Annotated in this window: 61 protein-coding genes and 1 tRNA gene (1 of these 62 cut by a window edge); 17 read left to right on the plus strand and 45 right to left on the minus strand. The window is 42.3% G+C overall.

The window, feature by feature from the left end:
- Positions 1–112 precede the first annotated feature (112 nt).
- A tRNA-Phe gene (locus tag IEZ33_RS19070) sits at positions 113–188 on the minus strand.
- Between the two features lie 128 nt (positions 189–316).
- On the opposite strand from IEZ33_RS19070, the gene trmL reads away from it, so the two are divergent.
- Both trmL and IEZ33_RS19080 read left to right on the plus strand, forming a co-directional pair.
- Positions 317–787: a tRNA (uridine(34)/cytosine(34)/5-carboxymethylaminomethyluridine(34)-2'-O)-methyltransferase TrmL gene (trmL, locus tag IEZ33_RS19075; protein WP_191601563.1), complete on the plus strand. Its 471-nt coding sequence runs from the start codon at positions 317–319 to the stop codon at positions 785–787.
- 15 nt (positions 788–802) lie between these two features.
- Positions 803–1,909: a potassium channel family protein gene (locus IEZ33_RS19080; protein ID WP_191601564.1), complete on the plus strand. Its 1,107-nt coding sequence runs from the start codon at positions 803–805 to the stop codon at positions 1,907–1,909.
- Positions 1,910–2,047: 138 nt separating this feature from the next.
- Here the strand turns inward: IEZ33_RS19080 and IEZ33_RS19085 are convergent, their stop codons facing one another.
- From IEZ33_RS19085 to IEZ33_RS19135, 11 genes are all read right to left on the minus strand, one after another.
- Positions 2,048–2,299 (minus strand): YfhL family 4Fe-4S dicluster ferredoxin, encoded by a 252-nt coding sequence (locus IEZ33_RS19085; RefSeq protein ID WP_191601565.1) that lies wholly within the window; start codon positions 2,297–2,299, stop codon positions 2,048–2,050.
- Positions 2,300–2,346: 47 nt separating this feature from the next.
- Positions 2,347–2,838 carry a pantetheine-phosphate adenylyltransferase gene (coaD, locus tag IEZ33_RS19090; RefSeq protein WP_191601566.1) on the minus strand — a complete coding sequence of 164 codons (492 nt, stop codon included), beginning with the start codon at positions 2,836–2,838 and terminating at the stop codon, positions 2,347–2,349.
- Between the two features lie 211 nt (positions 2,839–3,049).
- Positions 3,050–3,592, minus strand: a complete 543-nt coding sequence (locus tag IEZ33_RS19095) for a YggT family protein (RefSeq protein WP_191601567.1) — start codon at positions 3,590–3,592, stop codon at positions 3,050–3,052.
- Between the two features lie 12 nt (positions 3,593–3,604).
- The gene (gene proC / locus IEZ33_RS19100) at positions 3,605–4,453 is read right to left on the minus strand and encodes a pyrroline-5-carboxylate reductase (protein ID WP_191601568.1); all 849 of its coding nucleotides are present in this window, start codon (positions 4,451–4,453) and stop codon (positions 3,605–3,607) included.
- 26 nt (positions 4,454–4,479) lie between these two features.
- Positions 4,480–5,160 (minus strand): YggS family pyridoxal phosphate-dependent enzyme, encoded by a 681-nt coding sequence (locus IEZ33_RS19105; protein WP_191601569.1) that lies wholly within the window; start codon positions 5,158–5,160, stop codon positions 4,480–4,482.
- 105 nt (positions 5,161–5,265) lie between these two features.
- Entirely contained in the window at positions 5,266–6,372 is a 1,107-nt protein-coding gene (locus tag IEZ33_RS19110; protein ID WP_191601570.1) for a GGDEF domain-containing protein, read from the minus strand.
- Between the two features lie 161 nt (positions 6,373–6,533).
- Positions 6,534–7,802, minus strand: a complete 1,269-nt coding sequence (locus tag IEZ33_RS19115) for a dihydroorotase (RefSeq protein ID WP_191601571.1) — start codon at positions 7,800–7,802, stop codon at positions 6,534–6,536.
- Between the two features lies 1 nt (position 7,803).
- Positions 7,804–8,829 (minus strand): aspartate carbamoyltransferase catalytic subunit, encoded by a 1,026-nt coding sequence (locus IEZ33_RS19120; protein WP_191601572.1) that lies wholly within the window; start codon positions 8,827–8,829, stop codon positions 7,804–7,806.
- Between the two features lie 237 nt (positions 8,830–9,066).
- Positions 9,067–9,564, minus strand: a complete 498-nt coding sequence (pyrR, locus tag IEZ33_RS19125) for a bifunctional pyr operon transcriptional regulator/uracil phosphoribosyltransferase PyrR (RefSeq protein ID WP_191601573.1) — start codon at positions 9,562–9,564, stop codon at positions 9,067–9,069.
- Positions 9,565–9,629: 65 nt separating this feature from the next.
- Positions 9,630–10,088, minus strand: a complete 459-nt coding sequence (gene ruvX / locus IEZ33_RS19130; RefSeq protein ID WP_191601574.1) for a Holliday junction resolvase RuvX — start codon at positions 10,086–10,088, stop codon at positions 9,630–9,632.
- Positions 10,088–10,654: a YqgE/AlgH family protein gene (locus IEZ33_RS19135; protein WP_191601575.1), complete on the minus strand. Its 567-nt coding sequence runs from the start codon at positions 10,652–10,654 to the stop codon at positions 10,088–10,090. The genes ruvX and IEZ33_RS19135 overlap by 1 nt, the downstream gene beginning before the upstream one ends.
- A 622-nt stretch (positions 10,655–11,276) precedes the next feature.
- Here IEZ33_RS19135 and IEZ33_RS19140 point away from each other — a divergent pair.
- The gene (locus IEZ33_RS19140) at positions 11,277–12,116 is read left to right on the plus strand and encodes an isopenicillin N synthase family dioxygenase (protein ID WP_191601576.1); all 840 of its coding nucleotides are present in this window, start codon (positions 11,277–11,279) and stop codon (positions 12,114–12,116) included.
- A 56-nt stretch (positions 12,117–12,172) separates the two neighbouring features.
- Here IEZ33_RS19140 and IEZ33_RS19145 read toward each other — a convergent pair whose 3' ends face one another.
- Both IEZ33_RS19145 and IEZ33_RS19150 read right to left on the minus strand, forming a co-directional pair.
- Positions 12,173–13,384, minus strand: a complete 1,212-nt coding sequence (locus IEZ33_RS19145; protein ID WP_191601577.1) for a Gfo/Idh/MocA family protein — start codon at positions 13,382–13,384, stop codon at positions 12,173–12,175.
- A 231-nt stretch (positions 13,385–13,615) separates the two neighbouring features.
- Positions 13,616–14,599 (minus strand): LysR family transcriptional regulator, encoded by a 984-nt coding sequence (locus IEZ33_RS19150; RefSeq protein WP_191601578.1) that lies wholly within the window; start codon positions 14,597–14,599, stop codon positions 13,616–13,618.
- Positions 14,600–14,739: 140 nt separating this feature from the next.
- Between IEZ33_RS19150 and IEZ33_RS19155 the strand changes: the two genes are divergently transcribed.
- Positions 14,740–16,047 (plus strand): NAD(P)/FAD-dependent oxidoreductase, encoded by a 1,308-nt coding sequence (locus IEZ33_RS19155; RefSeq protein WP_191601579.1) that lies wholly within the window; start codon positions 14,740–14,742, stop codon positions 16,045–16,047.
- 266 nt (positions 16,048–16,313) lie between these two features.
- On the opposite strand, the gene IEZ33_RS19160 is transcribed toward IEZ33_RS19155, so the two are convergent.
- From IEZ33_RS19160 to IEZ33_RS19175, 4 genes are read right to left on the minus strand one after another with little or no spacing between them, the layout of a single operon-like run.
- Positions 16,314–16,667 carry a cupin domain-containing protein gene (locus IEZ33_RS19160; RefSeq protein ID WP_191601580.1) on the minus strand — a complete coding sequence of 118 codons (354 nt, stop codon included), beginning with the start codon at positions 16,665–16,667 and terminating at the stop codon, positions 16,314–16,316.
- A gap of 24 nt (positions 16,668–16,691) precedes the next feature.
- A complete protein-coding gene (locus IEZ33_RS19165) occupies positions 16,692–18,056 on the minus strand; it encodes an FAD-dependent oxidoreductase (RefSeq protein WP_191601581.1) in 1,365 nt (454 codons plus the stop codon).
- A 41-nt stretch (positions 18,057–18,097) separates the two neighbouring features.
- Positions 18,098–19,549 carry an aldehyde dehydrogenase family protein gene (locus IEZ33_RS19170; protein WP_191601582.1) on the minus strand — a complete coding sequence of 484 codons (1,452 nt, stop codon included), beginning with the start codon at positions 19,547–19,549 and terminating at the stop codon, positions 18,098–18,100.
- A 57-nt stretch (positions 19,550–19,606) separates the two neighbouring features.
- Positions 19,607–20,800, minus strand: a complete 1,194-nt coding sequence (locus IEZ33_RS19175; protein ID WP_240009577.1) for an aromatic ring-hydroxylating oxygenase subunit alpha — start codon at positions 20,798–20,800, stop codon at positions 19,607–19,609.
- Between the two features lie 352 nt (positions 20,801–21,152).
- On the opposite strand from IEZ33_RS19175, the gene IEZ33_RS19180 reads away from it, so the two are divergent.
- From IEZ33_RS19180 to IEZ33_RS19195, 4 genes are all read left to right on the plus strand, one after another.
- On the plus strand, positions 21,153–22,388 hold the full coding sequence (locus IEZ33_RS19180) for a M24 family metallopeptidase (RefSeq protein ID WP_191601583.1): 1,236 nt from the start codon (positions 21,153–21,155) through the stop codon (positions 22,386–22,388).
- 385 nt (positions 22,389–22,773) lie between these two features.
- Complete coding sequence (locus IEZ33_RS19185; protein WP_191601584.1) at positions 22,774–24,375, plus strand: BCCT family transporter; 1,602 nt, start codon at positions 22,774–22,776, stop codon at positions 24,373–24,375.
- A 98-nt stretch (positions 24,376–24,473) separates the two neighbouring features.
- The gene (gcvA, locus tag IEZ33_RS19190) at positions 24,474–25,397 is read left to right on the plus strand and encodes a transcriptional regulator GcvA (RefSeq protein ID WP_191601585.1); all 924 of its coding nucleotides are present in this window, start codon (positions 24,474–24,476) and stop codon (positions 25,395–25,397) included.
- A gap of 118 nt (positions 25,398–25,515) precedes the next feature.
- Positions 25,516–26,415, plus strand: a complete 900-nt coding sequence (locus IEZ33_RS19195) for a LysR family transcriptional regulator (protein ID WP_191601586.1) — start codon at positions 25,516–25,518, stop codon at positions 26,413–26,415.
- A gap of 86 nt (positions 26,416–26,501) precedes the next feature.
- Here IEZ33_RS19195 and IEZ33_RS19200 read toward each other — a convergent pair whose 3' ends face one another.
- A complete protein-coding gene (locus IEZ33_RS19200; RefSeq protein WP_191601587.1) occupies positions 26,502–27,575 on the minus strand; it encodes a TRAP transporter substrate-binding protein in 1,074 nt (357 codons plus the stop codon).
- A 525-nt stretch (positions 27,576–28,100) separates the two neighbouring features.
- Between IEZ33_RS19200 and amt the strand changes: the two genes are divergently transcribed.
- A complete protein-coding gene (gene amt, locus IEZ33_RS19205; RefSeq protein WP_191601588.1) occupies positions 28,101–31,157 on the plus strand; it encodes an ammonium transporter in 3,057 nt (1,018 codons plus the stop codon).
- A gap of 154 nt (positions 31,158–31,311) precedes the next feature.
- A complete protein-coding gene (locus IEZ33_RS19210) occupies positions 31,312–32,046 on the plus strand; it encodes a GntR family transcriptional regulator (RefSeq protein ID WP_191601589.1) in 735 nt (244 codons plus the stop codon).
- Between the two features lie 221 nt (positions 32,047–32,267).
- Here IEZ33_RS19210 and IEZ33_RS19215 read toward each other — a convergent pair whose 3' ends face one another.
- On the minus strand, positions 32,268–34,646 hold the full coding sequence (locus tag IEZ33_RS19215) for a bifunctional acetate--CoA ligase family protein/GNAT family N-acetyltransferase (RefSeq protein ID WP_191601590.1): 2,379 nt from the start codon (positions 34,644–34,646) through the stop codon (positions 32,268–32,270).
- Between the two features lie 226 nt (positions 34,647–34,872).
- Between IEZ33_RS19215 and IEZ33_RS19220 the strand changes: the two genes are divergently transcribed.
- Entirely contained in the window at positions 34,873–35,796 is a 924-nt protein-coding gene (locus tag IEZ33_RS19220) for a histone deacetylase family protein (RefSeq protein ID WP_191601591.1), read from the plus strand.
- Positions 35,797–35,993: 197 nt separating this feature from the next.
- Here IEZ33_RS19220 and IEZ33_RS20785 read toward each other — a convergent pair whose 3' ends face one another.
- The 3 genes from IEZ33_RS20785 to nadS all read right to left on the minus strand — a co-directional run bounded on the left by IEZ33_RS20785 (position 35,994) and on the right by nadS (position 36,845).
- On the minus strand, positions 35,994–36,122 hold the full coding sequence (locus tag IEZ33_RS20785) for a TOBE-like domain-containing protein (RefSeq protein WP_240009578.1): 129 nt from the start codon (positions 36,120–36,122) through the stop codon (positions 35,994–35,996).
- 61 nt (positions 36,123–36,183) lie between these two features.
- Positions 36,184–36,495 carry a cupin domain-containing protein gene (locus tag IEZ33_RS19230; RefSeq protein WP_191601592.1) on the minus strand — a complete coding sequence of 104 codons (312 nt, stop codon included), beginning with the start codon at positions 36,493–36,495 and terminating at the stop codon, positions 36,184–36,186.
- 140 nt (positions 36,496–36,635) lie between these two features.
- Positions 36,636–36,845: a NadS family protein gene (nadS, locus tag IEZ33_RS19235; protein ID WP_191603711.1), complete on the minus strand. Its 210-nt coding sequence runs from the start codon at positions 36,843–36,845 to the stop codon at positions 36,636–36,638.
- A gap of 89 nt (positions 36,846–36,934) precedes the next feature.
- On the opposite strand from nadS, the gene IEZ33_RS20900 reads away from it, so the two are divergent.
- Positions 36,935–37,318, plus strand: a complete 384-nt coding sequence (locus IEZ33_RS20900; RefSeq protein ID WP_191601593.1) for a septal ring lytic transglycosylase RlpA family protein — start codon at positions 36,935–36,937, stop codon at positions 37,316–37,318.
- 32 nt (positions 37,319–37,350) lie between these two features.
- Here IEZ33_RS20900 and IEZ33_RS20905 read toward each other — a convergent pair whose 3' ends face one another.
- Positions 37,351–37,479 carry a hypothetical protein gene (locus IEZ33_RS20905; protein WP_275672788.1) on the minus strand — a complete coding sequence of 43 codons (129 nt, stop codon included), beginning with the start codon at positions 37,477–37,479 and terminating at the stop codon, positions 37,351–37,353.
- 306 nt (positions 37,480–37,785) lie between these two features.
- Positions 37,786–39,198, minus strand: coding sequence for an aminotransferase-like domain-containing protein (locus IEZ33_RS19245; protein WP_191601594.1), 1,413 nt, complete (start codon positions 39,196–39,198; stop codon positions 37,786–37,788).
- A gap of 122 nt (positions 39,199–39,320) precedes the next feature.
- On the opposite strand from IEZ33_RS19245, the gene IEZ33_RS19250 reads away from it, so the two are divergent.
- Positions 39,321–40,205 carry an EamA family transporter gene (locus IEZ33_RS19250; protein WP_191601595.1) on the plus strand — a complete coding sequence of 295 codons (885 nt, stop codon included), beginning with the start codon at positions 39,321–39,323 and terminating at the stop codon, positions 40,203–40,205.
- 151 nt (positions 40,206–40,356) lie between these two features.
- Here the strand turns inward: IEZ33_RS19250 and IEZ33_RS19255 are convergent, their stop codons facing one another.
- Positions 40,357–40,527, minus strand: coding sequence for a DUF6500 family protein (locus IEZ33_RS19255; RefSeq protein WP_338040931.1), 171 nt, complete (start codon positions 40,525–40,527; stop codon positions 40,357–40,359).
- Positions 40,528–40,872: 345 nt separating this feature from the next.
- Here IEZ33_RS19255 and IEZ33_RS19260 point away from each other — a divergent pair, with 345 nt between their 5' ends.
- Complete coding sequence (locus IEZ33_RS19260; RefSeq protein ID WP_191601597.1) at positions 40,873–41,295, plus strand: CBS domain-containing protein; 423 nt, start codon at positions 40,873–40,875, stop codon at positions 41,293–41,295.
- 470 nt (positions 41,296–41,765) lie between these two features.
- Here IEZ33_RS19260 and IEZ33_RS19265 read toward each other — a convergent pair whose 3' ends face one another.
- The 7 genes from IEZ33_RS19265 to IEZ33_RS19295 all read right to left on the minus strand — a co-directional run bounded on the left by IEZ33_RS19265 (position 41,766) and on the right by IEZ33_RS19295 (position 46,717).
- The gene (locus IEZ33_RS19265) at positions 41,766–43,094 is read right to left on the minus strand and encodes a TRAP transporter large permease (RefSeq protein ID WP_191601598.1); all 1,329 of its coding nucleotides are present in this window, start codon (positions 43,092–43,094) and stop codon (positions 41,766–41,768) included.
- Positions 43,091–43,570 (minus strand): TRAP transporter small permease, encoded by a 480-nt coding sequence (locus tag IEZ33_RS19270; RefSeq protein WP_240009580.1) that lies wholly within the window; start codon positions 43,568–43,570, stop codon positions 43,091–43,093. The genes IEZ33_RS19265 and IEZ33_RS19270 overlap by 4 nt, the downstream gene beginning before the upstream one ends.
- A 47-nt stretch (positions 43,571–43,617) precedes the next feature.
- Complete coding sequence (locus IEZ33_RS19275; RefSeq protein ID WP_191601600.1) at positions 43,618–44,664, minus strand: TRAP transporter substrate-binding protein; 1,047 nt, start codon at positions 44,662–44,664, stop codon at positions 43,618–43,620.
- Between the two features lie 170 nt (positions 44,665–44,834).
- On the minus strand, positions 44,835–45,395 hold the full coding sequence (locus tag IEZ33_RS19280) for a VOC family protein (protein ID WP_191601601.1): 561 nt from the start codon (positions 45,393–45,395) through the stop codon (positions 44,835–44,837).
- Positions 45,396–45,412: 17 nt separating this feature from the next.
- Complete coding sequence (gene maiA, locus IEZ33_RS19285; RefSeq protein ID WP_206696878.1) at positions 45,413–46,057, minus strand: maleylacetoacetate isomerase; 645 nt, start codon at positions 46,055–46,057, stop codon at positions 45,413–45,415.
- Positions 46,058–46,067: 10 nt separating this feature from the next.
- Positions 46,068–46,343 (minus strand): fumarylacetoacetase, encoded by a 276-nt coding sequence (locus IEZ33_RS20640; RefSeq protein ID WP_206696879.1) that lies wholly within the window; start codon positions 46,341–46,343, stop codon positions 46,068–46,070.
- A 188-nt stretch (positions 46,344–46,531) separates the two neighbouring features.
- Entirely contained in the window at positions 46,532–46,717 is a 186-nt protein-coding gene (locus IEZ33_RS19295) for a hypothetical protein (protein WP_191601602.1), read from the minus strand.
- Between the two features lie 110 nt (positions 46,718–46,827).
- On the opposite strand from IEZ33_RS19295, the gene IEZ33_RS19300 reads away from it, so the two are divergent.
- A complete protein-coding gene (locus IEZ33_RS19300; RefSeq protein ID WP_191601603.1) occupies positions 46,828–47,739 on the plus strand; it encodes a LysR family transcriptional regulator in 912 nt (303 codons plus the stop codon).
- Positions 47,740–47,862: 123 nt separating this feature from the next.
- Here IEZ33_RS19300 and IEZ33_RS19305 read toward each other — a convergent pair whose 3' ends face one another.
- Positions 47,863–48,921 carry a helix-turn-helix domain-containing protein gene (locus IEZ33_RS19305; protein WP_191601604.1) on the minus strand — a complete coding sequence of 353 codons (1,059 nt, stop codon included), beginning with the start codon at positions 48,919–48,921 and terminating at the stop codon, positions 47,863–47,865.
- Positions 48,922–49,086: 165 nt separating this feature from the next.
- On the opposite strand from IEZ33_RS19305, the gene IEZ33_RS19310 reads away from it, so the two are divergent.
- Together IEZ33_RS19310 and IEZ33_RS19315 are read left to right on the plus strand one after the other, a co-directional pair.
- A complete protein-coding gene (locus tag IEZ33_RS19310) occupies positions 49,087–49,440 on the plus strand; it encodes a DUF805 domain-containing protein (protein ID WP_191601605.1) in 354 nt (117 codons plus the stop codon).
- 13 nt (positions 49,441–49,453) lie between these two features.
- A complete protein-coding gene (locus tag IEZ33_RS19315; RefSeq protein ID WP_191601606.1) occupies positions 49,454–50,068 on the plus strand; it encodes a hypothetical protein in 615 nt (204 codons plus the stop codon).
- Between the two features lie 306 nt (positions 50,069–50,374).
- Here IEZ33_RS19315 and IEZ33_RS20910 read toward each other — a convergent pair whose 3' ends face one another.
- The 11 genes from IEZ33_RS20910 to fdhF all read right to left on the minus strand — a co-directional run.
- Positions 50,375–50,641, minus strand: a complete 267-nt coding sequence (locus tag IEZ33_RS20910) for an excalibur calcium-binding domain-containing protein (RefSeq protein ID WP_275672789.1) — start codon at positions 50,639–50,641, stop codon at positions 50,375–50,377.
- Between the two features lie 503 nt (positions 50,642–51,144).
- Positions 51,145–52,113: a transposase gene (locus IEZ33_RS19325; RefSeq protein ID WP_191601608.1), complete on the minus strand. Its 969-nt coding sequence runs from the start codon at positions 52,111–52,113 to the stop codon at positions 51,145–51,147.
- 208 nt (positions 52,114–52,321) lie between these two features.
- Positions 52,322–52,597, minus strand: coding sequence for a helix-turn-helix domain-containing protein (locus tag IEZ33_RS19330; RefSeq protein WP_191601609.1), 276 nt, complete (start codon positions 52,595–52,597; stop codon positions 52,322–52,324).
- Positions 52,594–52,944 carry a type II toxin-antitoxin system RelE/ParE family toxin gene (locus tag IEZ33_RS19335; RefSeq protein ID WP_191601610.1) on the minus strand — a complete coding sequence of 117 codons (351 nt, stop codon included), beginning with the start codon at positions 52,942–52,944 and terminating at the stop codon, positions 52,594–52,596. The genes IEZ33_RS19330 and IEZ33_RS19335 overlap by 4 nt, the downstream gene beginning before the upstream one ends.
- 84 nt (positions 52,945–53,028) lie before the next feature.
- On the minus strand, positions 53,029–53,316 hold the full coding sequence (locus tag IEZ33_RS21065; protein WP_191603713.1) for a transposase: 288 nt from the start codon (positions 53,314–53,316) through the stop codon (positions 53,029–53,031).
- A 299-nt stretch (positions 53,317–53,615) separates the two neighbouring features.
- Positions 53,616–53,804, minus strand: a complete 189-nt coding sequence (locus tag IEZ33_RS19345; protein WP_191601611.1) for a tautomerase family protein — start codon at positions 53,802–53,804, stop codon at positions 53,616–53,618.
- Positions 53,805–53,850: 46 nt separating this feature from the next.
- Positions 53,851–54,105: a DUF2442 domain-containing protein gene (locus IEZ33_RS19350; protein WP_191601612.1), complete on the minus strand. Its 255-nt coding sequence runs from the start codon at positions 54,103–54,105 to the stop codon at positions 53,851–53,853.
- Between the two features lie 5 nt (positions 54,106–54,110).
- Complete coding sequence (locus IEZ33_RS20915; RefSeq protein ID WP_206696974.1) at positions 54,111–54,248, minus strand: DUF4160 domain-containing protein; 138 nt, start codon at positions 54,246–54,248, stop codon at positions 54,111–54,113.
- The gene (locus IEZ33_RS21070; protein ID WP_206696881.1) at positions 54,248–54,337 is read right to left on the minus strand and encodes a DUF4160 domain-containing protein; all 90 of its coding nucleotides are present in this window, start codon (positions 54,335–54,337) and stop codon (positions 54,248–54,250) included. The genes IEZ33_RS20915 and IEZ33_RS21070 overlap by 1 nt, the downstream gene beginning before the upstream one ends.
- Positions 54,338–55,766: 1,429 nt before the next feature.
- Positions 55,767–55,997 carry a formate dehydrogenase subunit delta gene (locus IEZ33_RS19360; RefSeq protein ID WP_191601613.1) on the minus strand — a complete coding sequence of 77 codons (231 nt, stop codon included), beginning with the start codon at positions 55,995–55,997 and terminating at the stop codon, positions 55,767–55,769.
- 120 nt (positions 55,998–56,117) lie between these two features.
- A protein-coding gene (gene fdhF, locus IEZ33_RS19365; RefSeq protein ID WP_191601614.1) for a formate dehydrogenase subunit alpha crosses the window boundary here: on the minus strand, positions 56,118–57,671 show its 3' portion. Its footprint extends 1,317 nt past the window's final position; the window shows 1,554 of its 2,871 coding nt (coding positions 1,318–2,871); its start codon lies beyond the right edge, outside the window; it ends in the stop codon at positions 56,118–56,120.

The following is a 57,671-nucleotide window of genomic DNA, read 5'->3' on the forward strand; positions in this document are numbered from 1 at the left end:
CATAAAAAAACCCTACAGAATCAATCCTGTAGGGTTCCACTTCTTCAAATTGCTCTATTTGCAGAAGCTTAAACGAAAAAAGGCCAGCTTTAAAAGCTGACCTTTTTAATCATGGTGCCCAGAGACGGAATCGAACCGCCGACACGAGGATTTTCAATCCTCTGCTCTACCGACTGAGCTATCTGGGCAAGTGCGGTGCATTGTATAGCAATCTACTTGAGGGTCAATAGTTTTTTTAATTTTTTTTACAATAAGTTAGAAAAAAGTTCTTATCTGCTATTATTAGCCAACTTATTGATCACTATAGAAGAAAAGTATGCTGCACATTGTGTTATTCGAACCAGAAATACCACCAAACACGGGAAATGTCATTCGTCTTTGCGCGAATACTGGTTTCCAACTGCATTTGATCGAGCCACTTGGTTTTGAGCTGGAAGACAAGAAGCTTCGTCGTGCGGGGTTAGACTACCATGAAGTCGCTAAGGTCAAACGTCATAAGAACTGGCAGGCTTTTGTTGATTCACAAACCTTTGAAACTGTCTATGCTTTGACAACGAAAGGCAGCCGTCCTCATTCCGACGCTGACTTCAAGCCAAATGATGTGCTTGTCTTTGGTCCTGAGACACGAGGCTTGCCTGACGCCTTTATTCAAGCCCTGCCTCCTGAACAACGCTTACGTTTGCCTATGCAGCCCGATAGCCGTAGCTTGAATTTATCTAACACAGTGGCGGTTATGGTTTATGAGTCATGGCGACAACTTGGCTATGCCATGCCAGAGTCAGTTTAATAGATGGAGAAATAGATGATGTCTCTCATCGGGTTATTGAAGAAAAATCATAAAAAACGACGACAAGACTTTAAACACAGCGTCTACCTGCACGCAGCAAAAGATTTAAAATTTAGATTTATGCTGCTCGCTGGCATTATTTTACTGCACAGCCTCGCCATGGTGATGTTTGAAGAAATGGATTGGTGGCAGGCCTTCTGGCTATCGATGACGTCAGCAAGTACCACAGGGTATGGAGATATTTCTGCGGCGACTATTTGGGGACAAGCCGCGACTATCATACTGATTTACGGTGTTGGGATCGCGTTACTGGCCCAAATTGCCAGTGATTACATTGAATTGCGTCTACAGAAGAAAGAGATGCGTATAAAAGGCAATCTGGAGTGGGATCAAATGCAAGATCATTTATTAATTGTAAATACACCAAAACATTACACTGAGCGTTACTTAGAACGATTGATTTCTCAGATCTGTGACTCTCCGGAGTTACAACACACGCCTATCCAGATTTTGACACCGCACTTTCCTGATGGGCTGCCAATGTCATTAAGAGCCCATGGTGTGGTTCACCATACTGGCGATGCCACGACAACAGGCATGCTAGAATCCGCAGGCGCTCAGCGGGCTAAGTACATTATCGTACTCAGTCCTGACAGCCAAGAGAGTGACAGTGACAGCAAAGTATTTGATATTTTACATCGTCTTAAAGAACTTAGTATTGGCGCCTTTGTGCTCGCTGAAGCGGTCGAGGATGCCAACAGAGACCGTTTTAGAGACGCCCGAGCCGATGCGGTAATCCGACCTATCCGAGCCTATCCAGAAATGCTTGTACGCTCTTTAATCGCACCGGGTACAGAACAAGTACTGGAGGATCTATTTCGCTATCAAGGCGATCACACCATTCGATTGGATGTCGAAATTAAAGGAAAAACATGGGCAGACATTGTCACAACATTGATTCAGCAGGACATTGGTACAGCACTGGGTTATGTTGGCGACGACGGCATGGTAACAACGCACCCTAAAACGGCCGAAGTGGTAAACGTTCGATCCCTTATTATTTTAGTCAACGATGATCAGATCATACCCAATAACGAAATCATTAAAAATTACTTTCAATAACGCTAACAAGTGAATGAGAACGTCATAAAAAACCCCCAATGATCAACAAATCATTGGGGGTTTTTTTATGACAAACTGGGTCTCACTTTTTCACTTCACTTCACTTTTTAGTAAAGTGTTCTACATTATTAAGACACATTACAACTGACCCGTCAGTACCAAATATTTTTCCATTAATTGCTCTTCCGTTTCACGACGGTTTGGGTCTAACGGTATGCAATCAACTGGGCAAACTTGCTGGCATTGTGGCTCATCAAAGTGGCCTATACACTCGGTGCATTTTGAAGGTTCAATGACATAAATTTCTTCACCTTGAGAAATCGCTTCATTTGGACACTCAGGCTCACATACATCACAGTTAATGCATTCATCTGTAATAATTAACGACATTTATTACCTCCTACCAAACTCATTGTCTACACTCTATGGGCTCAATGTTAGTTCTGTTTAACGTTATAGTGCTCACGTAAAACTCGTTCAACTTCGGGGTTCACAAATTGTCCGAAATCACCATTTAGTGAAGCAATTTCCCTTACTAAAGTTGAAGAAATATAAGAATGCTTTTCAGAGGGTGTTAAGAATAAACTTTCCACATCTGGTGCGATCACACGATTCATATTGGCTAACTGAAACTCATATTCAAAGTCAGATACCGCTCTTAAACCACGGACAACCACTTTCCCATTTACCGAGCGAGTAAACTCCGTCAATAAGTTATCAAAACCAACCACTTCAACATTTGGCAAATGGCTCAATACCTGTTTCGCTAATGCAATTCGAACATCATGAGACAATACTGGTCGCTTTTTGGGGCTTGCAGCGACAGCAACCACAACTTTGCTAAAAAGCTTTGTTGCACGCTCTACTAAGTCGGTGTGACCATTCGTTATAGGATCGAATGTTCCTGGATAAACCGCAATTATACTCATAGCTCTCACCCGAACTGTAATTAAAGAACGCTCTAAAAGCAGAGTTTACCCTGTTTTAAGCTCTAATTTATAACAAAGGCACGCATCATATCGAATAATGCCCCTGTTCTCAATTAACACCCGTGCATATGGCCTATTTAATAGACATACGCTTCAGATAGTGTGCCACTGCCATAGTGTAGACCAGATCACCTTAAATGAAATGCCCGCCCTAAATCACAAAAGGCGCGATAAATTGTTTTAGTACACTGATGGCTAAAAAAATAAAGATTGGCGAAAGGTCCAAGCCACCTAAACTAGGAATCACTTTGCGCACTTGGCTGTATAAAGGCTCCGTAATCTGATGTACTAACATTGCACCGGGATGATTTGCTCCTGGCGCCACCCAACTTAAAATAACGGATATCAACATGGCCCAAAAATACAAATCCAATAAATGATAGACAGTGCCAGCTACCGTAAACACGAGGTATTGAATGGCGCCGGGCTGAAACCCTTTTAGAAAGAAAATCACAGCAATTGTTGCAAACTGCACAATTAAAGCCAGTACAATAGAAGCCGTGTCAATGCGCCCCATTGAAGGGACTAACTTACGAATTGGCAACAGTAAAGGGTTGGTGGCTTTCACCACACCTTGACTAATTGGGTTATAAAAATCGGCCCTAGTGAGTTGTAAAATCAAACGTAATAACACAACAAACAAATATAAATTTGCCAATGTTTTAAATAAAAATACAATAGGATCTGCAGTCATTGAGACGCTCCTTTAGTCGCTGTCTTTGGCAGCAAGTTGATCGGCAAATTCTTGTGAGCGCTTGGCACAAGCGGCCAACGCATCATCCATCGTTTTTTCTATGCCACTGTTTTCAAGCGACACTAAAGCTTGTTCTGTAGAGCCTTTTGGTGAAGTAATATTAATACGCATTTGCTCTATACTAATATCCGTTATCTCAGTTGCCATTTTTGCCGCACCCAGCATGGCATGAGTGGCCAAAAAGCGACTGTCTTCTTCACTCAAACCATCTTTTACACCATAACGAACCATGGATTCAATAAAGCGAAAGAAATACGCTGGGGAACTACCCGACAGAGCGGTCACCGTATGCATATGACACTCGTCATTAACCCATAAAGACTGACCAATGCTCGAAAAGAGTACATCAACCCACTGTTTTTGCTGCTTTGTCACCAAGTCATTACCGATCAGGCCCGATACGCCAGCACCAAGCTGAGACGGCGTATTCGGCATACATCGAACAATACCAACCTGACCTAACCAAGCCTGTAAACTTGGCAGCTCGAGACCGGCTGCAACAGACACAAACAATTGATTAGGCTGGATAATGTCAGAAAAACCGTTAATCACGTCTTGCATTTGAGCGGGTTTCACACACAACACAATAATATCTGATGCTTTAACGGCTTCTTTGTTATCGTCCATCATTCTAATGCCAAACGAGGCCGAAAAATGTTCACGTTTGGACTCGGTTCGTGCCGTACCACTAATGTTGCTCGCTGGTACACCACTATTTAACAACCCCTGCATGATGGCACCCGCCATATTTCCCATGCCAATAAAGGCAATTTTTACCGTTGGATCTAACTGTTCTTGCATGAAATGTTCCTATACTAAAATCGATTTTAACGCGCGCCAAAAATAGCGGTACCAATCCTAACCATTGAACTACCCGAATAAATGGCCGCCGCCATATCTCCTGACATACCAATTGAAAGAGTGTCTATGTTAGGTAAAAAAGCCTGCAGATCTCTATAAGCTTGCCGCAATGGGCGATAAACCGCTATTTGCGCTTCCTCTGATGACTGCGGTGCGGGTATCGCCATTAATCCTCTTAATTGTAAATGCGGCAGAGAAGTAACAATTTCAACCAGTTCAGGTAACTCATCCAGGCTAACGCCTGATTTCGTTGCTTCACCGCTAATATTTACCTGAATACACACATTAAGAGGGGGGAAATCCGCTGGGCGCTGTTCATTCAATCGCACAGCAATTTTTTCTCGATCGACAGTGTGAACCCAATCCATATGCTGGGCCACTAAACGAGACTTATTGGATTGAATTGGCCCAATAAAATGCCATTCAATGTCTTTTAGGTGAGAAAGTGCTAAACACTTATCTACGGATTCTTGAACGTAGTTCTCGCCAAACAAGCGCTGTCCAGATTCATACGCGGTGACAATATCGTCTATTGGTTTGGTCTTACTCACCGCCAATACGCGCACCGAGCCATACTCTCGCTGATATTGCGTATTTAACTCTTCTACTTGTTTACGCACTTGCTCTAAATTGGCTGCAATGCTCATATTGAGTAACTCCGCATAAAATACATGAATAGAAGTGCTCTTTAAAAATAACGCCTAGTCTGAAAAGCTAAGCGTTAATATGAGGGAAGTATGATACCACTAAAACTAAAAGTCGTATAAGTCTGCACTAGCGTCACAATAACGACCATGATATTCAATTTTAAAACCATTTTCGGCCACGTTCTTTTTCGCCGCTGTCACCGCCGCCAAAAACATGGACTCATAGTTTGAGTGCTCAGGGTAAAAACTAATTCCTAATGCAACACGCGTATTGGATGATATATTTGAACAACTTACGTCAATCTGATTAAGTAATTTTAACGCTACCGTTTCAGCATCCTCCAGATTACGAATCCGGATGCCCATCGCAAATTCATTTTGTCCAAACCGCCCAATGAGATCATTTTCCCGTATGGCACTACGCATCACGTTGGCAATTTCCAAAATATCAGAGTCTTCAATATCATTGTTCTCCCAACTCATATCACCATTATGGATATTCACTGAGATTAAGGCCAATCGCTGGAAATACCGACGAGCGTCTTTTATCATTATTGAGAAGCTTGAAATAAAGCGTCTCTCCAGTAATAACCCCGTTAATGCGTCTTCGTATGAAGCGTTCAGCAACTCTTCCTCTATTTGACAACGAACTATTGACATAAAGGTTAAGCGACAAAGGGAGTTCACCATCAGTTCTAAAGCATAACGCTCATTACTTAAGTAGCTCGCTTTTGTAAAAAGAATAACAAAACCAATAATCAATTCATTAGGGCTTAGAATGGGTTTTAATAAACAACGATCCAGTCCATTGTGTCTTAACCAAGGTTGCCAGACTTTCCAACCATTGGAGACATGTAAATCCGCCTCGTGTATACCATGGTCGACTTCCGATTGAAGATAACAAAGCTCAGTCGGGACACTAATCAAGGCTTTATTTGGTGTAACAAGTTCATTCACAATGTTACTACCAGCGTCTAAACGCCAATTACCGCCCTCTTGATCACAAGAGACAAAGCAAAGATGGTAGGACGGATCTTCTTTCTGGAACACCCTGACCATTTCATTAAACAGATCAATCTGAGACATACCCTGAGTCAGTTGCAACATCATTTGATTGCAGTGTGCTTGAATCTCTTCAAAATCCAATTTTTGCTTCTTTAGAATCGAAATTTCGTTTTCTAAAGTAGAAATTCTTTCATGTAATTTATCCAAAATGCTATTTCTATTATTTTACATCAACATTATCTACAGATAGCTAAGCCTACTTCCTATAAAAAAGTAAAATCAGAACCCGTAGCCCAAACCTCAAAAACGTATCCAACATGCAATAAGTGCAAGTCCAATCGAATAAAAAGCAAACCCATTAACACTTTCTACATTACTTGATTACCAGAAACATAGGTCGCCTTTACTTTACCGACCATTTCGTCACCAAAAAAAGGGGAATTATGTCCTTTTGTCCTTCTTTCATTAACAGACCATGTCCAATGAAGCGTGCTATCAAACAAAAAGAAATCCGCAAAGCTGCCTTTACTTAACGAACCCGCATCAATGCCAAAGCAGCTTGCAGGCCCAATTGTAAGACACGCTAACACCACATTTAGGTCAATCATACCATCATCAACTAACCTCAAGGCTAAAGGCAATAAGACTTCGATATTTGCCATGCCCGGCTCAGTGGCCGCAAAAGGCGCCACTTTCGCCATTTTTTCATGGGGCTGATGGTCAGAACAGATAGCAGAAATAGCGCCGCTTTTGATGCCCTCAATCAAAGTAAGCCTATCATCTTCGGAGCGCAATGGGGGCAAAACATGATAATGACCATCAAACGCATTTAACACCTGATCGGTTAACAATAAATTATGCAACGCGACGTCGGCCGTCACATCGAGTCCTGAGGCTCTGGCATCGGCAATCATTTCAATAGATTTTGCACTCGATAAGCGAGCAAAGTGAGCCTTTACGCCAGTACGTTCAACTAAAATAAGATCTCGAGCTAAAGCAACCGTTTCGGCAATATCTGGGATACCAGCCAAACCATGAGTGATGGACATGACCCCCTCATGGGCACAGCCACCATCCGATAAACTTTCCTCATTAGGGTGGAATACCACCAGCAATTCATGTGTCGCCGCATACTCAAGCGCTCTTGATAACACTTTGGTATTTTCTAATGGATGCCTATGATTGGATAACGCAACACAGCCAGCTTCGGTTAAAGACACCATATTACTTAACGCTTTTCCCTTTAACCCTTGAGTCAATGCCCCTAGTGGGAACACATTTGCTTGTGCAGCCATCAATGCTTTATCTTGGATAAGTGCCGCAACAGCGGGTGTATCTACAATAGGATGGGTGTCAGGGGAGCAAACTAATGTGGTCACACCACCAGAGACAGCGGCACGAGTTTCAGAAGCAATGGACCCTTTTTGCGTAAAACCAGGTTCTCTCAACGCAACGCCAAGGTCAACCAAACCCGGAATCACCCATAACCCTGTTGCATCTACCGTTTCATCCGCCACAAAACCATCTGGTAGGTCACCAATTGATACCACTTTCTCATCTTCAATAAACAGGTCCGTAACGGCATCCAATCCTTGGCTGGGATCAATAATTCGACCATTTTTTATACATAATTTCATCTTAGATCTCTTCTCCTAAAGCCATTTCAGACGCTTTGCTTTCGGCATATTCTCTACTTTGAACTTGACCGCTCATTGCCATAGACATGACAGCCATGCGTACAGCAATACCGTTCGTCACTTGATTCAAAATAACTGAGTGTGGGCCATCGGCCACTTCAGACGCAATTTCAACACCGCGATTGATAGGCCCTGGATGCATAACGATGGCGTCTGGCTTGGCCCACGCCATCGTTTCAGCCGTCAAACCATAAAGTCGATAGAATTCACTTTCACTCGGTAGCAATGCACCTTGCATTCTCTCTTTTTGCAAACGCAACATAACAATCACATCCACATCCGTTAACCCGGCTTGAAGCTCATGGCAAATGGTTACCCCCGTGTCTTCGAATAAATCTGGCACTAAGGTTTTGGGTCCCACTAAACGAATTTCTTCTACGCCCAAGGTTGTCAACGCATGTATTTGTGAGCGTGCAACACGAGAATGCAAAATGTCGCCCACAATCGCGACTTTAAGACCCTCAAACGGCCCTTTATGTCGTCGAATTGTCAGCATGTCTAACATGGCTTGTGTTGGGTGAGCATGACGACCATCGCCCGCATTAATAATGGCGACATTTGGCGTACAGTGCTCGGCAATAAAGTGAGCCGCGCCACTGTCTCCATGACGTACAACAAACATATCACTTTGCATCGCTTCAAGGTTTTTCAAAGTATCAAGTAACGATTCGCCCTTTGAGGTCGCAGAGGTGGCAATATCAAGATTAATGACATCAGCAGAAAGGCGTTTAGCGGCAAGTTCAAAAGTCGTTCGAGTTCGAGTGGAGTTTTCAAAGAAGAGATTAACAACGGTTTTTCCGCGAAGAAGGGGGACCTTTTTAACCGACTGTTCCCCCATACTCAAAAAGGAATCGGCTCGATCCAGTATTTCCGTTAAAATGGTTTTATCTAACCCGTCTAAGGTTAAAAAGTGTTTCAGCTGACCCTGTTCATTCAATTGCAATGCTCGTGGCTCGGACTGCATCATTGTTCGCTTTCCTCAAACAGTAAGGCGTCATTTCGTCGCCTTTCATTATGTAAGATAGAAAAATGCCCAGCGGTATCAATACGAAACTGGGCACCTGTTAACAATAAAAGAAGCATTACTCCTATTACTGATTGTTATTCCATGCTTTATTGTCGTACTTGTCTCCATAAAAAGAAAGTCACCCCTTAAAAATTCCCGTTTAAGTTGCTGCTCACTTCCTAAGAAAACTGAGTCCTATCAAGCAGACTCAACCACATTCACAACTAAAGGGCTCGGCCCTGATAGTTTAATTCGCTGTGTAGCACTCAAATTAATGACTTCACCTACGGCATCAGCATGAATTGGCAACTCGGCTTGGTGTAAATCATACAGAATAGCCAATGAAATACTCGCGGGACGACCGAAATCAAAAATTTCATTCATGGCGGCCCGTATTGTCCGACCAGACATCAATACATCATCAATTAAAATAACATGACGGTCTTCTGTTGGAGGCAACACCGTCTGCTTTACTTTAGGGTGCAGCCCCATCCGAGAGAAATCATCTCGATAAAAAGTAATGTCTAAGGTAGCCAACGCTTCCTGAGTAGCTAATTGGGACAATATTCTTTCTGCCACCCAAACACCGCCGCTATGAATACCCACAACAATAGGGTTCGTTATCTGTTTTTTCTGGCAATGCTCAACCAAATTATCAGCCAGTGCGGACAAGGCTCTGTCAATATCCAAATTCATGTATTGGTTTACCCTTCTCTTCTAAAATATAGTTTATCATTATATGACCTTAAACCTAGCTAGGATTACTCAGATGGTGTCTCAAACCATGAGGTTAGTATCATTTGCGCAGCAATACCATCAACTGAGTTTTCTTTAAAATTGCGCGAGCCACCAGACTCAATCACAAAGCCCTTGGCTTCGTACGACGACAGCCTTTCATCCATTAAATAACGAGGTTTGCCAAAGCGTCCCTGAAGACGATTAGCAAACTTCTTAGCGCGTTGACACATTTCGTTTTCACTGCCATCCATATTTAATGGCAACCCAACCACAAACCCATCGGGCTGCCATTCCGTAACAAGTGCTTCAATGGTCTCCCAATTAGGAATGCCTTCTTTCGCTTTAATCGGATCTAACGGTCTTGCCGTACCAAGCCATGTTTGCCCAACAGCCACTCCGATCCGAGTGGTGCCAAAGTCGAACCCTAAAAACGTTTTAGATTCAACTGACGTCTTTTCATTCACTGCTTGAGAGCTAACCATTAACCATGTCCTACATCCGGTGATAAACGACACATATCAAACCCCAACACCCGTGTTGCAGCTGAAAACTGTAAGTCGCTTGGAGTGTTAAATAATACGTCTAAATCGGCCTCACATACTAGCCATTGATTTTGACTTATTTCCGATTCTAATTGCCCTGCATCCCAGCCCGAGCAGCCTAAAGCAATTAAAAAAGATTCCGGCCCTTTACCGTTTGCCAAGTCTTCAATAACGGAAAATGACGCCGACAATGACACCTCTGAAGTAACGGGTAGCTCATTTGGACAAGCCACTTCCCTAGAATGAAGAATAAACCCTCTTTCAGATTCAACAGGGCCGCCACTGTACAGAGGGACATCTAACATTTTAGGTGCAATCACCTCTAACTCTAAATGGGCCGCCAGCTCGGAAAATAACACCTCTGAAGGTCGGTTTATCGTGATGCCTAACGCGCCTTCCGGAGTATGCTCGCATAAATAAATGACCGTTTGTTGAAATTGTGGATCGCTCAACTGAGGCATGGAAATAAGGAAGTGATTTTTTAGAGACTCAAAAATAGTTTTCATAGACTAGTACCCTCTCTTAGACAAAATAGTTAAGCCACAGTGTTCTGGGCTAAAAGATAGAAGTTTTAATCGTGAAATAAATGAGCTGTGCGTGTGCAATGGTGTTCGTAATCAATGCTGTTACGGTAGACAGTCTGGTTGTCGCTTTTGGCGGCTTTATAAAGTTAACTCATTAATAACGCTTAATTAACTTTATATATCAATGCATACCAGAACCATCAGTATAGATAAGGTTCAACGTTTAACGAATAAAAAATAAAAACAAGTAACGTTAAAACAATGGTTTCAAACGATACAACCTGTACAAATTTGTTTCTCCTGTTTAAAATGACACTATTAACTTAGCATTGTTTTTTTCATAATTGAAAGTAAAAAATGGTAACAATGATAAATTTGTCTCAATGTAAATATTTCCATAGGCGTCAAGCATCTACTCACATGCTTGGGTGCTTAAGGCTGTCTCAATGGCAGACACATTACATTGCTGAGACGGTTGATTTACGCTACTTCTTCCATCACGGTTGGTCATCCTAGTTTTTTAAATAATGGGTTATTAGAAACAAACAGCGTCCCTAGACGCATTGAATTCAGTACACACCTACTATTTAAGAGACTATTTACCATGAACCTTAAAGCCGTTGATTACACATCCACTACCGCTAAAGAAGACTTTGTACGCTCACTTCATGAAACGGGCTTCGGAGTATTGAAGAACCACCCCATTTCAAAACAGTTAGTCAGTCACATTTATACCGATTGGCAAACTTTTTTTGACGCACCTGAGAAACAACGCTTTCTTTATAATAAAGATAAACAAGACGGTTATTTCCCTCCGAATGTCTCAGAAACCGCGAAAGGCAGCACAACAAAAGACATAAAAGAATACTTCCATTACTACCCTTGGGGACAATGCCCTGAGCAACATAAAGCGTTACTGGATCAATATTATCAAGAGTCTACGGCTTTGGCGGCTGAACTGCTGACTTGGGTGGAGGAATTCACACCATCAAAGGTAGCATCACTTTATTCACAGCCTTTATCTAGCATGATAGAAAAGTCAGACCAAACGTTATTAAGAGTATTGCATTATCCCCCATTAAAAGGCGATGAAGAATTAGGTGCAATACGAGCCGGTGCCCATGAAGACATCAATTTACTGACTATTTTACCTTCAGCGAATGAACCCGGTTTACAAGTAAAAGCCAAAGACGGACGTTGGATGGACGTTCCTTGTGATTTTGGTACCTTGATTGTCAATATAGGCGATATGCTGCAAGAAGCTTCTGGTGGTTATTTTCCATCAACGTCTCATCGTGTCATCAACCCTGATGGCGCGGACAAAACCAAATCTCGTATTTCCTTACCTTTATTCTTACACCCTAAGCCTGAAGTCGTGCTTTCAGAACGCCATACTGCTGGTTCTTATTTGCATGAACGTCTAGTCGAACTTGGTGTTATCTAGCGGCATAACAAACAAAAAGAAGGGGCGTCAACTTCGCCTCTTCTTTTTGCTATCCATTACAGATCGATGCCTTTCGATTGTAAAAAGTCATTAATCTCGATAATTTTGCCCGTATTAACCGACTCTTCTGCTGCGCTCCCCACAACAATGGACCAAAACCCTTCTTCAACCGTCGCGCTGTTGGTTTTTTTGCCTGCCATTTGATCAGCGAATGCCATATGCTCAAACCAAGTCGCACCGTTATGGCCCGAATCTTCAATTAGCTTAGGGTAACTCGGTTTAGAGGTCTTAGACGGGCGATATTGGCCACAGAACACTTCCATTTCGGTTCTTAAACGCTCACTTTCACCAAAGTCTTCCATTTCAGCCGCTTTCACACGACCCTCATCACCACAAATCACGATTTCCTCATGGAACATAGGCGCAAACATACATAGATTGAAACCCGCACGCACACCGTTTTCATACTCTATCGTCACAAAAGCATTGTCTAGAATATCGGACTTTTCGCCCTTAAACTCAAAATCGACAAAATTCGTCGATTGCGATCCAGTTGCATACACACGCAACGGACGGGATTCTGCGAATAAATTCAATAAATCAAAGTAATGGCAGCATTTTTCCACCAAAGTACCGCCAGAATATTTGGAAAACTTATTCCATTGGTTCACTTTATCCAAGAAAGGGATACGGTGCTCCAGAATGTTAATCATTTTAACATCGCCCACCGCTCGACGCTCTAACACTTCATGAATGGCTTCCGAATAAATCGATTTATAACGATATTGCAAACCAATCTGCAGAACAGAGCCGTACTCTTTGGCCATTTTAGTAATTTCATAAGCGTCTTCCAACTCTGTCGCCATGGGCTTTTCCATGAAGATAGGCTTACCGGATTTCATCGCCACTTTTAAAATGTCTAAATGGGTATAATTTGGCGTACAAATCATAATGCCGTCTATTTCAGGATCATTACACGCCGCTTCCAAGCTGTCATACACTATAAAATCTTCATCAGTGACTTTGGCAAACTCTTCTCGTGCCACGTTAATACTACGCTCATTGGTATCAAATACGCCATGTATGGCAGTACGTCCAACACGAGTCGCAACACGCATATGCTCCATACCGATCATGCCGCAACCTATTAAACTTACCCGAAACTCGGCCGGTGCTTTAGCGAAGAAGTGGCGCTCATTTTCGTTTAAATAGTGAAAGGCAGGGCCTGAATAACTGAATAGCTGGCCGTTTATTTTTTCTTTGCTCATGACGATGATTCCCGATAAACCTAAATAATGGATCTTAATAGGCTAACAATAGAAAAAGTCTCTCGTTATGTCTAATATATCTTTCAGCATAGCTTAATATAAAAAACATATTAAGCACGCATCCATTTGCCTACTATTATCTAAGCTTACTAAACCACGTCTCCTCCCCCATAAAAGCACGGCTTTTGGACGTCGTTGATAAGCACCTAGAATCATTAGACCATTACACACCTACGCCACAACATCAAAAGCATGACAAGAAAACCAAGGGGATTTTTTTTGAATGTTAGGGACAACAGATTCTGTCAATATTTGCTTGATACTGGCTTCAATTTTAGCTGGAATCGATCCCATTTCAGAACCTCGGTAAACGAGATAGAGGGTACGAGCATGTCGACTGGAATCCAGTTCAAAAAGGTGCACTTGATCGAGACTATGAATACTTTGTGCGACACACAATGAACTTAAAATCCCCCACCCATGACCATCTCTAACGAAATTCATTAAGGTGTGAGTGTCATCCGTTTCAAACCGAACGTCTGTCATCAAGCTCATCCGTCTAAGAGCGAGCTCACTTAACGTCCCAATACTGGTATTTTTACCAAATTTTATAAGTGGCTTATTTTTAGCCAATGTGTGTACATTCACTCGCCCCTTAGCATCAAACGCTAAGGTTTTTAGATAACTTTCAGGAACAGCAATAACTAAAGGGTCACGAAACAGCTCCCATTGACTATAGGCATCTAATTCCAATAACGGATCATCTGAAACTAGAATATCGATATCTCGATTCAACAATTGTTCGACCAAAGTGGATGTATTGCCACTTTTCAACATGATTTGCTCTGTGGATTCACACAGCTCTGTTATCAGCAAACTACCGAACACTTCTGAGCATGAGGTCACCAGTCCCAGACGACACTGAAGTGCTATTTGATTGGATGCATCACGCACTAAGCCATTCAGTCGTGTTAACTCGCCAATAATGACATCCGCCTTTTGCTTCAATGCTCTTCCCGCCATGGTCAGTTGCACCGGCTTTTTACGTCTAACAATAAGCTCAGTACCAAGTTGACTCTCCAGCTGGCGCAGACATTGGGAAATCGCTGGCTGAGTCACTTTTAACTTCTGTGCAGCCTCAGTAATGGAATTTGACTCCGCTAAAATCACAAAAGTATGTAACTGGTTCGTATCTAAAAGGGCATGGCTAGTCATAAATTAATCTTATGAAAATAATTAAATTCACTTAATTATAAACAAAAAAATAGAATTTTTTATAAAAACCTAGAAAATCCTTGATAGCGTCATTCAACAACACTAAACAGCGTAACTTTTAACGCGCAGGCGAGGCAGATATGATTTTTCCACAATATGATGGTGGCTGTGGCTGGTACGAAGTATTACCAAAACCAGAAGAAGTCACCCCACTCACTTCGGATTTGACCGTGCATACCGCAATAATTGGTGGGGGATTTGTCGGTATGGCTGCCGCCCACAGATTGGCGGAACTCTTACCTGATAAGCAATTCGTTTTACTTGATGCTCTTAGAATAGGACAAGGTGCATCTGGCCGGAACTCGGGCTTTGTCATTGACCAACCACATAAACGTGACCTTGAATTATCATCAGATGAAAATAAGCGTCACCTGCTGCATTTAAACCGTCTTGCGATTCAGTTTTTAGAGCAAAAAATTGCCGCATTCCAAATTGATTGCCAATGGTCAAGGGCTGGAAAATATCAAGGTGCCGTCGGACCTCGAGGGGAAGCCTTTTTAGATCATTATGAAACACTGTTAAAAGGCTTTGGAGAGAATTATTCCCGTTTAAGTAAGCAGGAAAGAGAATCCACCTTTGGCACAAGCTATTATTCCGAAGCCATCTACACACCGGGTGGGACCTTAATGCAGCCGGCAGCCTTAATGCGGGGCTTAGCGAGAAATCTACCAGAAAATGTTCGTTTAGCTGAGCATACACCGGTGTCAGAAATAAATAAGGAAGCATCTGGCTATATACTGATCACCCCAAACGGTCGTGTTCGTTGTCAGAAAGTAATCCTCGCGAATAATATTTTTGCGCAAGAATTTGGTTTCCTGAAAGATCGCATTTTACCTATTATGACGTTCGCTAGTATGACAGCACCTTTAACAGATACCCAGATGCAAGCCTACGGCGGCCAGTTAGACTGGGGAATTACGCCTGCCGATCATGGGGGAACCACATTACGCATGACTCAAGACAAGCGCATTATTATTCGTAATTCATACCGATATGCTCATGACTACAATACACCTCAAGATATTTTACCGACAGTAAAACAACGTCATAGAAAAAGTTTCGATGCTCGTTACCCTCATCTAAAGGAGGTTGCTTTCGCCTATACTTGGGGTGGAGCCAGTGCTCTATCTCGTAATTTTGAAACCTTCTTTGGCGAGCTACAGGATGGTATTTTTAGTGCAAATTGCGACCAGAGCGTGGGAGCAGCAAGAGGCACTGTCTCAGGTCTTATGCTAGCGGAAAAAGTAGCGGCGACTAACAGCCCAGATTTGGCCATTATAGAAAAGGTGTCAGGAAACCCATCTAAGTTGCCACCAAAAGCGTTAATGAGAATTGGCGTACCAGCACGATTAGAATATGAACGTTTCATCAGTCGCTCCGAGTTTTAAAACCGCCCATTTCCTCTTTGTTACAAAAAAGTAGGTTAGTCAACTAGCCTGCTTTTTTGCCCTTCTATACATAACAATCAACGCACACTTGATGTAACCTATTATGTTAAGCCACGTACACACAACACAGAATAAAACGATGGGAAAGTAATAAGGAAAGGGAGGAATAAAATCAGGACAACTAGACAACTAGGGAGATACTGAAAAATGACTCAATTTGAACGAGATTAAACCACAGTATAAGCCGATCAAATTGAGTCTAATTACTACTTTTCTGCTAACAGCTCTTTCCAGTTACCCGGGTAGACAGCGTAAAAAATACTCGCTTTTTTGCCTTCATAACAGAGCTCAGTTCCATTTGGAATCCAGAGGACATCCCCTGCCTTTCCTTCCACTGGGCCAGCGTTTGTTTGCAACCTAAAAACGCCATCGATGACATAAACTACTTCATCGTATAAAACAGTCCAAGCAACAGAGCAAGCATCAAAATGCGCGATTCCAGCCCCCATACTCGAACTCATTTCTGTTGACACAGCACGTCCGACTTGAGCCATCCCAGGAGGCCCTCCTCGATGGTTAAACTGAATGTTTTCTCCTTTGATTAAGGTCACTTTACTCATAAAAACTCTCTTTATTGCTCTATATTAAGAAACCGACGACGATCTATTTTCAGCGACTCTATCTAACCATTGCTGCCGCTCAGAGGTTACGTTTCCAGCTAAGGCGAACCCCATCACTTTGTCATCAACAAGATACAAAGCACGTATACCATTACCCTCTTTTGTTACTTGCCAGTGACCTTGAGTATGTATCGGAGGCGTCAATAAGGTTAGTGGCAAAACCGGCGTTTTCACCATTACTGGCATCAGTGGATACTGAGCCATAGTTGGCTTAGCCAATAAACAATTTGCCAATGCACGGATGCCATAGTTGATAGGTGCAATATAAGGGAGTACTTGCCCTTGTATCTCGGCACAATCACCAATCGCATAAACATCTGGAACACTTGTTCTCAAGCCGCCATTGACAATAATCCCCAGATTACAATCAATACCAGCACTTTGCGCCAATTGAGTCCGTGCTTTTAAACCCACCGCCGACATAATAAAATCCGTTGTCAGGGTTTCACCATTAGTCAAGGTTAATAGGTAGCCTTGCCCCTTCCTCTCAATTCTTTCAACGCTGGTGTTCAGGTACCAATCGGTTCCAATTTCGCTTAAATTTGCTTGTAGTTGTTCCCCAATGTCCTTTGGAATCAGTCGATCCATAGGCCAGTCTGATAACCCCACTACCGACACCTTGTAGCCATTTGCGCACAGGTCATTCGCAAATTCACATCCAATTAGGCCATTTCCAATAACAGTAATGTGTTTTTTATCTGCAATGGCTTCTCTAAAGTGATGGTAATCAAGCAAGTTATTAACACTCATCACATCACCACTGGCATCACCTTGAAAAGAGAGCTGTATGGGTTGAGCACCTTGAGCTAACACTAGCTTGCTGTAGGTTTGCTCTCCATAACTACTGGTCACCAACTTCTTCTGAGTATCGATATGGGTAATCTGACAGTGACCATAAATACGTACATTTAAACGCGCTTCCACTTGCAACAGAGTTTCTGTTACCAGCCCTTTTGCATCAAGCCCACGTGCAAAAGCGTTTGAAAGCCCAGGTTTCGAATAATTACTGCCGTCATCCGTTGTAAATAAAACAATATTCGCATCTGGAGAGCGTTCACGAATGGCTTGAGCCAAGTTATAACCAGCATAACCCGTACCAATAATTACGATAGGAGGTGTCGCTAGAGGCAAATTCACCGGTATTGATGACTCAGCCTGCGTATGACTTACTTCTATCATCTCAAAATCGGCTTTACCTACACCGCATTCTGGGCACAACCAATCATCAGGAATATCCTGCCAGCGAGTACCTGGTGCAATTCCATCCGATGGCCAGCCTTTGGCTTCGTCATAGATCCAACCACAAATAATACATAGCCATTTTTTCATGTCTCTCTCCTAATGCTCAGCAAGAACAACTCACAGCGTCGTTATCGATTTTCAGCCGTGACTCGTATCGCCACATTTTTTGTATTTACATAGCTATAAAGCGCTTCCTGACCTTTTTCACGGCCAAAGCCAGATAAACCTATGCCTCCAAATGGCGTTTCAATACCTCCGGCATACCATTCATTAACGAATACTTGACCCGCTTTTAATGCTCGACTAGCGCGTATCGCACGAGTTAAGTCATGCGTAAACACACCGGCAACCAATCCAAATTGAGTTGCATTTGCGAGCTGCCATGCCTCTTCTTCACTTTCAAAAGGAGTAATAGCTAATACTGGACCAAATACTTCGTCTGTAAACAGGCTCATATCAGGCGCCACATCAGCAAACACGGTGGCTTCTACAAAATAACCCGCACGGTCAGGAGCCTTACCACCGCAAACAAGGCGAGCACCTTGAGTTTCAGCCTGCTGACATATGTCCAGTATTTGCTGCTGCTGTTGTAATGACACTACAGGCGTTAAATCGGCATTATCCATGCCGGCACCGATAGATAAGTCTTGTGCCAATGCGGCTACTTTCTCTACCACTTCAGCGTAACGGTCTTTATGCACCAATAAACGCGACATAGCAGAACACACTTGTCCGGCATTAAAAAAGATGCCCCAACGAACACTTTCCAGCACTTCATCAATGTCCGCATCTTGAAAGACGACAGCCGCCGATTTTCCACCTAACTCCATGACACTCGGAGTGGCATGTTCCGCAGCTGCTTTTAAAATACTCTGCCCTGTTGCCACTGAACCAGTAAAGACAATTTGATTGACTTGCGGATGCGCTACCAAAGCAGCTCCAATTTCCCTTCCCGGACCACTCAAAATACTTAACGCGCCATTCGGTAATCCAGCTCGAGTGCACGCTGTTGCCAGCCAAGTCATCGCTAAAGGCGTAATTTCAGGCGATTTTACAATCACCGCATTACCAGCCGCTAACGCAGGAGCCAATGAACGAGCACAAATATCCACGGGGAAATTCCATGGAACAATTTGAGCCGAGATGCCAACAGGTTCATAGTAGGTAAAATCAACATAATCTTTACCTAAGGGAATCGACTTACCTTCAATTTTATCCGCCATTCCCGCGTAATATTCAAAGTAACGTGCAGCAATCAAAAACTCTTCTGTTGCATCACTCAAAGACTTTCCATTCTCTTGACACAGCAATGGTGCGGCTTCTTCTGCAATTAGACGAATTTCTGTCGCAATCCGGTACATTAATTCAGCCCGTTGAGCAGGTCGACAGTCAGTCAATACGCCAGATTCCACACACGCTCTCGCGGCTGAAATAGCACGTTCAACATCGCTTTTTGTCGCACACGCTATCGTAGCGAATACTTCCCCTGTGGCCGGATTATAGATTTGAGTACTTTCTTTCGCATCCACCCATTCGCCGGCGATAAAGTTATGCCAATGTGTATTTGTAGTAGTCGTCATAATATGTTCACCCCTAGGGATTTTGGGGTGAACATCACCCCAATACGCTCTGAATTGTTAAGAAGATTTTTCGCTGCTGTTCAAATATTGATTAGAGACCCATTGATGGAAATGGTGGGTAGGTCCATCTAGCACAGGAGAAAAAACGCCCCCTTGGAAAGCGGGTGATTTACGCCCATTTTGCATACCTTCTACAGCAAAAATATCTTCTTGGAAGACGACTTTCCAACTTTCTAAGACAGCGGTTCGACAAGCCGCATACTTGTCTCCAATAGCCTCATCACCAACATAAGCTAGCTCAAGTTTTTCCAGTGTTTTATTGTGCGCTTGAGGGTGCAAAATAATTGAAAATACGTGGTCAGCTTGCACTCCCAGTAGGATATTTGGATACAGAGACACGTACTCAGCTTGACGAATTTTATCCTGCGGCCAATCTTTAAACTGAGGCAGACTGGTGCCAGCCACATCAGACAAACTGTAGGTGTAGCTGCCCTGCCCTGATGCATCATCATTAACAATCAAATTATAATGCTGATCTAAAGGAGAATATGAGTTCAAACTTGGGTGTACCCATGGCAAGTGGTATGACTCACAATAGTTTTCAACGGCTAATTTCCAATTTGAATTCACCGTTAATGCCATAGTGCTTCCTGTTGGAGCAACTCTTACTTGATCAAATCCACCCGCCCCAGTAAATACCTCCCAACGGCTTACAAGCGGTTGAATAAAGTCTTCAAAATCAACGGCATCACCAGATAGATTAATAAAAACAATACCATTCCAAACCGCAGCACGGATTTCTTTTAATCCATGTTTTTCACATACAAAACCTTCCGCTTTATGCTTACCTACACCGCCAATATGAGGCGTTCCTTTAAGGTTACCGTCGAGATCATATGTCCAAGAATGGTAAGGACAACGAACCATACCTTCTACTTCTGTTTCTTCTCTCAATAACACCATACCGCGGTGGCTACAAATATTATGAAATACTTTTAGTTCACCGGATCGATTGCGCATAACAGCCAAAGGCAATCCCATAAAATCGACAGGTTTAGCAAAACCATTTTTTGGAAGCTCACTGGCAAATACCAAACCTGCCCAAGTCTTTCCAAGTACTTGATCTCTCTCAAACTCAAATAATTGAGGATCATCGTACGCTGCGTTGGGCATGCCTTTGGCTTGATGAATGGGTTGATGGACAGCATTTAGATCGGCAACTGAAATACGGTTTTGCTGAATTGTTTTCACCTTGACACCTCGAGTAAATAGGCGCTTTGCAAGAGCGCGTTTGTTATTGTTTTACAGGTCTGTTTACGAGGTAAATATTACTGACGAAAAAGCATCCTCAACAAACGACTTTTACGCTAGAAACCCATGACAAAAACTCATTAACTTTTTTATTCGATGAATAGGCACAGCACACGATAAAATTTCTATTGATATTAAAAAGGGTAAGTAAAAGCGTTCGTCAATAAAGCCGTCGTCGATAATGTCAACAATCGATGAGCTTTCATAATGAGCTCGTGAGTTTTTATCGTTTTACTTAACGATGAACTACTCACTTAATACGCTCATCATAATCATCTTAAAGGAAGGCTTTATGACCCAAATATCTCGTGACTCCTTTGGAAGTGCCGCATTGGTGAACCCTGTTGCAGAAGAAACATTACAGGCGGCTCAAAAATACCGTTTAGCCAGAGTAAAACAACAACTTGTGGAGCATGATTGCGGCGCTATCTTGTTGTACGATCCTGTCAATATTCGCTATGCAACAGACAGTTCCAATATGCAAGTGTGGACTTTACACAATTTTGCTCGCTACACCTTAGTCTTTGCAGAAGGGCCGGTGATTCATTGGGAGTTTCATAATTGTGAACATTTACTCTCCGGCAACCAACAAATTGATGAAATTCGTACAGCCATCAATTGGAGTTTTTTTGGCGCGGGCTCACGCATTGACGAAAGAGTAAAGCTATGGGCCGAGGAAATTGCGCATCTTATCACCCAGCACAGCCCTGATAATCGTCGCTTAGCTTTAGATAAAGCCGATATTGAAGGTATTGATTGCCTTAGAGAAAAAGGCCTTCGTGTCGTGGAAGGTCATAGCTTAATGGAGCAGGCTCGCAAAATTAAATCCGCGGCTGAGATTGCGCTAATGCAGTGGACTATTCAAGTCTGTGAGAAAGGCATTCAGCGAATGTACGATGAACTGAAGCCAGGTATGACAGAAAATGCACTATGGGCTTGGTTACATTACGAGAACATTCGTCATGGAGGTGAATGGATAGAAACCCGGCTGTTATCAAGTGGACCAAGAACCAATCCCTGGATGCAAGAATCGAGCAATCGCATCATGCAAACAGGTGAAATCCTGTCATTCGACACAGATCTCATAGGGCCTTATGGGTATTGTGCTGATATTTCTCGAGCATGGACGGTTGGTCACGTGCCACCGACACCAGAACAGCGTCACATTTATCAGTTAGCCTATGAGCAGGTTCAATATAATATGAGCCTATTAAAAGCAGGGCTTTCTTATAAAGAGTTTTCCCAGAAAGCATGGAAAATTCCAGCTGAAAATTATCCAAACCGATATTGCTGCCTTGCTCATGGTATCGGCTTGGCGGATGAGTATCCGGCCATTGCTCATCAAGGCAACGATTGGAACAGCTCTGGGTACGACGGCCTATTCGAAGAAAATATGGTAGTTTGTGTCGAAAGTTACATTGGCGCCAAAGATGGACGGGAAGGCATCAAGTTAGAGCAACAAGTTTTAATAACAAAAGACGGTATTATTGAATTGTCGACCTATCCATGGGAAGAGAACTGGTTGTAAAACTCATGCCTACCTAAACATTGCCGTTAGGTAGGCATGATACTTTTGGCCAAATTTTGCATCATGCTTCATATGCTAGATTGATGACAACCTTCACCTTCTGATCATTCAAATTCTTCATTATCAGCCGTCTTGTTCAGCTAATCCCCTATTCTCGAAGAGCCTGTTCCACCTCTACTCCAAACCTCTATTATAGAATTCATTACATTTACTCATAAGCATCTAACCAAAAAGTCGTTTGATACAGATCAGGCTTTTCAACAATATTGTTTGCTCTTTTTTAACGAACTCAACCCTAACAAAAAGAGCTAGAAATCATTTAAAGCGTCATTGACACGCCTCTAAAGCTTAAGTCGATCTAAAATAACAACAATGGAGACACATAATGAAAATTAATAGTGGGATGTTTCGCGGTATTGACCCTACCGTGACCTTGATCTCAAAAGTGCTAATTATTGGCTTTGTCATAGTTTGCGCCATACTTGCAGAAGAAGCTGGAGCCTTATTTACTCAGGTCTCAGCCGCCATATTGTATAACTTTAAATGGTTTTATCTTATTACGGCCTCAGCCATACTGGTTTTCTTGCTGTATTTAATGGTCAGTCGATATGGCAATATTAAATTAGGAACCGATGATGAAAAGCCAGAGTTTAGTTTAGGTTCTTGGTTATCCATGTTGTTCAGTGCAGGCATGGGAATTGGACTACTCTTTTGGTCTGTTGCCGAACCTATGTGGCATTATGCAGGCAACCCCTTCTCTGAAACCCCTTTAAGTAATGAATCCGCGCAGACAGCCATAAGATTAAGTTTTTTCCATTGGGGACTGCACCCTTGGGCTCTCTATATTATGACCGCTCTTGGGCTCGCTTATTTTTCTTATCGTAAAGGGAAACCGCTTACTATTCGCTCGGCACTCATTCCTTTATTTGGAGAAAAGCGACTTGACGGATGGTTAGGCAACACCATCGATATTCTCATTGTCACCATTACCGCCTTTGGTATTGCTACCTCGTTTGGACTAGGCGTAATACAAATGAGTACCGGTATGGAGTTACTCTTTGGTGTTAAAATCACCATCGCCAGTCAAATTATTATGATTACCATCATTTCTTTTATTGCCATCCTCTCGGTCATTTCAGGTGTTGGCAAAGGGATAAAAATTCTCTCCGTTTGGAATATGATTCTTTCTGCTGTCATTCTAGCAGGCGTACTTTTATTTGGTCCTACACGCTATATTTTGCATATTTACTTAGAAGGGACAGCAGACTACCTGCAAAATGTTATTGGCTTAAGTCTATGGAGTGATACTCAAGAAGATTCGCAGTGGCAGAACTGGTGGACCGCATTCTATTGGGCGTGGTGGCTTACTTGGGCTCCATTTGTCGGTATGTTTATTGCTCGAATTTCTCGTGGTAGAACCATTCGTGAACTGATTGGCGGTGCCCTTATCGTTCCCACCTTATTTGGCTTCTTATGGATAGCCACACTTGGTGGCGCCGCTATGCATTACGAGAATGAAGATAAGCAAAACCATCAAACTCAAGTCACTGAACAACAACTCACGGGAGAGGCGGCCGCTTTTACTGGAGGCGATATACTAACAGCAACAAAAGCCGACTCTACTCAAGCTATTTTCACCCTCTTCGAAAAAATAGAAATCGATTCAGGTGTTAATATTGCGACTATATTCAGTGCATTAGCGACCTTTTTGTTGGTCACATACTTTGTTACTTCTGCCGATTCAGGTACTTTAGTTCTTTGCACATTAAGCTCTCATGGAAGCTTAGAACCACCTAGAGCCAGTAGAATTATTTGGGGGCTGACGGTTGGTATTATTGCCGCAGGATTATTATGGGCTGGGGGTCTAAAAACGGTCCAAACGGCGACTATTTGTGCGGCGTTACCAGCTGCGTTCCTTGTTATTATGATGGCACTTTCAATACATAAAGCATTACGCAAGGAAGTAGTACATGCTATAAACTCATAACATATCCATGTCGTTCATATGAACAAAAAAAGAACGCTAAGGATGACTTAGCGTTCTTTTTGCTCTTGTTTCTTTACATTTAATTTGAGTACTATCTTATGCGCATGAAGCCCTTGCCACCATTAAATAGTCTGGTTGCTTTTGAAGCCGCCGCCCGTTACTTGAGCTTTACTCAAGCGGCAGCAGAACTTAATGTCACCCAAGGCGCTATTAGTAGGCAAATCAAGCATCTTGAAGATTACCTGGGTCGAGCCCTGTTTATTAGAGATAAGCGCAGTTTAATTTTAACGCCTACGGGCAATGAGTATTATCAAAGCATCGAGCCCGCATTATTAAGCATATCGGCAACCACAAGCAATATTATCCAATGGCAAGGAGAGCAGCTGGTTACTGTAATGACAACCAATGCCATGGCGTCTTTTTGGTTATTACCTAGATTCAGTGAATTTCAAGCCGCTCACCCAGAGATTGATCTACGCATTCTTGCCGTCGACTCTATTAGAGGTATTCGCAACAGTGAGTTTGATATTGCACTATTCTATTGTCGTACTCCCCCCCAAGGTTTAGATGCAACGCCTTTGTTTAGTGAAACCGTCTTTCCTGTTTGTAGTCCTCGCTATTTACAACAGCACCCTGAGATAGCCGATCCAAATAAGATCAGTCATGGTACTTTGTTGTCTTTGGATATAAGCGAAGATTGGGTCACCTGGTCTGACTGGTTTAGACAAACCAATATTACGCCAACGGCCAGTACAGGGCGGAAATTGAATATCAACAATTATCTTTTAGTGATTCAGGCGGCGTTGAATGGCCAAGGGCTCGCTTTAGGCTGGTCAAACTTAGTCGATGATTATCTTGCCAGTGGATTATTAGTGTGCCCTGTCGATTTAACCATGAAGACACAATCACAATTTTATATGTTACAACCACCGCAAATTTTTAGACAAAAGAAGGGCGTTGAATGTTTTCGAAAGTGGTTGGTATCCATCATGGAAGAAGCGGAAGCCAAAACTTGGCCTTGAATAGCCTGAAAAAGAGACGGCAAACGTCTTACCTACTACAGAGTAAACTCGACTAACGAGTTAAATTCACCTATCTTTTAATATAGCTTAATACAAAAAACATATTAAAGATAAAAGCATGCGATTTAGAAAACTTCATTATTTTGTTACCGTCGCTGAAGAGCTTCATTTTGGTAGAGCCGCTCAGCGTTTACATATTTCTCAGCCTCCTTTATCCCAACAAATTAAAAGTTTAGAAGAAGATTTAGACGCCATATTATTTGATCGTACCAGCCAACGAGTCACGTTAACAAAAGCGGGAGAAGCCTTATTACCTCAAGCGAAGAGTTTGTTACAGATGTGGCAAAACACGCAAGACCAAGTAAAAGCCGTCGCTAAAGGCGAAGAGGGCAATTTATCTATTGGGTTTATTTGGGCAACGGGCACGCCGCACTTTTCAAAGTCCATAGGAGAGTTTAAAAAAAAATACAGCAAAGCCACACTCAATTTAGAAAGTATGAGTACAGTGGATGCACTACAGGCTCTCAGTTTAGATAAGATAGACTTAGCCTTTGTCTTCTTGAATCCCAGTGTCGATGTGTCACTTTTTAAACAGTCTCATTACGAGCATCAAGACAATTTACTGGCTTTACCCGAACATCATACCCTTGCTCGCAAAAGTCGCGTCTCTCTCTCTGATTTAAAAGAAGAATCTTTTGTCATGTTTGCCAGAGCCTCTCACCCATCACTTTATGATCAGACCATGAACAGCCTACATGCAGCGAATGTACAGCCTAATATCGTGCAAATCGCTAAAGTCACACAAACCACGCGCACCTTGGTCGCGGCTGGGGTCGGTATTGCCATTGTGCCTGAATCGACCAAATACGATCAGCGCGAAGGCTTGGTTTACCGCCCTATTGAAGGTGACTTACCTAAGCTTGAAATTTATATGGTTTGGAAAGCTGAGCGGGAGACACCGCTCATGATGCGTTTTATGGAACACATGCTAAGGCAAATAAAAGAAACAACGAATTAATCTATAAAAAAATACCGATCTACTGAGACAATAGATCGGTATTTGATACAAAAGTCATTTCACCACTACTCTTGATGAAATCAAGCTTACGATTTAGCGGCCATGAACCTTTCATTTAATGACGTTTCACAAGCATCAACCGCATTCTGAGTAATGTCTACCCATTTAGCACCGTATTCATTTTTAAACCAATCACGCACAGGTAATGCGGCTTCTTGGAACATTTTCTTCTCTTCTGCTGTTGGGGCGTAAATGGTACCACCACCTTCTTTAAAGGCATTGTATGCTTCAATTTGGCGACGTTTCGGCATCACTGTCGTGACCATTCTTAACGAATCAAAACCATCCGACATAATGCGCTGTAGATCTTCTGGCATTTCGCTAAAGGCATCATTATTCATCCACCACATGGAACCCATATAAGCATGGCCATCCAATGTCATGTATTTAATGTGTTCATTAAACTTCATTCCCATGATGTCAGTAATACCATTCTTTGTACCAGCCACTAAGCCAGTTGCTAATGAGGTATACACTTCTGGCCATGGCACGGCCGTTGGGTTACCACCCATTGCACGCACTAACTCCATTTGAATGGGTGAATTAATCGTACGAATTTTGGCGCCTTTCACATCGGCCGGTGTTTTGATTTGACGATCTGTTGTTGCGAAATTACGCCACCCGCCCGTATTACCAATGGTCATCAGGCGCATAGAACCCGTACGATCGAGCAGCTCTTTACGAATAGAGCCTGCTAGCAATTCACTGTCTAAGGCACACTCCGCCACTCGATCGTTGGGAAACATATAAGGGATATCAAGTGCTTGAATTTCGGGAAAGACACTAGAAAGACCACCAGTTGTGGTATTAAACACTTGTATTAGATTGGCCTGTAACGCTTCGATACATTCTGTTCCGTTACCACATAACTGGCCACCAGAATAAATAGTAACCGCAATACGGCCATTTGATTGAGCTTCAACATAATCCTTTAAAACCAAAGCACCATCATAATCTTCATCACTTGTATTAGATAAATGGACAACATTGATATTAAAGTCAGCCGCCATCAATGGCAAAGAAGCGGTCGCAATGCCTGCAGCGAGTAAAGTAGGTGCTAACGTGGTCAGCGTGGTTTTCAAGAGATTATTTTTTTTCATTATTATGCAGCTCCGTTATTATTTTGTGGCACTAATGAATACTTATACAGACGATAGAAGACGGTATAAGGACATTAAATTATTCTTCTCGTATCCATATCATGCCTGTTTTCATCATTGCATGATCATTAAGTTGTATTTTATATCTTACATAAGACCTATAACACAACCAAAGTGCCATGTTTTTTTCATTTTTTTATACAATAGCGGTATCACATACGATGCGCTTTTTTATCAAACCTGCCTATAAAAAGCCTTTATCTGTAACAATAAACGCATCTAATCATAAGAATTTGATCTATTTATAGTCTATAACTTACGTTTTTACTTAGCCTTTTTACAAAAAAAATCAGCACTTTTTCTGTATGGTCAAATTGGCACAACAATTGAATCACAAACACAACTATCGAGTTTGCGCTCCACTTACTGGGTAGGCCGCGACACTTTTCACAACATCGCACAATTATTGAGCACAGTGTTTTTAATGCGCGTCCTTTTTGGTGCGCCTTCTACCTTGAGGAGCTTATGGCTGACTTTTATTGGTTACTGATTACATCCGCACTTGTGTTTATGATGCAAGCTGGATTTTTATGCTTAGAAAGTGGGCTCATTCGTAGTAAAAACAGTATCAATGTCGCGGCTAAAAACATTTCTGACTTTATCATTTCCACCACTATTTTTTGGTGCTTTGGCTTCGGCATTATGTTCGGGGAGTCGGTTTGGGGGCTTTTTGGTCAGAGTGATTTCTTCTTTAATGACACGCACTCGGCCTGGGAAATGAGTTTCTTCCTATTCCAAATGATGTTCTGTGGCACCGCCGCCACACTCACCTCCGGAGCGGTGGCAGAGCGCATGACCTTTCTTGGTTATATCGCCATTACTGTTATTTTAAGCTCTATTATTTACCCTATCGTAGGGCATTGGGCATGGTCTAGTGTCTACGATCAGCAAAGTACATCCGGTTGGCTTGAGTCCCTTGGCTTTATTGATTTTGCTGGCTCTACCGTGGTGCATTCTGTTGGCGGCTGGGTCGCGTTAGTATGCGTCATCATCATAGGCCCAAGGTTAGGGCGTTTTGAACAAGGTATCCGCTTACCTCCTGGTAACAATTTACCACTCTCAGCATTGGGCGCGTTATTAATATGGTTCGGTTGGTTTGGCTTCAATGGTGGCAGCACATTAGAGCTCAATAATGATGTGCCAATGATCATTCTAAACACCTTTGTTTCAGCCGCTTGGGGAGGACTTATTGCGGCAGGTCTACATTATTTCAAAGAAGGTTATGTCAACGTCGGCTTTATAATGAACGGGGCGATTGCGGGTTTAGTGGGTATTACAGCCTCCTGCCATGTCGTATCCCCTGGTGCATCCGTTATTATTGGTGCGGTGTCAGGAGTGATTATGTACTACGGCAGTATGTTTATGGAAAAGTGGCGTCTCGATGATGCGTTAGACGTTGTGCCTGTGCACCTCTTCGCCGGTATTTGGGGCACATTATGTGTCGCTCTCTTTGGTCAAGCGGAAAAAATTAATAACGGACTTACCTTTTTTGAGCAGCTTGGCATCCAAGTAGTAGGTATTATTTCGATTGGCGTATATTGTTTTTCTATCGGCTACATTGCCGTCTCACTATTAAATCGTTTGATGCCATTAAGAGCAACGAAAGAGCAAGAGGAACAAGGCTTAAACGTAGCCGAGCATCGCGCCTCCACTGAGCTTTTTAATCTACTCACTTCCATGCAACACCAGCAAAATAATGCTGATTTCTCTCATCCTGTACCAGAAGAGCCTTTTACTGAAGTCGGTCAAATTGCTCGTAAATACAATCAGGTTCTGCATAGAGTCAGTACCGAAATCAATCAGCGAGACGAGGCTCTAGCTCGCTTTCAAGAAAGTGAAATGCGTAAATCGGCTATTTTAAATTCATCCATGGATTCCATCGTCTCGATTAATCATTACGGCACCATTATTGAATTTAACCCCGCAGCGGAACGCACTTTCGGCTGTCTAAAAAAGCAGGTTGAAGGTAAAAGCTTCATTGAGCTTTTTATTTTAGAGGAGGATAGGCCAACTATATTGGCGAGTCTCAATTCCGGGTTTTCCACATCATCAGGATTAATTCTAAATCGACGCAATCCTTTCCATTTAAAAAGAGACCCTAACCACCACTTCCCAGCCGAAATTGCCATTACCAAAGCCAATTACGACTCATCTTTAAAGAACGAATACACCTTGCATATAAGAGACATGTCTCGACACCTTAAACTTCAGGAAAGACTAAAATTTTTAGCCTATAGAGACCCTCTTACTCACCTCTACAATCGAACCTATTTAATGGACAAATTGGTGCGGACATTCCCATCTGATTCGACCCCCAAAAGCGCCGTTGGACTCCTTTTCTTAGATTTGGACAATTTCAAAATCATCAACGATACCTTAGGCCATAAAGCGGGCGATGAATTATTATGTGAAGTCGCCAATCGGCTGAGATCGGTTTCCAATGAATCTGATGTCATCTCTCGTTGGGGAGGAGATGAGTTTGTCTTTATGATGACGGATCAGGTCACGGAGCACCATTTAAAACAACGCGCTCAACAAATATTGGACAGCATGAGAAATCCAGTAAAGTTGAATGGGCAACTGTTAACTATTCCTACCAGCATAGGCGTTACCTTTTCTCATAATCAAAAGATGGATGCGGAAAAGTTAATACAACAAGCCGACATAGCGATGTACTACGCCAAAGAAAAAGGCCGTGATAATGCCCAATTCTTCACACCAGACATGGCCAACACCGTTAATATAAAATTCGAAATCGACAAAGAAATAAAAGAAGCGCTGGTTTTAGATCAATTTTCTTTGGTGTTTCAGCCAAAAGTGTTTATGAGTAAGGACTATATTCTGGGGTTAGAAGCTCTAGTTCGTTGGGAACATCCAACAAAGGGCCCAATTCTGCCGGCCGAATTTATTCCCATTGCAGAAGAAACCAGTCTTATTATTAAAGTTGACGAATGGGTTATCAACCAAGCCTTAAAGCAGTTAGTTGAATGGCGTACTCAAGGTGTCGAGATCGTGCCTGTTGCGGTAAACATATCAGGCCGCCATTTAGTTTCAGACTCTTTAGTACCCTACATTGCTGAAAGATTAGAGTTTTATAATATTGAAGGCCATTTCTTGGAGATTGAAATTACCGAAGGCGTTCTATTAAAGGATATTGAGCGCTGCATTGCGTCCATGGCTGATTTAAAATCATTGAACATTCAAATCTCTGTCGACGATTTTGGGACTGGCTATTCTTCTCTGAGTTATTTAAAACGCCTGCCTCTGGATGTATTGAAGATTGATCATTCTTTCGTTGATGAGTGCTCAAGTCATGCTGAGGATGCCAAAATTTGCGGTACTATTTTGCATTTGGCGAGAAATTTAGAGTTAATAGCGGTCGCAGAAGGCGTTGAGACAGCAGAACAAGTTACTACGTTGAAGTCTTTGGGATGCCAAATATTTCAGGGCTACTTTTTTTACAAGCCGATGGACAGCCTGGCCATAACCAAATTACTGAGCCCCACTAAAGCGCCAGTTTAAAAGGGGTTTTGTAGGCCAAAACAATGCGTTCCATCATAAAGTACTCGGGAAAATGCTTTTTTATAAAATAAGGAATTGCATAAAATTGCGGAATTGTTACTGTGTATTCTGAAACAATAACAATAGGTTATATCTATTTCCGATAAGGCGTTCCATGACTCAAGAAAACCGACCCTCACCACAATTCAAACCTCTTTATGAACAAGTTAAAGAGCTCATTATTGAACGCATTGTTGAGGGCGTCTGGAAACCGGGTGAAGTCCTACCGAGCGAATTCCAGCTTGCGGATAGACTCAATGTCAGTCAAGGCACCGTTCGTAAAGCACTTAATACGCTGACGGAAGAAAATGTGGTCTTTCGCCGTCAAGGGGTGGGCACCTTTGTGTCTAAACACACGTTACAAGAAATGCTTTTCCACTTTTTCCGCTTCAAACACAACAATGGAGAAAGTGATACCCTCCCAAGTGCAGACATAATCGACATACAAATCCTAGAAGCCGAACCTAAAGTGGCTCAAGCTTTACACTTAACGACAACCGATAAAGTCATTCGTTTACATAGAGTTAGAATCATTAATAACGAACCCTGTATAAGAGAATTGATTTATTTACCTCATCGTTATTTTGGCGACTTACACCTTGAAGAGACGTTGCCGCACGCACTTTATAACTTCTACCAAAACACCTTTAACATCAGTATCCGTAATGCTGTCGATTCAATAACCGCCGTTTTAAGCGATGAAATAGATGCCCAAATGCTCTCCATCGACGTTGGTCAACCCTTACTAGAAGTTGAGCGAGTGGCCACAGCGTTAGACGGTCGATTAGTGGAATACAGTATCAGCCGTGCGCACAGTAGCAATATGCATTACGAAGTAAAAATAACCTAACGCCCTCCTCTTCTGCCCTAAAAAAACGCCCTGAACATGAGTTACAGGGCCTTTTGATACAACTCAGTTTTCACCTTAACTACTCAACCCTAACGATAGATTAAAGTCGGTAACCACATAGAGATTGACGGAATAAAGGTCAACAACAGCAATACCGTGATTAATGGCACTAGGAAAGGGGTGCCCCTAAAAATTCAATTACTTTGCCTTTAATTCACCGTTTAATCAAATGAGTCCTTTGGTGTTAATGTGATGGTGGCGATGACTTGCTCTAAGTCATCTTCATCTCTTTTAATGCTAAAACCAAGGCGTTTGCAAAAGTCGATCATGCGTTTGTTTTCGGACAGCACAATGCCAGACATGACGCGAATCCCTTTATCCACAGCCACTCGAAAGAGTTGTCGCATTAAATAAGAAGCAAGTCCTAGCCCTTGATACTCATCTCCTAACACAATGGCAAATTCGCAGCTCTGGTCATCAAAGTTGTCGATGTATCTCGCTGTACCGATTAACACATCCTGATCATTTCTTTTGATGACGGCCAACAAGGCAATTTCTCGATCATAATCAATATGAGACAAGCTGGTTAACATACGCGGCGTGAGCTCAGAGAAGTTTGAAAGGAATCGAAAGTATCTCGTTTCGTGCGAGAGACCTCGAACAAAGTCAGCCAAAATACCGGAGTCTCTTGGCAGTACAGGACGGACGGTGGCTGTATCCCCATTTTTTAACGTCAACTCAGATACCCATTGCCTTGGATATGGGTGAATGGCTAGGTGTTCGTAGCGACGCATGCCTACGCTCGATCTAAGGGTTACGTTGACCTCGGCGTACACACGACCGCTTTCGTGAAGCCTCACATCAGATAACGCTAAACTTTCAATGTCTGGCAACTCACACACCATAGTCGAAATATTTCGCAGTAAGCCTTCTAGTTCAAAGGATTCTTCTCCGGGAAAAGCGCGTTTAATCAAATCCTTCGCCAGTATCGTATTAAGCGGCGGCAATGCAACGGCTTCAGTTTGATGATGCCAATGAGCGCCCTGTAGTGACAAACCCATTACTGGGCCGAATACGGTATCTTGAAAAACGCATAAATGAATCGGTGCCGATAACAAATGTGATGCTTGGCGACGTGATGTTAAATGAATATGGAATAACGCAAAAACGTCTTTTAACAAGTCTTCTCTTAAAGCGTTATCACGCTCATTACGCAGTTGATTGAGTGTCTTTGTTGCTTTCGAGACATCAATTTTAAAACGAAAGGCATGGCTGTCTGGAGATTGCTTAGCAAGCAATTGATTACGCTGGAATTGCACCAAAAACTGGAAGCCTTCAATGGCGGTTTCAGGCGTTCGAAAAGTCGGAATCCCCGCCTCATTAATACGAGTACGCAGCTTAGTCATATTACCACCACCAAGCAGGCACACCATAACAAGCTTTTTCTGCGTGCGATGGAGTCGGGTTATCAGGTCGTATAAAGAATCAATATTGAGTAGCGCCGTCGGGCTTAATGTAAGCAGTACCGCGCCACATTCATCATGACTCAGCGCGTTCGCTGCCAGATCGATAAACACGTCATTAGCGCAACTGGCCCAAACCGTTGTGACAGGCCCAATGCCTCCCCTACCCGCCATGGTGTTTTCAAGTTTTTTTTGTAACGCCCCGTCTGGTATCAGTAGCTCTATATCAAGCTCCATGGCCCGTTGAGCGGCTAACTCACTGGGACCCGCCCCATTACCTATTATTAACAAAGAACCTTCTTTCACTCGACGTGCATTGGTCATCACCGAAGCGGCGGCAATCAAATCGTTTAAGCGTCGACCTCGTACGGCTCCTGTTCGGCTGAGTGCCGCGTCTAATACCCGCTCATCTGCCCCCATTGAATGTTCCGTAACAACAGCAACGGGTTTACTGCGTCCTGTGGCACGTAGACTGCTGAGAAAACGAGTGGGGTTGCCTATGCCTTGTAGGTACATCAAGATAGCCTGACTATCGAAGTCGGTGGATAAATAATCTAAAATTTGTGACGGCTTGACATCGACAGGAGTCCCCATGGATACAACTTGAGAAAAGCCAATGCCTTGCCATGTCGCCCAATCGACCAATGCGCTCGCGACCGTACCAGATTGAGACAGTAAAGCTAACCTTCCTGGTAAGGGTTGAGTCGCGCCCAACCAGGCAAAGATCCCCTGTTTTGGACGACAGACACCAAAGCTGTTTGGGCCGAGTAGACGCACATTGTGTTCACGTAAAGCCGCATGAAGTACCTCTGGGGATTCATCTGTCCATGACATCATTAGCAGTGAGCCAATGCCCGCTTGACCACACTGAGTAATAACATGCGCCATTGAACCCTTGGCAACAGAACCCACTAAAACAGCCAGATCTGGAGACGTCGTGAGTGCATCCAATGTGGCAACGATAGGAAAAGGGGTCCAGGTATTGAGCCGTTCGCCGACTAAGGTAACGGGGGCGCTTTTTTCAACGTCCGACAAAGACGCAAGAAACGCCAACATAAGAGGATCTTGAGGGTCGTCACCTATCAGTATCACGATGGATCGTGGTGCGAGTAATGGTTGTAACACGTGCTGGCTCACTGGGTGTTCTCCTGACATTCAATTCTGAAAAACGACATGTCAAGATAACATAATCAATGAGTTTCGAAAGACTAGACCATAGTAGTGTAGATTAGTTCTTGTGTTTGTGAGATCTTTTTTGCTTACTGCGTTTACTAGAACTCTGTGATTAACATAGGTTCTAATAACGTAAAAAAACGAGGCATACTGTACTTTTGGTTTTAAAAATAAATAGATTGGACACTAAATGACCACGGCTTACATCACACACACCCATTGCGAAAAACACGATATGGGTGACGATCACCCTGAGTCTCCCCAACGTTTAGGGGCCATCCAGAACCGTTTAATCATGGGCCAATTGATGGACTTTATCCGTCTATTCGATGCTGAACCAGCAACAAGAGATCAACTAAACGCGACCCATGATGCCGCCTACATAGCCTCCCTCTTTGATAGGACGCCAACGGAAGACGGATTAGAAGTTGGCCCTGACACTCTCATGACGCCTCTCACGCTAGACGCTGCTTTATACGCCGCGGGGTCCGTTGTTACGGCCGTCGATTTAGTCCTGTCTGACAAAGCGGTCAACGCATTTTGTGCCATTCGACCACCGGGCCATCATGCAGAATACGACAACGCGATGGGCTTTTGTTTTTTTAATAACATCGCCGTTGGCACCCGTCATGCGATTAACCAATATGCTCTAGAGCGGGTCGCCATAGTCGATTTTGATGTTCATCATGGTAATGGTACGGAAGATATTTTTAAGAACGACCCTAAGGTTTTCTACGCGTCGAGTTACCAACACCCTTTTTATCCTTACAGTGACCCCGGTGTTTCCCACGATAATATCTTGCATATGCCATTAGCCGCAGGGTCAGGCAGCCGTGAATTTCGTAAGGCGATAACAGAGCAGCTTCTCCCAGCCTTGGACGCTTTCCAACCCCAACTCATCATGATTTCCGCCGGTTTTGATGCGCACAAAGAAGACCCCATGGGGCAACTTAGACTGAGCGAGTCCGACTACACATGGATCACCGACTTATTAATGGACGTGGCGGATCGTCATTGTGATGGAAAAATTGTTTCGGTATTGGAAGGCGGTTACAACCTTGATGCACTCGGTCGTGCCGCGTTTTGTCACATCAAACGTTTAATGAAGCTCTAAAAAGAGCGACTCGTGTGTGTCGTTCTTTTACCTATACTATACATTGAGGTCTTGCCTTAGCTTTTCTGACTGACTGAAAAAGCCGCACATTATACGGCTTCCACGATTTTTATTTCTTCTGCTTCCCAATTCAATAGCACAGGTTGTTGTGCATCATGGGCGAAGAAGTAACCTGCTTTAGGTGTAACGTAAACCGTTTACCCTTTCTCGAAGCCGTTTTTGTCAAAGGCTTTGTGAGGAAGATCAATTTCCCAGACATCGTTGCTTTGCCAATCAACCGGGGTTAGCTCTAGACGCACTTCGGCACCAATCGGGTTTATGTACATTCATCTAAGGCTGGTGCCGTCTGCGAAAGCGACTGTTCCAAGACATTGTTTCATTAACTTTCTATACACTGCCTTCTTTTTCGATCACTAAAATGCGCGCTTCACCAATGGGGTGCGCAACATGCTCGGTGCCTATCGCGGCGAAGAAAATGTCGCCTACGTCCATTTGCTGAACGTGCTCTTCACCGTTTTTGCGGAAATGCATATTGACCTTGCCATCTAACACCACAAACACTTCTTCCCCATCATTGATGTGCCATTTATAAGGTTGATCTGTCCAATGCAACCGAGTCGTCACTCCATTCATATTCGCAATGTCTAACGCGCCCCAAGCACGATCTGCGGTGAAGTCTTTAGCCTTAATAAATGTCATGATGTGGCCTTCTGACGTGAATAAATTGTTTGGTAAACAGAAAGTACACGTTACTAAATGGTTAGCCAAGTTAGAAGATAAATTAACGTCACTTTGGCGGAGAAAATGACGATTAAACGGAGAGATTAGGGAATGTGTTATCAGTGAGCCGATAGCTCTGTATAGAAGTGTGGATTGTCTTGGATGGTGGCGAGCACTTTAGCGGCCAAACCCGTTGGATTACGACGTCGGCTTTCCCAGCTTTTTATGGTATCCACACTGGTGCCAAGCGCTTTGGCAAACTCCGCCTGAGACACTTGAAGGCTATCGCGAATGGGCTTTACATACGCTATCTCAAAGCGAGTAAACAGAGCAGGTCAACGAAGCAAGTTGGTTTGTTGAGAGTAACTCGTTAACATAGTCTTTTACTGTATAAACGATTAAAGGAAAAGCTGAAACCATGCGGAAAATAAGTCTCTTATGTGGTGTGATGGTATCGCTATTGGTAACCGCCTGCTCAAGCGGCCCTATTAGTCGTGAAGATGCCATGGGCTATGAAGACAGTGGCGAAGCCAGCTATTACGCCATGAAATACCAAGGCAGGCAAACCGCTAATGGCGAAAGGTTTGATCAAAACGCCATGACAGCGGCGCATAAGCGTTTGCCCTTTGGTTCAATCGTCAAAGTGACCAACACGGACAATGGTAAAAGCGTCATTGTCCGCATTAATGACCGTGGCCCTTTCATATACGGGCGAATTATCGATTTGAGCAAATCAGCCTTTCAACGCATCGGTGAAACTCGCTTAGGTCTACTTGATGTGGATATTGAAGTCTTGCGTTAACAATCGCTTTCAAAACCTTTGGTTTGGGAGAGTTAGCTGAGTCTGGCTTTGCCACCTTGGTAAAGCTCGCCCATGCGGTGATTAAAATCGCCAAAGAGAGAACGGCGAAGTCGCTGCCAAATTCGGTTACTGTTTCGAATGAGTGTGTTGGCTTCGATCATTTCTGCTCTTAAATCACGCAAGAGGATAAGGCAAACACGCTAAGCGTGAAGCAACCAACGATTGCAGGCATGGAACGCAAAGGCCGTGAGTAAAGTCATCAACCCTAAGGCGTTACGTTGAAGGCGCTGATGGTAAACTCACCGTGGATGTTGAATTGCCTGATGGCCGCCATTATGGGTTTAATTTATAAGACAGTGTCACTTCCTCTATCGTCCAAGGTTGACCTTTCGAAATGTTGCGGCTTGTTTACCACCCAGTAAGTCAGAGTAGAGCCGTTATTATCATGTGCTCAAGACAGCACTCGTTCAAATTGCATTTTTAATAAGTTCACATAATGTTTTTAACTGTTGATAACTGCTGTGGTTATCAACCGTGTTTTCCAGCGGCCAGCCGCCGTTGATGCGAAAGCTGTCGTGATAAAAGTCATGCGTGCTAAAACACGCGCCGCTACGTATGTCTATATTTAATTTGTTGGCTTCTTGCTCAAGCTCGACGGCATTAAAGTGAGGAATCTGTACCCACAGCACCATGCCGCCTTGTGGGGAACTGATTTTGGCCGTTTTAGGTAAATGCTTCACAAGAAACTGTCGATAACGGTGAACTTGTTGGTTCAGCAATACACGCGTTTTATTGACATGAGAGCGATATTCTCCGGTATTAATAAATTCTGCCATGCAAGACTGCATCAAACCATTCACCCCAAAGCTAGTGAGCGCGTGTTGATTTAGATAGGCGGTTAAATAGCGCCCTGGTAAGCACCAACCAAGTCGTAATCCTGCGGCCAGTGTTTTGGAAAAAGACCCACACCAAATCACATACCCCTCTTTGTCCCAATGTTTTGCTGGCAGCGTCTGTTGTTTCTGATGGCTTAATTCGAAATACACATCGTCTTCTATCATCGGTGTTTTGTACTGTGTTGCGAGCTTGGCGAGTGCTTTTTTTTGTTCAACAGGCAGTGTCATGCCTGTTGGGTTCATGTTCGAAGTACTAAACAGAAAGGCTTTTATTAAGCCCTGTTGTAGCAAGGTTTCTAGATGATTTAACTCCAAGCCTTGGTCGCTCACAGGAATTTCAATCACTTTACGTGATAAAGCACTGAGCAAATCGAGTAAGCCACTAAAACAGGGCGAACTGATGGCAAGGGTATCACCTTCTTGGGTGAGGGCTTCGATGGCGACTTTTACCGCATCAATACACCCGTTGGTAATGACTAGGTCATTTGATCCAAAGGTAAAGTTATCGTAGCGAAAATGATCGGTAAGCGCCTTTCTGAGCCCTTTGTCTCCTTGAGTGTCTGGATACTGAAAAATAGTGTTTCCAGCTCTTCTGGTGACACGTTTAATACAACGCCGTAATGCTTTACTGGGTTGTAAATCAGGAGAGATCATTGAAGTACCGAGTGGACTAAATAACGCCGATGCTGAGTTATAACCATTGATAGGAGCAAAGCGCTTTGGATCGCGTTGCTCAGTCCCTTGAATGGCTAAGGTTGGAAATGAGGTGGGTTCTATGTGATTGGCGACGAAATAGCCTGATTGAGGCTGTGCATAAATCCAACCGGTTTGCAGTAAATAATCATACGCTTTGGTTGCCGTCGTCATGCTCACTTTGTGTTGTTTTGCCAAGGCCCGTAAAGCAGGTAAGCGAGTTCCGGTCGGCCGCTTTTGGCTTTTTATATCGTCAATAAAATGCTGTGCCAAGGTTTCATAGAGCGTCATAAAAAGCCATTTCTTACATTAATTTTTTAAATTGTACTCTTATTATTATCATAAATTGAATCTGCACACTTCAATTTTTTCAAAGGATACTGGCGTTATTCATTAATAAGAGCGAAACCATCATGAATAGACAAGACTTTGCCATACTGTTTGCCTTGATGGCGTTATGGGGTATTAACTTCAGCGTCATTAAACTGGGGGTTCATAATATCGATCCGTTAGTGCTGACGGCGTTGCGATTTACCTTTGCGGTTTTCCCGTTGATATTTTTTATTAAAAAGCCCGATGTGGACTGGCGCTACCTCATTGCCTACGGCTTGTCTTTTGGCGTGGGTGTCTGGGGAATGACGACCTTATCGATTGGTGCTGGGGTGTCATCAGGCATGGCGTCTCTGTTATTGGACATGAGTGTGGTAAGTGGTTTATTGGTGGGCTGGCTGTTTTTAAACGAGACCATTACGGCTAATAAGCTGCTGGGGGCTGGATTAGCCTTGTTGGGGCTGGCTTTGATAATGCTGACAGAGGGTGGGGCGGTCACTGGGAAAGGGTTGGTCTTAGTGTTGATAGCGTCGATATTTTGGAGTGTTAATGGTTTGATTGTGAAACGAGCCAACACCCAATCTATTTTTGCTTTTAATGTTTGGGGAATGCTGTTTGCCCCCCTGCCTTTGTTGTTACTTGCGATCATGTTCAATGGCGCTGAAGTGATCACCAAGGTACCGGCTCAATTTAACCAAAACGTCTTGTTTTCAGTTTTATTTCAAGCGCTCCCAACCACATTATTTGGGTATTGGTTGTGGAATAAAATGATCATGAAATACACCCTATCGGCTGTAGCCCCTATGACGTTATTAGTCCCCGTGTTTGGTATTTTGGGGGGGCATTGGTTTTATGATGAAGACATCACTCTTTACCAAATAATCGCGACCATACTGATTTTAACTGGCTTGTTTATTGGGCAAATGAGGTTAGGCCGTTCTTCTAGATCAACACAAAAAGCCGTTTAACATTCGAATGTCTGGTTCTATTTTGTTGATTCTACGCCCTTGATCCTGATTTAGGTCTCCCAGAGAGAGCCTTGCTCATTGAGAGCGTCGAAAGGCGCTCAGGGGTTGTGACGCCATCCGAGACACTAAGACGTAAACCGGTGAGTAGTACCTAGTTACCCGCTAAAATCATGGCTTTAATTTTTAGCGCCTTTTCAAAATGATCTAGCTTGTGGGTCTCAATCCACCAGGTCGCCGCCTCCATGAGCAAGTCCGGGTCATCATTTTTATTCGCAAAGAAGGCATAAAAGGACAAACCAACATTGTCGCCTTTTAATGCCATTTTTTTCTCGCACACCTCAATGATTTTACTCCTAAGTGATTCTCTCAATTAGACACCTCTTTACTTGAGCTTTTAAATACATAACGTTCAGTATACGGTACGCCACCAGACCAATACCGCGAAAAATAACCTCAATCAATACAAATAAGGCTGAGTGCTGCATTTTTTAACTGACCTTAGAGGGATCATTCTACGCCTTAAAAACCCTCAATAAAGTCTCTTTCTCCGACTATTGTCAACGAACCCATCACTATTGCCGAGACGTGTTCCCAAATAAGATTACCGGCTTCACTTTTCGCCCTATACGGCCTACACTCAATTCAATTTTTAAAGAGGATGATGGGTATGAAACAAGTAGCCGATTTAATGATAAAAAACGTAATCACGCTAAAAGAAAACGACTCTTTAGCGACTGCAAAAACATTAATGCATGACAAAAACATTAGAAACATCCCCATTGTCAACGATAATGGAGAGTGCGTAGGAATGCTGACTCAAAGGGAATATTTGCGTCACGCCTTTTATCTCGTCAGCCAGTTTGGTACGCAGCAAATAACCAAAAAAGAAGAACAAACACCCATATCTAAAGCCATGAGCAAAGACATACTCACCATCGAGCCCGACATAGACTTAAGTACGGCGGCCGAGTTCTTTATCGAAAATAAATACGGCTGTTTACCGGTTGTTGAGAACGACAAATTAGTCGGTATCCTTACTCCAGTTGATTTCGTAAAGCTGGCTCATGCCATGCTTATTAAAACAGAGTAAAGCGAGTAAAGATATTTTCTTAATACGAATAGATGCGTTGGGATCAGCTTGAATCAATGATTAAGTATTCGCTTTTAACAATCTTTCAACCTATTGAATATAATGTGTTTTTATTATTTAGTACGTATTCAACCAAAATCAGAAATTTAAAAAGGCTGGGGGAATTCGAGACTTTGATAATTTCACTAAAGACAATGGGTATTACTACTAAAAAAACAATAAAGAGCATGGCGCTTCATACTTGAAGCGCCATTATTCAGTAACGACTTAATAATATTAGTGCCGTTGTTGAAGATTATCAAAAAGTAAAGCGTTCCTAAGCAACCACTCTTACTTTTATATTTCAAACCTGCGTGACATTTTGACTTACATTATTAATTAACAACCTAAACTCAAAAATCTCAGATCAATACTTATCTAAAAGGTGAAGCTCAGACATAGGGCCCTCGTAGACTTTATAATAAAAAGTCTTATTTATACATCATATTTGGCAACCACGTGGAGAGCTGAACGATCAACACCACGAGAAGTAAGCGAATAATATCGGCTGTCCAGAAAGGCAATATACCTTTAAAAATAGTCCCCGTTTTAACATCTTTAATGATGCTACTTAATACAAAAACATTCATCCCGACAGGCGGTGTTATTAAGCTAATCTCAACGACGATAACAGCAACAATACCAAACCAAACCAAACTATAGCCTAGCTCAGAAACGATGGGGAAAAAGACAGGTATTGTAAGAAGGAGCATGGAAAAACTCTCTAATACCATACCTAAAATAATGTAAATCATTAAAATAACGAAGATTACTAAAATAGGCGCCACATTTAGTGATAGGACAAAATCCACCATCATTGCAGGTAACCCTGCACGGTTAATAAAATCAGAAAATATTAATGCGCCTATAATAATTACAAATAATGTTGCCGATGTTCGAGCACTATCCGCCAGTGTTTTGAACAGAGTTGATAAACTCAGGCTGCGACGTAATAATGCAATAATCAGAGCGCCTCCAGCGCCAATCCCTGCCGCTTCTGTCGGCGTAAATATACCTAAATAAATCCCCCCCATCACCAGCATGAACAAGCCTAAAATATCACGCACGCCTTTTAGAGCATGCCACCTTTCAGACCAGCTCATTGCTTCAGCTGATGGACCTGCATTTGGGTCACGCCAAACAACATACTTAACGGCCCCAAGGTATAGAAAAACCCCTAATATACCTGGAATAAGACCGGCGGCGAACAATTCTCGAATACTCGTTTCAGTTAATAACCCATATACAATTAACATGACACTTGGCGGTATTAAGATGCCTAATGTGCCCCCTGAGGCAATGGAAGCGGTTGCTAATGCATCACTATAGCCATATTTTCGCATAGGTGGCATTGCTACTTTTGCCATGGTTGCCGCAGTAGCAAGACTAGAACCGCTGACGGCAGAAAAACCACCACAGGCCGCAATTGTCGCCATTGCTAAGCCACCTTTTTTATGACAAAGAAATGCATACGAAGCAGTATATAGCTGTTTTGAAAGGCCAGATCTTGTAATCAAGTTCCCCATTAAAATGAACAATGGAATGATTGAAAGACCATAATCTTGCGCTGTATCAATAATACGATTAGAAGCCATTGAAAGTGGAATACTCCACCTAAAATCCCCTATATTTTCCCATGTTAGGCCACTTAAAATGGCAAAACCAAAGAACCCCACTACCGCCATTGCAAAGGCAATAGGAATCCTTAACAACATTATCATTATTAAAAGGACAGCAAAACTTATTAGAATTAAAGTCATTTATCTTCTCCTGAATTTTTTGATGTAAAGATTAAAAATAAAAAATAAAGGAGAGCGCTTATTCCAGTCAAAAAGCTTAGTACCGCAATATATTTAACAATAAGTCCAGTTTCAATACTTAAAAACTCAGTGGTGATATTACGTCTTAACATACGAGATCCAACATCCCATATTCTAAAAGATATAAAGTATAATGAAGATAAAATAACCATAGATGAAACGAATGCCAACACTCGTAAATACGTTTTTGTGATAAACGCATCAATCAAATCGACGACTATGTGCGAACCTCGCCATGTAACAACAGGCATTACAGAGAAAATAACAATGGCTAATCCAATCTCAGTTAATTCTGTGGCTCCAATTACGGGGTGATTAAGAAAATAACGACCAACAACATCAACACACGTGAGGATCATAAGAGCAAATAGAGTGGCTGCTGCTATTAACTCAAAAAAGAAGGCCAACCATTTCATTGGCCCTCTCTCCTCATAGTTTGCGTTCAACCATGAGATAAAAGACATTAATTTGCTCCGGTCTCTTTTTGTTTAGCGGTGTACATTTGAGCTTCTATTCGAAGAAAATCTAATGCTGCTTGCGCATCAATTTTCTTATCTTTTACGTCATTCAACCAGGTTTGATCAATGCCATCTGTTACTTTTAGGTAATCTAGTGACATTTGATCGCCATAGCTAAGTAAATTCACTTTGCCTCCATTCTCCTCTGAAAACTTCTTCGCTCTAATATCCGCTTTATCCCATGCGGCGCCTGCCATTAAAGACAATCTCTCCCCTGACACTCTGCGAATTGCGGCGGCATCCTTTTCATCTATGGAGTCCATAAAGTCAGGACTAATAAACATAGAAAAGGCTCCCATGTACATACCTGTAGGTAGCACTGTGACATAAGGAGCAATTTCAACTAGCCTCATACCTTGTTGTTCAACCACTGGCATAAACACACCATCAACAACCCCTGTTTGCAAAAGCTCATAAACTTTATTTCCAGGCGCTGCAACAGGAATTACCTCAAGTCGTTTACCAATTTCGGCTTGAACACCTCCTCCGATACGGATTTTTTTGCCTTTTAGGTCGTTTAAGCTACTTACAGGAAAGCGAGTATGCATAACACCAGGCCCATGCGTAAATAAACCAATGACTTCTAGACCATCGAATTCATTCGCCGCTTTGAGATGTTTTTGATAAGTGCGCCAGTAAGCTAAAGACGCCGCTTCTGCATTAGCACCAAGTCCAGGAAGCTCGGCGATTTGTTGCAGCTCAAAGCGACCGGGAACAAAGCCATTAAAACTAAAAGAGGCATCCGCCACACTGTCTTCAACAACCTCAAAAAGTTGAGCCGGATTATTAGAGCTATACTCAATATTCACGGTCACTCGACCTTCTGTAGCTTCTTCAACCCACTTCCCCCAAGTTGGCCACACTACGGTATTTTGTACATGTGTAGGAGATAACCAAGTGCTTACATTTAGCACTGTTTGTGCTGAAACAGGTGTATTCATTACAGCCGCTGCAGTACCGACTAATAAAATGGAGCGCATAGTTTTAAACATAACTCTTTCCTCAATGACGTTTTCATTTTTGTTTTTATTATTTCCGCTACTAAGAAATAGCAGAAAATATTTTTCCTATTTAATATTTGGAGCCTGGTTACCATGGTCTTTAACAACCATCTTTATATCATTTACCCTGCGGTGCTAATTGATGATCTAGTGAAAATATTTTAATTCGCTTTGTTAGTTTCAAACTCTTCAGCATGAAGAAAAGCGGTATGCTTAGGAGCACGTTTCGTTTTCGTCCATTCATCAAGCATTTCGTATTTTGTTTGTTCTGTAATCTGGGCAATTTTTGCTTTAGCACCAGCATCGTCGTATGTCAGTTCAATTCGATGGCCATTTGGGTCAAAAAAATAAATTGAATGAAATATCCCATGATTAGTAACGCCCAGTACATCAATATTGTTTTCTTCAAGATGCATTTTGGCCGCTAAAAGCGCACCTCTATCATGAACACGTAGAGCAATATGCTGTACCCACGTTGGGGTATTTTCATCCCGACCCATTTTAGGCTGGGTGGGAAGTTCAAAAAAAGCTAATACATTGCCATTACCAGCGTCCAAAAAAATATGCATGTAAGGATCTGGCGCTTTGGTTGAAGGCACTTGGTTTTCAGCAAACGCTAAAATAAAATCCATATTTAGGTTTTTCGTGTACCACTCCACCGTTTCTTTTGCATCATTGCAACGATAGGCAACATGGTGGATTTGCTCTATTTTAAATGTCATAAGATTGTCCTTTATTATTAAGCCATATCGGGTTGTTTTTCTGGTTCAGCCTGAACAAATGCTGGGAGCTCTTTACAAGAGGAATAAACCGACAGAATGTGCGGATAATCATCAAGATGAACATTAAAACGTTTGGCATTATAAATTTGAGGAATGAGGCAACAATCCGCCATAGTTGGCGTATCACCAATACAGAACTTTCCAGGCTGCTTCGCTAAAACTTTTTCCAATGCATCAAAACCCACGGTAATCCAATGCTTATACCAATCATTACGATGTGTTTCATCGATGTCTAATTGATTATTTAAGTATTGAAGTACTCTTAAATTGTTTACCGGATGAATATCACACGCAATCATTTGGCTAATAGCACGAATATTAGCCCGTACATTAACCTCATCGGGCAGAAGTGATGTTGTATCAGGGTAGGCTTCTTCAAGGTACTCTATTACGGCAAGCGATTGCGTGAAGACTTGCTCACCATCCACTAGAGAAGGCACCAGTTTCATTGGGTTTATCGATTTATAATGGGCGGAGTGTTGCTCCCCTCCATTATTTAACAGATGAACCGGGATAGACTCGTATGGCAGTGCTTTAAGGTTTAAAGCGATACGCACCCGATATGCTGCCGAGCTTCTAAAATAGCTATAAAGTTTAATCATAATATTCGCCTTAATAATGAAAATCGTTGGCGGGAAGGATTTTTCCACGCACCTCTCCAAACCCTACTCGCACCTCATCTTTTTGAGCGTATCCTCGCATCACGATGCCATCCCCATCTTCAATAAAATATCGAGACTCACCATTACTCAAAGTAAGGGTTTCCGTCATATTCCAAGTCAACTCCAGCAGACTGCCACGGCTATCTTTCTCTTTCCCCGAAATGGTACCTGAACCTAATAAATCACCGACTTGCATATTACAGCCACTGACAGTGTGGTGTGCCAATTGCTAAGGCCTTGTCCAATACATGTATTTAAAATTAGTTTTTCTGATTATCGTTTCATGACCTGCAACATCAAAAGATACTTCAAGCGTGATATCAAAATTGTTATCACGCTTCTCGCGTAAATAAGGCAGCGGAAGAGGTTCTTGTTTCGGTACGGGACACCGAAATGGCTCTAAAGCGTCAAGCGTCAAGCGTGACTACCCAAGGAGAAAAGGCCCGCTTCTTCAAGCTGACTCAAATCTACAATTTGGTGGCCTATAGCAACCCTTACCCGAGGGCTCAATGTACCACTACTGAAAACGCCGTAAGGTAGGTTGTAAATCGAAAAGTCGCTACGACTGTCAACGGGTAAAAATGTCTTTTTGGTACTCATAAACCCTTCTATTTTTTATTTTAGATATGGTTATCTTGATGAAAAAAATACTAAAATGTATCCATTTATTAGGCAAACAGATTATATTAATAAATATATAGGATAATCTAATGAATGTGACACTCAGACAATTACGAGCATTTTTAGCCGTTCATCAAGAAGGAAGCTTTACTAAGGCGGCAGAAAATCTGCACCTCACTCAATCAGCGCTAAGTAGTATCATCAAAGAACTAGAGCTCAACTTAGAATTAGGCTTGTTTGATCGATCGACCAGAAAATTAGAAACGTCCGAAGCCGGTAGAAATATTCTTCCTGCCGTTATCCGCATGTTAGATGAAATGGATGCCTTAACAAATGAAGTAATGGGGCTAAAAAAGCTTCACTATGGCAAAGTAAGAATAGCCGTTGTTCAGCAATTAGCATCAGCAGAACTGCCTAGGATTATTGCTCTGTATAGCAAAATGTTTCCTCAGGTTGAAGTGAGTCTAATTGATTGCGGAGTGGAGAACGTACAAGAAATTGTCAACTTAGGTGAAGCCGATATAGGTATTGGACCAGAAAGAAAATTACTCCCTAACCTTAATAAACAGTTAATATTCTCACATCCCTTTCATTTAGCTCTGCCACCAGATCACCCAATCGCGCAAGAAACTAATATCAGATGGCAAGACCTTGCTAATCTAGATTTAATAACCCTTCGCGGATCTTTCACTGAGCTTATCATTGACAATTTGTTACGGGAATCTTCTGAATACATAATTAGCCCAAAACATCAGGTTAACTTCATGTCAACGGCTTTAAGCATGGTTGCAAATGGTTTAGGCGTTACGATTTGCTTACCTTACGCAATTGAATCAGTAACCCAAAACGGACTAGTAATAGTTCCTATTTGCGATCCTATAATTTACCGTAACTTTTATCTATACAGTTGCAAGAATAGGGAAAAACTACCCGCTGTACGCAAATTCATTGATGTATTTTTAAAAAATATGTCGTTTAATAGCCTAATTGAAGATCTCTAACCTTCAGCTATAAATCACGCTGAATATGACTCTACACAAAGAGTGTCACTTGGGATAGTGAGGTCTTATCCAACCAAAACTCAATGAATAAAGTCCTTTATATTTGTTGAGAATCCTAAACACTTAACGTTGAGTGCGTCGAAAAGCACTTGGCGTTTGTTGTGTCACCCGCGAAAACTCCCGATTAAAGTTAGACTTGGTTTGGAAACCCGAGTCAAAATAGATTTGCGTAATGGGTTTATCTGTGGAGATAAGTAGCTCTTTGGCTCGCTCAATGCGATATTCATTCACCACCTGTGACACATTACGTCCATACACTTGATTAATTGCGATCGAGATTTGCCTTGCCGTAATGCCCACTTTTCTTGCCAAACGATCCAAGGTCAAATCAGGGTCTAGAAAGACTTCTTTTGAGCTTAGCAAGGCGTCTATTTTTGCCACTATGTCTTTTGATTCCTGTTCGGATAGCACCGGAGTCGATGACTCTTTTGTTGTTGCTACTGAATTCGCTTTCGGTATGACGTTCTCAGGTTCAAGTTCAGGCTCCTCTTTTTGTTCTGACACCACACTTAAACTCATGACCACTACGGCTCCGGCTAAAATAGGCAGCATAATAAAGTGGCCAAGGGTCAGTATGTAGACAGCATGCCCCCCTTGATAAAAAGCAAAGTCCATACCAATAGCACCATCAATAACCGCTGAAGCCAATAACATAACACCAGCAAATGCTTCTGCTTTTAATACCTTGTCGACGTCTGTTAAACGGACATTTTCAGGTATTTTTTGACGGTTTAACGAAGACCTAATAAGAGCGAGACCGTAGCCCAGATAAACCAGCACCAACAGAGGGTCCAATGGCGGCCGCCAGAAAGGGTAGGTTAAAGAGCCTACCATGACGATTAATGGAAACAGGGCATGTAAAAAATAGCCTCTTTTCTTGTGATGCGCATTCGCAAAACAATACCAAGCCACCACGGGAATACAAGACGCAAAAATGGGCTGCAACGCCTTAAAAATAGCGATGTCTGTTGTCCATCTGAGCCCAACGATGATGGACGTCAATGCACAAATGGCAATAAATACAAACGCTAATGGGGAGCGCGCTTCCCGACGAAAAAACAACACACACGCCAAAATAGACAGTAATAAAGCCACCACAAAAGGTAATGGAATCGAAATCATGTAAGCTCCGTTTAGTGGATCGATCTAAGTTCTAATATCGTTATGCTGAAAGCCATTATGTCCTAAATCCCCATTCAGTACGTCCTAAAACCTGATGTAGGACGCAAATACGTCTATAAAAACCTATCTTTTCAACATTCTAAACAGATGAGAAAGGAGAACTATATGAATCATTACTATGACGCTTGGTCACGTTATGGGCAATTTTCAGGTAAAGCATCAAGAGCCGCGTTTTGGGTATTTTTCTTGGTAAACGGCTTAGTATCCATTGCCTTTGTTGCACTGGAAGTGACGCTTTCCATGTCTTGGAAAGTAGAAGCCGTGTATGGGGCGCTCATTTTCCTCCCTATGCTGTCTTTGACCGTTCGCAGGTTGCACGACACTAACCGCTCGGCTTGGTGGTTGCTTGTGACCCTTATACCCGGTATCGGAATGCTCGTTTTATTCATACTGCTGGCCTTGCCGAGCTCAGAAATGACGGATTTTTCAGATTATCCACAGAACCCTAAAACGTCTTGAAAAGGTGACTAAAATGAAAACTGTTAATAACTTACCCCACTTATCCACCGTATTAAGCGTATTTATGCTGGTCTTATCCGTTTCGGCGTGCAGTCACGAAGACGCTCTTGTGGAAAAAACCTTTGTTGACTCTGATGGAATCAAAGGCATTGTCAGAATTACGTCACCTAAAGCAGGTTCTTTATTACACCTTAGAGGGATAGTGGGTAAAGGGGAGTTCATCACCCAACGAGAAGACCGTGATGGCTGCATATCGATACCGATTCGTTTTGCGGCTGGGGACTTTGAGGGCTCTAACATTAGCATTCAGTCTGTCGATTCCATCAATCTAGCCATCTATTCTAATGAGGCGGCGAGAAAGCTCATTGTCGGCCACGAAGTCGTCAGTGAAGATTACCATGTGACGGACACATCCAATGCTCTACTAGGTGATATCCATATTGAATCCGGTTTAACCCTCAGCTATGGCTTCGTGCTTAACCCTGGAGAGTGGTCTTGGTCATCATTAATGAGCTCGGCACACACAAAAACCAGTTGTCATGAATTACAAAAACAAAAGGTTCAACCTATTTTGCAAAAGGATGCCAGTGAGGCATTGGCCATCCGTCAAATACCTCCTTCTCGATGAACCAATGCATGGTGCTCATAGAAGTATCTGGATAATACGGGCTTTATCTTACCTGCCACTTTAACTATGACCACAGTACTAAAGTGGCTAGAGATTCCTTAAGGAAAAACAGGTTATTCCTCTGTGATACGATAAAACCACTCAAGAACAACCCAATGGGTATCATAGATAGTCAACAAGAACATGAAAATGTTCTTTTTAGAGAAATTCTACAGCCTCAACGATCTAGTTAAGAGGCGTCGCGCTTTTTGCGGCGCCCTGAATGAGCAGAGCGAATGAACTTGAACTCTTTTTATTATAGTTTGCTTAGTACCGACTGTCATTTTCACAAGGAACTCCATCGTGATCACCATCCATCTTTGTATCTGGACAATTGTTTATAAAGAACACAGCTTCAGCTCTTGAATTCATTTGACTGCAATGTTGCCTTCCATCACAGGTGAAGTTTGGTTGTTGCTTACTAAGAACGTATGTATTGTGATTTGTTACCAAACTAGGAGAGTAGTCTGTGACTTGTGCTGTGTTTAAGCTTTTAGAGTAATAGTCCCAAGCACCATAAGCTATGAGCAGCATGCTAATAACTTTGAGCAACTTAAATATTCCTTTTTAGATGAAGTTAATACTATAACCAAGCTGTAGAAAAATTAACTTTGAAGCCAACACGTTTCCCTACAGCAACAATTTTATTGAAATCTCGACCTTGCTTGTAAAAAGCCGCTTGTCCGGAACTTTAGGCCAATATATCACCAATAATCGTCTAATACAGTCATATTGGCCTCAATGAGCGTTGCTTTGGCTATTTTTAGCACTTAAATCAGGCTTACTTCTTCTTTTTTATTCTCATAAAGTGAATTTACCATAGACGCCCATTGTTAAAACACCCAATATTAAAACATCAGAAAAGACTGATTATATTTTGATTCGTTTAAATACTAGAAGCATTGAAAAATACAACTTTCACTAAGAAACCGTCTGTATTGTTATCTGGCTAGACGAAAATAGAGCTGTTGAGGCAAGTAAATCTGCTTACCGCTTAGTAAGGCAAGAGGGTATTTGAAATAAAACAGTTGGTTACGCTAGGCAAGCAATCGACAACACCGTTTATTCGGCCTTGACCTTGGTTGGGCGTTTTTGTAACGGGTTATGCTATTTTCTTGCCCCACTATTCCATGGGTATTTTGCTCAAATTGAATGGCAATCGTTAGCCAATTTTCAGTGGCTATCCCAAGCCGTTGTAAAATGGGTGAAAGTGACAAATCAATTGCGCCTCGTTTGTCTTGTCGAGTAAGGCGCCCTGTTGTGTCGACCAACTGCAGATAGTCCGTTAATTTAAATAAAATCCCTTCGTTTTTTTCTTTATGTTCATTCCCCACAAACGGATACAGTGTTTTGGGTTGAGTGCCTGTTTTAGCGGCCTTTACCCTTTGCTTGATACTGGTAAAATCAGACGTTTCAGGGGCTGTGGCGATATTCGCTCGAATAGGGTTAAGGTCAACGTAGGCCATGCAAGCTAAAACAGAAGCGTCATCTAACAACGCCTGAGACTTAAAGCGCCCCTCCCAAAACCGTCCCGTACAGCCATCTTCAACATTCGCTTGCCGAGCAATCGGTTCATTTAACTCCCGCATAAACCAGCTGATGTCAGACAACCTTTCTCGATACGCTTCCGCCGATCTTTCTGCTAATTCTATGGCATAGTCCGGCATGGTATCGCCACGCACATATTGTTGAGTGAATAACGTACCTTTATGCAACGCATGCCAACGCCTCAACACCTCATGAGTAGACCAATTTTTGGCTTGTTTTTCATCAAGATGCAGCACAATATGCAAGTGATAGCTCATCACCGCATAAGCACAAATATCGATAGAGAAGAGTTGAGCTAAAAATAAAATTCGCGCCTCGATCCAACCGCGACAGTGCTCAAAGCTTTTTCCTGTAACTGAATCTTCACCACATAAAAAAGCACGGCGAACGCATCGAGAAATACAGTGATAGTAAGGTGTATCAGACAAACTGACCTGTTGGCTTCTGGCCCTTGGCATCGTTTTTGTTCCTCATCCTTGAGTTTGGTTTTATCTAGTTTAGACCGTGATCAAAAAAACATCCATAAAGTAATGGGTGATACGGCGAACTGCGCCCTTGACTACCCCAGAGTGTCCATATATGTCTTTGATTAATTTGCTAAAATTTGGAACGCAGTGACAAAGCAAACAGTTTTTTGTCCTGCTTGAGTGGCTTGTTAGCAGTACGTTACACCAAATGTATTTCAAGCTTTTTACCTAAAGCAGATGCGAAGCGTTCCAATGTCGATAACTTAACATCTTCAGAGTGATTCTCTATTCTCGAAATAGCACTCTTTTGAGTATGTAATCTTAACGCAAGATCTAATTGAGTTAATCCTGCGTCTTTCCGTGCTTCTTTTAAAAGAATTCCAAACTTAAAAGCTTGATAACCTTCGTCATAATTATCAGCAAGCTCAGCGTCCATTTCTTTGCGTTTCGCTAAGTATTCTTGAAAATCACTCATGATATATTCCTCAATAAATAGTCTTTACGACGTTTTTCTGCAACTTTGATTTCTTTTGCTGGTGTTTTTTGAGTTTTCTTTTGAAACCCATGATTTAAAACAACAAGATTATCGCCATCGAAGAACCCTAATAACCGAAATATATTACCACTAACTAAAATTCTGACTTCCCAAATACCATCGGTGTTGGTTAACTTTTTCAGATAAGTAGTTGGTATTACATCTAACTCTTCAATTAATTGAAGTACCCACGCAACTTTTTGCATTTGTTTTCCTGAAAGCGAATCAAGAAAATCAGTTACAGGGCATTTACCATCTTCAGTGGTGTAGAAATTAACTTTTTTCATAGAACAAGGTTAACATGTAGGTGAACTTTTGAAAAGTACGCAAATCTGATAGTACGGCTAACGAGGCTGTAGAATTACTCATTCTTAGCCATGCGTGATAGACGTGTAATGAGGCTGTACATCTACAGACAAGCTCATGAAGATGATATTGGTTTCGCACGCCCTTGCAATGCGGCGACTGCTGACCAATCCACGAGAGTAACCAAACAAGACGATCTTCAACATCACAGAAGGCGGATACGCCGCCGCGCCACCATGATCGTTGTTGTACCAATCATCAAAAGACGTTAAATCAAGGTGCCTATCAATAATATGAGAAAGCGCGAATTCAAAGGTACCGGGGACAATTTGTTGTGCGAAATCGATCGGAATGAATTTACTTTGGCAGGATAAATCAGGTTTGACTCTTTTTCATAAAAAAAGCCATCACGTTCAGCTGTAGAGAATAATAGTAATTAGATAACAGACGATTAAAAAAGAACATGAAAATGTTCTTTTTAGAGAAATTCTACAGCCTCAACGCCCAATTAAGGGGTGAACCACGCCTCCACCCAAACCTAAAGCATTGTGCCATAAACACTAAATTTGAAGTAGAAGCAAAAATGCCAAGCGTTGTGAATCCTTCATAAATTGCTTGTATGTTTCTTGAACACGATGAGCGATAGAAAACATTACTTTCTGTCGCAATGCAATTTACCTGCTTTACCCCAATGCTCATCATCGAAGTTTTGGAAAAACACCGTAACTGCTTCAGGTGGTAGTTCATACGCTTCTTCAAACGCTTCAGTAATTCGCTGAATCAATAATTGCTTCTGCTCTTTGCTACGACCTGGAGATTGTTGGATAGTTACTACTGGCATAAACTAGCTCCTTTTAAATATATGACTACTATTGACTTGAAATACATTATGGAATCCGGTGGAGCTGTTTGTTATGCAGGTCTTTTAAGAACTCAGGTGCAAGGTCAGCACCATTTGGCCAGACAACAGTTTCAAGCTCTGGATCAACTGAAACTTTTGAAAATATATTTACATCTTTAAGCGGCTGAAATACTGAACCGTTTAAAACGCCTGACAAATCAACATTTCCTGAGGTACCGTCATCAAAAGCAACCCAAAGAATAAAATCAGAAACATGTTTTGCAGATTTAACGTGTAGCATAATTTTTACTCCAATGGCGCAATATAATTTAATGGTTCACCGGATCGTGCTTTTTCCCAGTTTTCTTGCAGCTCTGATTGATGATAAGAAATCCATTCTTGGACAAACTTAACAGCCCTGTTTGGAAGTTCGCCTTCAATGATTAACCATCAAAGCTAAACAGTGCTTCATAGTCAGAATACTTTGCATGAAAATGAGGTGGATTATGATCGTTAAAATACATTGCGATCATAATACCGTAAAATCTGCTTATTACTGGTATTGTTTACTCCATGTTTTAAATGCCTATATTGTATAGACAAATTCCCTATTTGCATAACCACTGATTTGCATAACGAGGCTGTAGAATTTCTAATCCAAGAAACACAACCTCAAAAATAACGTTAAAATAAGCCTAAAATCACACCGCTACATGAAAAGTAAGGCTACTATCATACAAAAATTAGCTTTTAGGCACTCTCCGCACAAAAATTAAATCACTGAATTTCTATCTTCGAGTAATTATACGGTCTCAACGCCGCGTTAAGTAGTGAGCAACGCAACCACTTAACCTTACCGCCGTAAACACAAAACCCAACGATAGAATGAAAAATGCCATGCGTTGGGAATCTGTCTTAAACACTTGTTAGCTCTTACTTCACGGTAAACACTTAACTTAACCAACCCCGAGCAAAGCAGTAAAGGCAGCAATGATTCTCTCTTGAGCCAAGCCTATTATTGCGCCAATGAATAGAGCACTCCGCCAACTCAATGACAATTTAAAACCTTTCCCTAATGACGTATGTTCATAGATGTTAAAAAAATCAAAGCGACTATACTCGCTGAAATTATATTTGTATGAATTACAGGATTAAGTAAAAGTGTATCAAAATTAAAATTTTCGACTTGTGAGTTTTTGATAAATACGCCAAGAGCACCACTAAGTATAGCTATTATAATTAAGCACCATGGACGTAGGCTAATCTCTACATTAGAAAATGAAGTTGAGTTCTGTACCCCTTGAGTGTCCTCTGTTTGGTGATCTACATCTACACTAAACCTATACATTTTTACTCATATCCACAAAATCCAAAACTGGAAAAATGAGCATGCGCGTTTACACATTTATCCACGGCCTGTTATTTCTGGTGTGGGGATTCTTATCCTTTGATAGTAAATCACTTTTCGTATTCCCGCTATTACATTTCGAGCAACGAATGATTATTTAAAATGGCTAAACGAGCAAGACTCAGCCAGATTAAAAAATAAACTGTATAGGCACACAGTTGATTTAAAATTGTCCACATGTCTCTAAGTTGACTCTATTAGAACTAGATACATAAAAAAACTTACGCCTTTTCTGCGCTGACGACGACGGTGACGCAAGCCGAAAAGGCGTAGGCTTTTATATTCCAAGGGTATTTTGAGCCGCTAGATAGCGTTGTCGGTCTAAAGACGCGACCTACATGCCCGCTTTAGAAGATGAACAACCCAGTGGGAGTGATAGATAGTCCACAATTTAAACTGTATACATAAAAAGCCTACGCTTTTTCTGCGCTGACGACAACAGTGACGCAAGCCGAAAAGGCGTAGGCTTTTGTATTCCAAGGGTATTTTGAGTCGCTAGATGGCGTTGTCGGTCTAAAGACGCGACCTACATGCCCTTTGTTCGTCAGCCCTTTTTAAGCGTATTCTTTTGCCAATAACGCGATGGCCTTAGCCGTCATCGGCTTTAGCTGATTATTTTCTGTTTTACTGTAGTCAATGATCTGCTGCTTCATAGAACGGGCCCAAAAGCGCTTTAAGTGCAACGCAACAAAAGCGGCCACTACATTCTCATCGCCTTGGTGCTCATTATTATCCGCTATTTGATTCGCCATACTGACTAATTGATCTAATTGAGAATGACCCATAACGCGATTCTCCTTCACCTTAAACTTTTCTTTTCTATGATAAAGACACTCTATTGAAGCATCCGCCTTGTGCTACCTCAATAGAGTGTTAAGAAGGCATAGTCCATTGATTATGCCGTTTTAAGCGCCGACTTGACTCTGTTTTTTAAGGAACGCTTGCTGCTTTTTATCAAAAGCCACAAAATCACGCTGCCACTGGGATGGCTGGCTGACTTTTTCTACTTGCACGGCCGTTACCTTATATTCAGGACAGTTGGTCGCCCAATCCGAGTTATCGGTAGTAATAACGTTTGCACCGCTGCTAGGATGATGGAATGTTGTATAAACCACACCCGCTTGCATGCGCTCACTCACAACAGCACGCAATACGGTATGACCCGCTCGGCTGCTAATACCTAGCCAATCACCGTCTTTAATGCCTCGCTCTTCTGCGTCATGAGGATGCACTTCAAGCACATCTTCATCGTGCCATACTTGATTGTCTGTTCGACGAGTTTGAGCACCCACATTGTACTGAGACAAAATACGTCCCGTTGTCAGTAATAATGGGAAACGACGACTGGCACGCTCTTCAGTCGCAACGTATTCCGTGACCGCAAAATTGCCTTTTCCAATAGGGAAGTCCACTTCATGCATAATAGGCGTACCCAATGGATGTTCTTCATTACAAGGCCATTGAATACTGCCTTGTTCTTCCAATAATTGATAACTGACCCCCGTAAACGAAGGAGTAAGCTGCGCAATTTCATCCATGATTTCAGAAGGATGCTGGTAATCCATTGGGTAACCAAGCGCATTAGATAACGCCACTGTGACTTCCCAATCTTCTTTGCCTGCCAACGGTGGCATTACTTTACGGACACGATTAATACGACGTTCCGCATTGGTGAACGTTCCGTTTTTCTCCAAGAAGGTAGAACCCGGTAGCAGAACGTGGGCAAATTTCGCCGTTTCATTTAGGAAAATATCTTGTACAACCAAGCATTCTAATGATTTTAGCGCCGCTTCGACATGATGTGTATTTGGATCCGATTGCGCAATGTCTTCTCCTTGAACGTACAGGCCTTTAAATTGACCTGCGATGGCAGAATCAAACATATTAGGAATACGTAGCCCAGGTTCATTGTCTAACTTAACACCCCAAACCGTTTCAAAATTACCGCGAGCAACATCGTCTGAAACGTGTTGGTAACCCGGTAACTCATGAGGGAAAGAGCCCATATCACAGGAACCTTGAACATTATTTTGTCCACGTAATGGATTCACACCAACACCTTCGCGGCCAATATTACCCGTAGCTAATGCAAGGTTGGCAATCCCCATGACCATGGTTGAACCTTGACTGTGCTCCGTAACACCTAAGCCATAGAAAATGGCGCCATTCTTACCTTCAGCATACACCCGTGCCGCACGTCGAACGTCTTCAGCCGCTACACCAGTGATGCTTTCCATCGTTTCAGGAGCGTTAATCGACTCACTAATAAAAGAGCGCCAGGCTTGATACGCCTTATCGTCGCAACGTTCCTGAATAAAGTTCGTATCCTCTAAGCCTTCCTCAATAATAACGTGCGCGATGGAATTCACTAGCGCCACGTTCGTACCCGGACGCAATGGCAGATGCAAGGCGCCTTTTAAGTGAGGGGTTTTCAATAGGTCAATTTTACGAGGGTCCGC

Source organism: Marinomonas algicola, from assembly GCF_014805825.1.
GTDB lineage: Bacteria > Pseudomonadota > Gammaproteobacteria > Pseudomonadales > Marinomonadaceae > Marinomonas > Marinomonas algicola.

Coding starts and splice junctions, on each gene's coding strand:
- IEZ33_RS19105 (WP_191601569.1), bottom strand. CDS start 5,160: ATGAGCATTGCAGCCAATTTAGAGCAAGTGCGTAAACAAGTAGAAGAG.
- trmL (WP_191601563.1), top strand. CDS start 317: ATGCTGCACATTGTGTTATTCGAACCAGAAATACCACCAAACACGGGA.
- IEZ33_RS19280 (WP_191601601.1), bottom strand. CDS start 45,395: ATGACATTTAAAATAGAGCAAATCCACCATGTTGCCTATCGTTGCAAT.
- IEZ33_RS19275 (WP_191601600.1), bottom strand. CDS start 44,664: ATGTTTAAAACTATGCGCTCCATTTTATTAGTCGGTACTGCAGCGGCT.
- IEZ33_RS21070 (WP_206696881.1), bottom strand. CDS start 54,337: ATGATCGCAATGTATTTTAACGATCATAATCCACCTCATTTTCATGCA.
- IEZ33_RS19185 (WP_191601584.1), top strand. CDS start 22,774: ATGAAAATTAATAGTGGGATGTTTCGCGGTATTGACCCTACCGTGACC.
- IEZ33_RS19255 (WP_338040931.1), bottom strand. CDS start 40,527: ATGGCATTAAAAGGCGACAATGTTGGTTTGTCCTTTTATGCCTTCTTT.
- IEZ33_RS19155 (WP_191601579.1), top strand. CDS start 14,740: ATGATTTTTCCACAATATGATGGTGGCTGTGGCTGGTACGAAGTATTA.
- IEZ33_RS19270 (WP_240009580.1), bottom strand. CDS start 43,570: ATGAAATGGTTGGCCTTCTTTTTTGAGTTAATAGCAGCAGCCACTCTA.
- IEZ33_RS19140 (WP_191601576.1), top strand. CDS start 11,277: ATGAACCTTAAAGCCGTTGATTACACATCCACTACCGCTAAAGAAGAC.
- IEZ33_RS19265 (WP_191601598.1), bottom strand. CDS start 43,094: ATGACTTTAATTCTAATAAGTTTTGCTGTCCTTTTAATAATGATAATG.
- ruvX (WP_191601574.1), bottom strand. CDS start 10,088: ATGGTTAGCTCTCAAGCAGTGAATGAAAAGACGTCAGTTGAATCTAAA.
- IEZ33_RS19095 (WP_191601567.1), bottom strand. CDS start 3,592: ATGACTGCAGATCCTATTGTATTTTTATTTAAAACATTGGCAAATTTA.
- IEZ33_RS19120 (WP_191601572.1), bottom strand. CDS start 8,829: ATGATGCAGTCCGAGCCACGAGCATTGCAATTGAATGAACAGGGTCAG.
- IEZ33_RS19180 (WP_191601583.1), top strand. CDS start 21,153: ATGACCCAAATATCTCGTGACTCCTTTGGAAGTGCCGCATTGGTGAAC.
- IEZ33_RS19245 (WP_191601594.1), bottom strand. CDS start 39,198: ATGACGCTCTATGAAACCTTGGCACAGCATTTTATTGACGATATAAAA.
- IEZ33_RS19230 (WP_191601592.1), bottom strand. CDS start 36,495: ATGACATTTATTAAGGCTAAAGACTTCACCGCAGATCGTGCTTGGGGC.
- IEZ33_RS19200 (WP_191601587.1), bottom strand. CDS start 27,575: ATGAAAAAAAATAATCTCTTGAAAACCACGCTGACCACGTTAGCACCT.
- IEZ33_RS19115 (WP_191601571.1), bottom strand. CDS start 7,802: ATGAAATTATGTATAAAAAATGGTCGAATTATTGATCCCAGCCAAGGA.
- IEZ33_RS19310 (WP_191601605.1), top strand. CDS start 49,087: ATGAATCATTACTATGACGCTTGGTCACGTTATGGGCAATTTTCAGGT.
- IEZ33_RS19135 (WP_191601575.1), bottom strand. CDS start 10,654: ATGAAAACTATTTTTGAGTCTCTAAAAAATCACTTCCTTATTTCCATG.
- IEZ33_RS19170 (WP_191601582.1), bottom strand. CDS start 19,549: ATGACGACTACTACAAATACACATTGGCATAACTTTATCGCCGGCGAA.
- IEZ33_RS19335 (WP_191601610.1), bottom strand. CDS start 52,944: ATGAAAAAAGTTAATTTCTACACCACTGAAGATGGTAAATGCCCTGTA.
- IEZ33_RS19165 (WP_191601581.1), bottom strand. CDS start 18,056: ATGAAAAAATGGCTATGTATTATTTGTGGTTGGATCTATGACGAAGCC.
- IEZ33_RS19250 (WP_191601595.1), top strand. CDS start 39,321: ATGAATAGACAAGACTTTGCCATACTGTTTGCCTTGATGGCGTTATGG.
- IEZ33_RS19360 (WP_191601613.1), bottom strand. CDS start 55,997: ATGGGTCATTCTCAATTAGATCAATTAGTCAGTATGGCGAATCAAATA.
- IEZ33_RS20785 (WP_240009578.1), bottom strand. CDS start 36,122: ATGTACATAAACCCGATTGGTGCCGAAGTGCGTCTAGAGCTAACCCCG.
- maiA (WP_206696878.1), bottom strand. CDS start 46,057: ATGATTAAACTTTATAGCTATTTTAGAAGCTCGGCAGCATATCGGGTG.
- amt (WP_191601588.1), top strand. CDS start 28,101: ATGGCTGACTTTTATTGGTTACTGATTACATCCGCACTTGTGTTTATG.
- IEZ33_RS19085 (WP_191601565.1), bottom strand. CDS start 2,299: ATGTCGTTAATTATTACAGATGAATGCATTAACTGTGATGTATGTGAG.
- coaD (WP_191601566.1), bottom strand. CDS start 2,838: ATGAGTATAATTGCGGTTTATCCAGGAACATTCGATCCTATAACGAAT.
- IEZ33_RS19150 (WP_191601578.1), bottom strand. CDS start 14,599: ATGACTAGCCATGCCCTTTTAGATACGAACCAGTTACATACTTTTGTG.
- IEZ33_RS20905 (WP_275672788.1), bottom strand. CDS start 37,479: ATGATCGAAGCCAACACACTCATTCGAAACAGTAACCGAATTTGGCAG.
- IEZ33_RS19295 (WP_191601602.1), bottom strand. CDS start 46,717: ATGAGTACCAAAAAGACATTTTTACCCGTTGACAGTCGTAGCGACTTT.
- IEZ33_RS19260 (WP_191601597.1), top strand. CDS start 40,873: ATGAAACAAGTAGCCGATTTAATGATAAAAAACGTAATCACGCTAAAA.
- IEZ33_RS19300 (WP_191601603.1), top strand. CDS start 46,828: ATGAATGTGACACTCAGACAATTACGAGCATTTTTAGCCGTTCATCAA.
- gcvA (WP_191601585.1), top strand. CDS start 24,474: ATGCGCATGAAGCCCTTGCCACCATTAAATAGTCTGGTTGCTTTTGAA.
- IEZ33_RS19325 (WP_191601608.1), bottom strand. CDS start 52,113: ATGCCAAGGGCCAGAAGCCAACAGGTCAGTTTGTCTGATACACCTTAC.
- IEZ33_RS19160 (WP_191601580.1), bottom strand. CDS start 16,667: ATGAGTAAAGTGACCTTAATCAAAGGAGAAAACATTCAGTTTAACCAT.
- IEZ33_RS20900 (WP_191601593.1), top strand. CDS start 36,935: ATGCGGAAAATAAGTCTCTTATGTGGTGTGATGGTATCGCTATTGGTA.
- IEZ33_RS19195 (WP_191601586.1), top strand. CDS start 25,516: ATGCGATTTAGAAAACTTCATTATTTTGTTACCGTCGCTGAAGAGCTT.
- IEZ33_RS19345 (WP_191601611.1), bottom strand. CDS start 53,804: ATGCCAGTAGTAACTATCCAACAATCTCCAGGTCGTAGCAAAGAGCAG.
- IEZ33_RS19350 (WP_191601612.1), bottom strand. CDS start 54,105: ATGCTACACGTTAAATCTGCAAAACATGTTTCTGATTTTATTCTTTGG.
- IEZ33_RS19080 (WP_191601564.1), top strand. CDS start 803: ATGATGTCTCTCATCGGGTTATTGAAGAAAAATCATAAAAAACGACGA.
- IEZ33_RS20910 (WP_275672789.1), bottom strand. CDS start 50,641: ATGCTGCTCATAGCTTATGGTGCTTGGGACTATTACTCTAAAAGCTTA.
- IEZ33_RS19305 (WP_191601604.1), bottom strand. CDS start 48,921: ATGATTTCGATTCCATTACCTTTTGTGGTGGCTTTATTACTGTCTATT.
- proC (WP_191601568.1), bottom strand. CDS start 4,453: ATGCAAGAACAGTTAGATCCAACGGTAAAAATTGCCTTTATTGGCATG.
- IEZ33_RS19210 (WP_191601589.1), top strand. CDS start 31,312: ATGACTCAAGAAAACCGACCCTCACCACAATTCAAACCTCTTTATGAA.
- pyrR (WP_191601573.1), bottom strand. CDS start 9,564: ATGAATTTGGATATTGACAGAGCCTTGTCCGCACTGGCTGATAATTTG.
- IEZ33_RS19220 (WP_191601591.1), top strand. CDS start 34,873: ATGACCACGGCTTACATCACACACACCCATTGCGAAAAACACGATATG.
- IEZ33_RS19315 (WP_191601606.1), top strand. CDS start 49,454: ATGAAAACTGTTAATAACTTACCCCACTTATCCACCGTATTAAGCGTA.
- IEZ33_RS19145 (WP_191601577.1), bottom strand. CDS start 13,384: ATGAGCAAAGAAAAAATAAACGGCCAGCTATTCAGTTATTCAGGCCCT.
- IEZ33_RS19330 (WP_191601609.1), bottom strand. CDS start 52,597: ATGAGTGATTTTCAAGAATACTTAGCGAAACGCAAAGAAATGGACGCT.